Origin of the sequence: Paenibacillus sp. IHBB 3054, assembly GCF_051594305.1 — a bacterium.
Taxonomy (GTDB): domain Bacteria; phylum Bacillota; class Bacilli; order Paenibacillales; family Paenibacillaceae; genus Paenibacillus_AQ.
Genome location: NZ_JBOFBG010000034.1, coordinates 1 through 57,671, shown reverse-complemented (window position 1 = coordinate 57,671; position 57,671 = coordinate 1). Strand labels below are relative to the sequence as shown.

General features: G+C 42.8%; 47 protein-coding genes and 4 pseudogenes (1 of these 51 running past the window's edge). 40 read left to right on the top strand and 11 right to left on the bottom strand.

Annotated features, from left to right (window positions below; all coding sequences use genetic code 11):
• The 5 genes from ACQ76X_RS26880 to ACQ76X_RS26860 all read left to right on the top strand — a co-directional run.
• On the top strand, nucleotides 1–14 hold the 3' portion of the coding sequence (locus ACQ76X_RS26880; RefSeq protein ID WP_038585736.1) for a diacylglycerol kinase. Its footprint begins 880 nt before the window's first position; only the last 14 of its 894 coding nucleotides appear in the window; its start codon lies beyond the left edge, outside the window; it ends in the stop codon at nucleotides 12–14.
• Between the two features lie 93 nt (nucleotides 15–107).
• Complete coding sequence (gene rlmD / locus ACQ76X_RS26875) at nucleotides 108–1,694, top strand: 23S rRNA (uracil(1939)-C(5))-methyltransferase RlmD (RefSeq protein WP_438496847.1); 1,587 nt, start codon at nucleotides 108–110, stop codon at nucleotides 1,692–1,694.
• A 349-nt stretch (nucleotides 1,695–2,043) separates the two neighbouring features.
• Nucleotides 2,044–2,391: a TIGR04076 family protein gene (locus tag ACQ76X_RS26870; RefSeq protein ID WP_438496845.1), complete on the top strand. Its 348-nt coding sequence runs from the start codon at nucleotides 2,044–2,046 to the stop codon at nucleotides 2,389–2,391.
• A gap of 983 nt (nucleotides 2,392–3,374) precedes the next feature.
• Nucleotides 3,375–4,169, top strand: a complete 795-nt coding sequence (locus ACQ76X_RS26865) for a DUF6597 domain-containing transcriptional factor (RefSeq protein WP_438496844.1) — start codon at nucleotides 3,375–3,377, stop codon at nucleotides 4,167–4,169.
• A gap of 94 nt (nucleotides 4,170–4,263) precedes the next feature.
• A complete protein-coding gene (locus tag ACQ76X_RS26860; RefSeq protein ID WP_438496843.1) occupies nucleotides 4,264–4,653 on the top strand; it encodes a hypothetical protein in 390 nt (129 codons plus the stop codon).
• A gap of 652 nt (nucleotides 4,654–5,305) precedes the next feature.
• Here ACQ76X_RS26860 and ACQ76X_RS26855 read toward each other — a convergent pair.
• On the bottom strand, nucleotides 5,306–5,797 hold the full coding sequence (locus ACQ76X_RS26855) for a GyrI-like domain-containing protein (protein WP_438496842.1): 492 nt from the start codon (nucleotides 5,795–5,797) through the stop codon (nucleotides 5,306–5,308).
• Nucleotides 5,798–5,893: 96 nt separating this feature from the next.
• On the opposite strand from ACQ76X_RS26855, the gene ACQ76X_RS26850 reads away from it, so the two are divergent.
• Entirely contained in the window at nucleotides 5,894–6,841 is a 948-nt protein-coding gene (locus ACQ76X_RS26850) for a helix-turn-helix transcriptional regulator (protein ID WP_438496841.1), read from the top strand.
• 518 nt (nucleotides 6,842–7,359) lie between these two features.
• On the opposite strand, the gene ACQ76X_RS26845 is transcribed toward ACQ76X_RS26850, so the two are convergent.
• Nucleotides 7,360–8,403: a hypothetical protein gene (locus tag ACQ76X_RS26845; RefSeq protein ID WP_438496839.1), complete on the bottom strand. Its 1,044-nt coding sequence runs from the start codon at nucleotides 8,401–8,403 to the stop codon at nucleotides 7,360–7,362.
• Between the two features lie 340 nt (nucleotides 8,404–8,743).
• Here ACQ76X_RS26845 and ACQ76X_RS26840 point away from each other — a divergent pair.
• The 4 genes and pseudogenes from ACQ76X_RS26840 to ACQ76X_RS26825 all read left to right on the top strand — a co-directional run.
• Nucleotides 8,744–8,872: pseudogene (locus tag ACQ76X_RS26840) on the top strand (HTH domain-containing protein); the annotation flags it as partial.
• Between the two features lie 645 nt (nucleotides 8,873–9,517).
• The gene (locus tag ACQ76X_RS26835; protein WP_438496837.1) at nucleotides 9,518–9,700 is read left to right on the top strand and encodes a recombinase family protein; all 183 of its coding nucleotides are present in this window, start codon (nucleotides 9,518–9,520) and stop codon (nucleotides 9,698–9,700) included.
• A gap of 539 nt (nucleotides 9,701–10,239) precedes the next feature.
• On the top strand, nucleotides 10,240–11,013 hold the full coding sequence (locus ACQ76X_RS26830; RefSeq protein WP_438496836.1) for a hypothetical protein: 774 nt from the start codon (nucleotides 10,240–10,242) through the stop codon (nucleotides 11,011–11,013).
• Between the two features lie 141 nt (nucleotides 11,014–11,154).
• Nucleotides 11,155–11,859, top strand: a complete 705-nt coding sequence (locus tag ACQ76X_RS26825; protein ID WP_438496835.1) for a DUF1266 domain-containing protein — start codon at nucleotides 11,155–11,157, stop codon at nucleotides 11,857–11,859.
• A 104-nt stretch (nucleotides 11,860–11,963) separates the two neighbouring features.
• On the opposite strand, the gene ACQ76X_RS26820 is transcribed toward ACQ76X_RS26825, so the two are convergent.
• The 4 genes from ACQ76X_RS26820 to ACQ76X_RS26805 form a co-directional block, all read right to left on the bottom strand.
• Complete coding sequence (locus ACQ76X_RS26820) at nucleotides 11,964–14,522, bottom strand: ABC transporter permease (RefSeq protein WP_438496834.1); 2,559 nt, start codon at nucleotides 14,520–14,522, stop codon at nucleotides 11,964–11,966.
• Nucleotides 14,519–15,208 carry an ABC transporter ATP-binding protein gene (locus tag ACQ76X_RS26815; protein ID WP_438496832.1) on the bottom strand — a complete coding sequence of 230 codons (690 nt, stop codon included), beginning with the start codon at nucleotides 15,206–15,208 and terminating at the stop codon, nucleotides 14,519–14,521. Before ACQ76X_RS26815 ends, ACQ76X_RS26820 begins: the two co-directional genes overlap by 4 nt.
• A gap of 81 nt (nucleotides 15,209–15,289) precedes the next feature.
• On the bottom strand, nucleotides 15,290–16,279 hold the full coding sequence (locus ACQ76X_RS26810; RefSeq protein WP_438496830.1) for a sensor histidine kinase: 990 nt from the start codon (nucleotides 16,277–16,279) through the stop codon (nucleotides 15,290–15,292).
• Complete coding sequence (locus ACQ76X_RS26805; protein ID WP_438496828.1) at nucleotides 16,266–16,952, bottom strand: response regulator transcription factor; 687 nt, start codon at nucleotides 16,950–16,952, stop codon at nucleotides 16,266–16,268. Before ACQ76X_RS26805 ends, ACQ76X_RS26810 begins: the two co-directional genes overlap by 14 nt.
• 336 nt (nucleotides 16,953–17,288) lie before the next feature.
• Between ACQ76X_RS26805 and ACQ76X_RS26800 the strand changes: the two genes are divergently transcribed.
• The 15 genes and pseudogenes from ACQ76X_RS26800 to ACQ76X_RS26730 all read left to right on the top strand — a co-directional run bounded on the left by ACQ76X_RS26800 (nucleotide 17,289) and on the right by ACQ76X_RS26730 (nucleotide 30,895).
• Complete coding sequence (locus tag ACQ76X_RS26800; RefSeq protein WP_438496826.1) at nucleotides 17,289–18,278, top strand: tRNA dihydrouridine synthase; 990 nt, start codon at nucleotides 17,289–17,291, stop codon at nucleotides 18,276–18,278.
• 189 nt (nucleotides 18,279–18,467) lie between these two features.
• Nucleotides 18,468–18,854: a hypothetical protein gene (locus ACQ76X_RS26795; RefSeq protein WP_438496824.1), complete on the top strand. Its 387-nt coding sequence runs from the start codon at nucleotides 18,468–18,470 to the stop codon at nucleotides 18,852–18,854.
• 45 nt (nucleotides 18,855–18,899) lie between these two features.
• Nucleotides 18,900–19,466: a hypothetical protein gene (locus ACQ76X_RS26790; protein WP_438496823.1), complete on the top strand. Its 567-nt coding sequence runs from the start codon at nucleotides 18,900–18,902 to the stop codon at nucleotides 19,464–19,466.
• Nucleotides 19,467–19,555: 89 nt separating this feature from the next.
• On the top strand, nucleotides 19,556–20,929 hold the full coding sequence (locus tag ACQ76X_RS26785; protein WP_438496821.1) for a YecA family protein: 1,374 nt from the start codon (nucleotides 19,556–19,558) through the stop codon (nucleotides 20,927–20,929).
• A 68-nt stretch (nucleotides 20,930–20,997) separates the two neighbouring features.
• Nucleotides 20,998–21,240 (top strand): annotated as a pseudogene (locus tag ACQ76X_RS26780) (tRNA-dihydrouridine synthase); the annotation flags it as partial.
• Nucleotides 21,241–21,433: 193 nt separating this feature from the next.
• A complete protein-coding gene (locus tag ACQ76X_RS26775; protein WP_038585771.1) occupies nucleotides 21,434–21,664 on the top strand; it encodes an AbrB/MazE/SpoVT family DNA-binding domain-containing protein in 231 nt (76 codons plus the stop codon).
• Nucleotides 21,658–21,999, top strand: a complete 342-nt coding sequence (gene mazF / locus ACQ76X_RS26770; protein WP_438496820.1) for an endoribonuclease MazF — start codon at nucleotides 21,658–21,660, stop codon at nucleotides 21,997–21,999. Before ACQ76X_RS26775 ends, mazF begins: the two co-directional genes overlap by 7 nt.
• Before the next feature lie 42 nt (nucleotides 22,000–22,041).
• Nucleotides 22,042–22,350, top strand: coding sequence for a hypothetical protein (locus ACQ76X_RS26765; protein WP_341377258.1), 309 nt, complete (start codon nucleotides 22,042–22,044; stop codon nucleotides 22,348–22,350).
• Between the two features lie 271 nt (nucleotides 22,351–22,621).
• Nucleotides 22,622–23,191 (top strand): SF0329 family protein, encoded by a 570-nt coding sequence (locus tag ACQ76X_RS26760; protein WP_438496818.1) that lies wholly within the window; start codon nucleotides 22,622–22,624, stop codon nucleotides 23,189–23,191.
• 5 nt (nucleotides 23,192–23,196) lie between these two features.
• A pseudogene (locus ACQ76X_RS26755) lies at nucleotides 23,197–23,917 on the top strand (helix-turn-helix transcriptional regulator).
• A gap of 169 nt (nucleotides 23,918–24,086) precedes the next feature.
• Nucleotides 24,087–24,572, top strand: a pseudogene (gene tnpA / locus ACQ76X_RS26750) (IS200/IS605 family transposase).
• A gap of 229 nt (nucleotides 24,573–24,801) precedes the next feature.
• Entirely contained in the window at nucleotides 24,802–26,751 is a 1,950-nt protein-coding gene (locus ACQ76X_RS26745; protein WP_438496817.1) for a DNA methyltransferase, read from the top strand.
• Between the two features lies 1 nt (nucleotide 26,752).
• Nucleotides 26,753–29,530: a DEAD/DEAH box helicase family protein gene (locus ACQ76X_RS26740; protein WP_438496816.1), complete on the top strand. Its 2,778-nt coding sequence runs from the start codon at nucleotides 26,753–26,755 to the stop codon at nucleotides 29,528–29,530.
• Between the two features lies 1 nt (nucleotide 29,531).
• Entirely contained in the window at nucleotides 29,532–29,684 is a 153-nt protein-coding gene (locus ACQ76X_RS26735; RefSeq protein ID WP_438496815.1) for a hypothetical protein, read from the top strand.
• 770 nt (nucleotides 29,685–30,454) lie between these two features.
• Entirely contained in the window at nucleotides 30,455–30,895 is a 441-nt protein-coding gene (locus ACQ76X_RS26730) for an HNH endonuclease (RefSeq protein ID WP_438496814.1), read from the top strand.
• 367 nt (nucleotides 30,896–31,262) lie between these two features.
• Here the strand turns inward: ACQ76X_RS26730 and ACQ76X_RS26725 are convergent, their stop codons facing one another.
• The gene (locus ACQ76X_RS26725) at nucleotides 31,263–31,508 is read right to left on the bottom strand and encodes a helix-turn-helix domain-containing protein (protein WP_438496813.1); all 246 of its coding nucleotides are present in this window, start codon (nucleotides 31,506–31,508) and stop codon (nucleotides 31,263–31,265) included.
• A gap of 151 nt (nucleotides 31,509–31,659) precedes the next feature.
• On the opposite strand from ACQ76X_RS26725, the gene ACQ76X_RS26720 reads away from it, so the two are divergent.
• From ACQ76X_RS26720 to ACQ76X_RS26660, 13 genes are all read left to right on the top strand, one after another.
• On the top strand, nucleotides 31,660–32,157 hold the full coding sequence (locus tag ACQ76X_RS26720; protein WP_438496812.1) for a hypothetical protein: 498 nt from the start codon (nucleotides 31,660–31,662) through the stop codon (nucleotides 32,155–32,157).
• Between the two features lie 143 nt (nucleotides 32,158–32,300).
• Nucleotides 32,301–32,990, top strand: coding sequence for a nuclease-related domain-containing protein (locus tag ACQ76X_RS26715; protein ID WP_438496811.1), 690 nt, complete (start codon nucleotides 32,301–32,303; stop codon nucleotides 32,988–32,990).
• On the top strand, nucleotides 32,987–34,009 hold the full coding sequence (locus tag ACQ76X_RS26710; RefSeq protein ID WP_438496810.1) for a restriction endonuclease: 1,023 nt from the start codon (nucleotides 32,987–32,989) through the stop codon (nucleotides 34,007–34,009). The genes ACQ76X_RS26715 and ACQ76X_RS26710 overlap by 4 nt, the downstream gene beginning before the upstream one ends.
• A gap of 512 nt (nucleotides 34,010–34,521) precedes the next feature.
• Nucleotides 34,522–36,759 (top strand): MrcB family domain-containing protein, encoded by a 2,238-nt coding sequence (locus ACQ76X_RS26705; protein WP_438496809.1) that lies wholly within the window; start codon nucleotides 34,522–34,524, stop codon nucleotides 36,757–36,759.
• Complete coding sequence (locus ACQ76X_RS26700) at nucleotides 36,731–39,145, top strand: DUF2357 domain-containing protein (protein WP_438496808.1); 2,415 nt, start codon at nucleotides 36,731–36,733, stop codon at nucleotides 39,143–39,145. The genes ACQ76X_RS26705 and ACQ76X_RS26700 overlap by 29 nt, the downstream gene beginning before the upstream one ends.
• 308 nt (nucleotides 39,146–39,453) lie before the next feature.
• Nucleotides 39,454–42,420, top strand: a complete 2,967-nt coding sequence (locus ACQ76X_RS26695; RefSeq protein ID WP_438496807.1) for a DEAD/DEAH box helicase — start codon at nucleotides 39,454–39,456, stop codon at nucleotides 42,418–42,420.
• 219 nt (nucleotides 42,421–42,639) lie between these two features.
• Nucleotides 42,640–43,434: a hypothetical protein gene (locus tag ACQ76X_RS26690; RefSeq protein ID WP_438496806.1), complete on the top strand. Its 795-nt coding sequence runs from the start codon at nucleotides 42,640–42,642 to the stop codon at nucleotides 43,432–43,434.
• 121 nt (nucleotides 43,435–43,555) lie between these two features.
• Complete coding sequence (locus tag ACQ76X_RS26685) at nucleotides 43,556–44,716, top strand: cobalamin-independent methionine synthase II family protein (RefSeq protein ID WP_438496804.1); 1,161 nt, start codon at nucleotides 43,556–43,558, stop codon at nucleotides 44,714–44,716.
• A gap of 260 nt (nucleotides 44,717–44,976) precedes the next feature.
• Nucleotides 44,977–46,053, top strand: coding sequence for an ABC transporter substrate-binding protein (locus tag ACQ76X_RS26680; RefSeq protein WP_438496803.1), 1,077 nt, complete (start codon nucleotides 44,977–44,979; stop codon nucleotides 46,051–46,053).
• Between the two features lies 1 nt (nucleotide 46,054).
• A complete protein-coding gene (locus tag ACQ76X_RS26675; protein ID WP_438496802.1) occupies nucleotides 46,055–46,831 on the top strand; it encodes an IucA/IucC family C-terminal-domain containing protein in 777 nt (258 codons plus the stop codon).
• Between the two features lie 30 nt (nucleotides 46,832–46,861).
• Nucleotides 46,862–48,583, top strand: a complete 1,722-nt coding sequence (locus ACQ76X_RS26670; protein WP_438496801.1) for a helix-turn-helix domain-containing protein — start codon at nucleotides 46,862–46,864, stop codon at nucleotides 48,581–48,583.
• Between the two features lie 154 nt (nucleotides 48,584–48,737).
• Nucleotides 48,738–50,471, top strand: coding sequence for an ABC transporter ATP-binding protein (locus ACQ76X_RS26665; protein ID WP_438496800.1), 1,734 nt, complete (start codon nucleotides 48,738–48,740; stop codon nucleotides 50,469–50,471).
• Between the two features lie 62 nt (nucleotides 50,472–50,533).
• Nucleotides 50,534–52,192, top strand: a complete 1,659-nt coding sequence (locus ACQ76X_RS26660; protein WP_438496867.1) for an ABC transporter ATP-binding protein — start codon at nucleotides 50,534–50,536, stop codon at nucleotides 52,190–52,192.
• Between the two features lie 60 nt (nucleotides 52,193–52,252).
• Here the strand turns inward: ACQ76X_RS26660 and ACQ76X_RS26655 are convergent, their stop codons facing one another.
• From ACQ76X_RS26655 to ACQ76X_RS26640, 4 genes are all read right to left on the bottom strand, one after another.
• The gene (locus tag ACQ76X_RS26655) at nucleotides 52,253–52,807 is read right to left on the bottom strand and encodes a dihydrofolate reductase family protein (protein WP_438496798.1); all 555 of its coding nucleotides are present in this window, start codon (nucleotides 52,805–52,807) and stop codon (nucleotides 52,253–52,255) included.
• Between the two features lie 271 nt (nucleotides 52,808–53,078).
• The gene (locus ACQ76X_RS26650) at nucleotides 53,079–53,912 is read right to left on the bottom strand and encodes a MerR family transcriptional regulator (RefSeq protein ID WP_438496796.1); all 834 of its coding nucleotides are present in this window, start codon (nucleotides 53,910–53,912) and stop codon (nucleotides 53,079–53,081) included.
• A 21-nt stretch (nucleotides 53,913–53,933) separates the two neighbouring features.
• Nucleotides 53,934–54,677 carry an ABC transporter permease gene (locus ACQ76X_RS26645; protein ID WP_438496795.1) on the bottom strand — a complete coding sequence of 248 codons (744 nt, stop codon included), beginning with the start codon at nucleotides 54,675–54,677 and terminating at the stop codon, nucleotides 53,934–53,936.
• A 1-nt stretch (nucleotide 54,678) separates the two neighbouring features.
• Nucleotides 54,679–55,653: an ATP-binding cassette domain-containing protein gene (locus ACQ76X_RS26640; RefSeq protein ID WP_438496794.1), complete on the bottom strand. Its 975-nt coding sequence runs from the start codon at nucleotides 55,651–55,653 to the stop codon at nucleotides 54,679–54,681.
• A gap of 201 nt (nucleotides 55,654–55,854) precedes the next feature.
• On the opposite strand from ACQ76X_RS26640, the gene ACQ76X_RS26635 reads away from it, so the two are divergent.
• Nucleotides 55,855–56,664, top strand: coding sequence for a hypothetical protein (locus ACQ76X_RS26635; RefSeq protein ID WP_438496792.1), 810 nt, complete (start codon nucleotides 55,855–55,857; stop codon nucleotides 56,662–56,664).
• Nucleotides 56,665–56,795: 131 nt separating this feature from the next.
• On the top strand, nucleotides 56,796–57,671 hold an 876-nt coding region (locus ACQ76X_RS26630; RefSeq protein ID WP_438496791.1), incomplete at its 3' end, for a serine hydrolase domain-containing protein.

The window sequence follows — 57,671 nt, the reverse complement described above, 5'->3', positions numbered from 1 at the left end:
CGCAGAAGCCTTGAGGCAGTTAGATGAAGCGAAGTGCAGGTGGCTGTAAGGCTAGCCTGCACTTTTATTGCAAAAGCGAAGATAATGAAAGAAGTGAACCTATAGATATGAGTAAACACCGCAGTGGACGCAGCGCAAGCCGCCGGGAAGGCACGGCGCCTGTCGCCGGACTGCCAGTGAATAAGAATGACGAGGTTATGCTCGATATCATCGGCATGACCCATGAAGGCGAAGGGGTAGGCCGCGTAGAGGGCTTTACCCTATTTGTGCAGGGCGCTCTCCCCGGTGAGAAGGTCCGGGCGAAGGTGCTAAAAACGAAGAAGCAGTATGGCTACGCCAAGCTTCTGGAGCTCGTGCAGGCCAGCAGCGACCGCATCGCGCCGCCCTGCGCCATCTATGACCAATGCGGCGGCTGTCAGCTGCAGCATATGGATTACACCGCCCAGCTGGCGTGGAAACGCCAGCTGGTGGTGGACAACCTGCAGCGGATCGGGAAGCTGCAGGTGGCGGGTGCGCCGGGCAGAGGCGCAGGTGCTGGGAGCGCTGGCGCAAAGGAAGCCGTTGAACCGGCGGATCTGACTGCCGGGGCAGAAAGTGCGGCAGCTGAGGGCGGGAGTGTGGCCAGTGCAGGTGCTGCGGGTGGCCCGGCTGACGGTATTATCGTCCGGCCAACCTTGGGCATGGACGAGCCTTGGCGTTACCGCAACAAGGCCCAGGTGCCGATCGGCGTCACCGAAGGCGGCCTTGTCGGCGGATTCTATGCCCGCGGCAGCCACCGGATCGTCGACATGGAGACCTGTCTGATCCAGCATGAGCATAACGACAACGTCGTTGCCGCAGTGAAACGCATAGGCAGAGAACTGGGCATCTCCGCCTACAACGAAGAGACCGGACGCGGACTGCTGCGCCACGTCGTTGTCAAGAAAGCCTTCCGCACCGGGCAGATGATGCTGGTACTGGTCACGAACGGCCGCGACATCCCGCATCTGGACGCCTGGCTCGGCAGCATCCGCGAACAGCTGCCGGATGTGGCAAGCATCTGCCAGAACATTAATACGCAGAAGACAAATGTCATTTTCGGAGATGAGACCCGTGTCTTATGGGGCACCGACGTCATCTACGATTACATCGGCGATGTGCAGTTCGCCATCTCCGCCCGTTCGTTCTATCAGGTGAATCCAGCACAGACTGAGGTGCTGTACAGTAAAACCGTAGAATATGCCGGTCTGACAGGCAAGGAGACTGTAATCGATGCCTATTGCGGTATCGGGACAATCTCGTTGTTCCTGGCGCAGCATGCGGCTAAGGTATACGGCGTAGAGATTGTGCGTGAAGCTATTGAGGACGCGCGTGCGAACGCACGGCTTAACAATATGAACAACGTAGTGTTCGAGGTAGGTGCCTCAGAGGACGTGATCCCGAACTGGAAAGAGCAGGGCGTCACGCCGGACGTCATCGTCGTTGATCCGCCGCGTAAAGGCTGCGACCCGCGCCTGTTGGATACGATTCTGGCGATGAAGCCGGAGCGGGTGGTGTATGTGTCTTGTAATCCATCGACACTGGCGAGGGATTTGCGGGTATTGGAGGATGGCGGGTACAGAACAGTGGAGGTAACTCCGGTGGATATGTTCCCGCATACGGTGCATGTTGAAACAGTGATTCTGATGACACGTTGTGGTCAAAACGATAAATAAACCACTGAGACTACAAGATGTTGTGGTTTGAAAACAAAAATGGGCAAAAATTAGGCATTAAAAATGCCCGATTTTTGCCCTGGTTTTTAGGGGGAAATATAGATGACATAGGGTATTTTTGATATAACAGAGGTTAATACATTTATTGTATTTTGAGTTAGTGATGAGGTGATCAAATGGAAATACTTAAAGAAGAAAAAAGAAAACTTAAGACATTTCATAGCGTGTGATATTGAGAAAAACAAAATAATAGCAAGTAAAATCAAGCAGTAATTTCTCTATTTCTTTATAATAATAATTGTTCTGGTACTATGATATAAAAGTGTTAGATGAAAGTTGGAGGTTAATCATGAAAAAATGGTATGATGAGGAGTATGAATGGGAAACTGAGGTAATAGGATTTCTTCGTAGTGAACACACAGAGCGATATTGCCGAAACGGCGAGGAAATTGGAGATAAGTATACCTGTACCTATGGCTGTCCTGTAAATGCGGATGGACAGGGTATTTGCTCCAAAGTAATGATGATAATGTTTCCAATCATGGAGGCTGTCAGAAGTGGTGGAGATTTAGAGAACATCGGTGGTAATAGCAAATATAGCAAGGATATTGTATGTCCAGATGGTTGCGTTATGTTTAAACTGACGGCGAAAAAACTTGGTAATGAGAATTTTTATAAGGGGAAGTTTTTCGATTAGTTTAGATTTTATTATGTTCAGTTTGGAGATAAGTCGAAATGATTAACTAAAAGGAAAATTCCAGTTTATTGGGCTGACTTAGGTATACCTTATTGGCATAATGCGAACATAACAGGCATACTTAACATTTTAAAATTAAAAGCAGAAATCCAGAGGCATCCGAAGTGAAATTTTGAAAATAAATTGCCCATAGGCAATAAAAATTTTAGCGGCTACGTTCTTCGTAATTGAAAATCGCAGCCTTTTTTTTGTTGGGCTATCTTTAAAAAACCACCAGTAATAAGATGTTGATTTATTTAAGCATCGGTTGAATCTAATGCTTCCGCCAAGGCCATACCACGCTTTTGGGAAATCCGAATCACAGCATCTACACATGTTGAGGCGGTAGTGTCAACACTTCGTGTTGACAAATAATGGGGAACACCTAAACCCAGAATTTTGAATGTTCTGTATGGAAAGATGACGTAAGTTTTGATATTGTCTCGACACATGTAAAGAATTGATTATAGTGGACTAAGGGGAGTTCAAATTCCCTCGCCTCCACCATCATGATAAAGGACACCTCAGAGGTGTCCTTTTTGCGTTGAGTGGAATCTCGAGGGGTCGAACCCTGTGTTGTCCGCGCGAATTGGAGTGAAGTGTAGAGAACACGGCGTTTATATCCAACCTCTAATATTGTCGGCGGAGAATAGCTTCGTAAGCAGGTAAGATGGAGATATGAACATTCCCCTCGCCTCCACCTTGGAAAGCCTGGCCTCATGCGGTTAGGGCTTTTGTTACACTCAGAATTATAGACATCAAATTTATTGAGAATTGAAAATCTGTTTGGATGTTGATATTGTGTTTACAATAAACTAGAAAATTAATGGCGGGTTTTATCGAGACACATTTCTTCCCCTTGAAATGACCTATGGAATTCGAGTTCAAGGGAAACGTGGACAAAAAGTGGATAATCACCAGTTTTCTAGAAGGAGATGCATACGATGATTCGAACTTTTGAACCTATAAATGCCTTACATAAGATAGTGGGCTATATTTGGGTCGTAGACTTCGACTTTCTCGCTGATGACAACAGAGAAGATATTATTATGCCGCTGGGGTATATCAATATCGTTTTCAATTATGGGTCTGCCTATAGGCAGGTGGGAGAAGAACAGGAAATGGTGATCCCCAATACGGTTGTGATTGGTCAAATGAAAAGCGTGAAATATGTTCGATACGGACAACAGCTGTATCAAATCGGGATTTCATTAACTCCGTTAGGGTTTATACAATTGTTTCATGTGCCCAGCCTCGAATTGGCAGAGCGAATCGTACAAGGCATCGATGTGGACCCTGATCTAGATGAACTATACCGAATGATGAGGAAATCTAAAGATGTGGAGCAACATATCACAGCAATCAATCATTATTTGCTGCATAAAATGGCGTTGAATAAGAAGGATACTGGCCGCATAGAAAAAATGCTTACTTATGTAGAACGAGAATATGAAAACTTGAAAATTGTGAGTATGGCAAAATTTTTTGGTATTTCAGTAAGTACGTTGGAGCGCTTTTTTAAAAAACAGATCGGACTGACCCCAAAGGCCTATGGAGATATTGTGAAGTTCAGAAAACATGTTGAGGATGAAGGATTGAGGAAGGATATGCAGTATCGTTACTATGATCAGTCCCACCTCATCAAAACATCCAAAAAATTTGCAGGCAAAACCGTCAAAGAGTTAGAGAAACTGCCACATGAATTAACCTTTAGTTATGTATGGCATGGTCAGAAGTGATAAATACCTGATCATAGATGCTGATTTTTTACAATACATGTTTTATCCTTCCTGTTAATCTTGAGACACTAACAAATGAGAGGAAGAGATAACGATGCAGGTTATTATGATCATGGCAAGTTTACTAGTGTTTTTAAATGTAACATTATTGGCGATATTGGTTCCGGGAGGACCGATTGAGAATAGAGATTTCTCAAAATTAAAAGGAGGTGTATTCTGGGGGTTTAATCTGTTTCTTATCTTGCTTGGAATTACGTCGTTTATCGCGTGCTATCTCTTGTTGATATCACATCCACATGCCATTTTAATCACGCAAATCATCGCTGTTTCATACTTTATCGTGTACATTATCGACTTAGCGGGTATCTTTCCAAAATCTCCGACTAAAATGTCTAAGCCACTTGCGCTGTTCGAAGTCATTAACGCATCCATGGCTGTTTTCCTCTTCCTCTTTGTGACGGCGATTGTGCACATCGGTTCGTGAGGGCAGGAACCGTGTACGTTGTCTTTACGGTTTAGCAACGTCCGAAATAGCATTCGACTATTTAGTTGATAGAGGTAGGCTTTGTTTATTCAGATGAGTCATAGGTGCAAGCAGCTGTAATATTTAGCAGACGAGAGTATATCTTCAGATGTGCTTATTCAAGCCCAAATGCTTCAACATATTGAAGATAGCTTTTCTATAACAGAGAAATCTCTATTATTCGGCTGCGGACAATTAGTTGGCTATTTACATACTTAATAACCTGTTACCGTGCTCCTACCAGGGATAGGCTGTCACATCTCCGCCTGAGGTGTGATGAAGGAGACAATCAGGCTGACCCAAAGTATAGCCGGTTACGGGGCGATATTAGGGTGACATCAAAACTGTGACTACACCCGTAGAAGCTTATGTTGCGTTATCTTCGGACAGGGGTTCGATTCCCCTCTCTGCGCTGAACCCCTATCCGCAATCACAAGGGCACCCTAAAGGGTGCCCTTAAATTTCACTCTATAAATGGTGCGGGGAACCGTATCACAAATAGTGGTAAACGGAGGGTTAAGTTGCCCTAGAACTCCATACTGATCATGCTGGCTTGTCTATTTTTTCGGTGGGCTTGGTTTTATTCCTGAAGAATTAAAGACAAAGCAACTCTTTAACGGTCATTTCGTTTCTTTACGGGTACCCATACTTCAACCTGGGCATCGGACGGATTTCCATTTAGCAGAATTTCAGCAATAGGAGCACCTGTATAGATCCATTCATAATCTTCATTTAACAGATCGTTAAATGCCTGATCCTCCAACCTGTCAAAGGCTAAACGCGACAATCCGCCGTTTCCTGTAAGGACTAGATAATCGCTTTCCGGAAACAGAACCTCTTCTGTTTGATCCAATGCAGGCTGCGAGGTTTTGACTCCCGCATAATAGAAGACATTCCCTTTTTCCACAGCTATCGCGGCATAGTCATACGAACCTTCAGCAAGTGGACGAAGGAGCGCCATTTGCCCATTTTCAATGGCTCCAATGAAAAATGTCGTTTTTTGTTTGGTGAATTGAGGAGAATGTGCGTTGCTCGATCCCTCTAAAACCGTTTTATAACCAACCAAACGGAAGCTTTCTTTTCTTTCAACTCTAAAGTTACTCATTTCAATTTCCTCCTGCATATTTTTTTGTTGATACATAAATAACATAGCATTCTATATATGACAACAGTATGGCATACTTAGAGTTGAGGTGACTTTATGAAAATCGATCGTCTGATTGCCATGATCATGATTCTTATGGAGAACGAGGTTATGAATGCCGGAGCACTTGCCAAAAAGCTTGAGGTCAGCAGCAGAACCATCTATAGAGATATCGATACGCTAACGATGGCGGGATTGCCAATTTTTACCACTCAAGGAGTTTCAGGTGGGGTCGGTTTAATGAAGTCATATAAAATCGATAAAAAACTGTTCACGCCCAAGGAAATTCAAACTCTACTAACGAGTCTGGGAAGCTATAGGCAGTTATACGATCATAAAGAAATCGTTCATGTTCTGGAAAAGCTAAGCAATATAGGCCAAGAAGGCAGACAATCGGAAAAAGAAAGCAGACAATCGGAAAAAGAAAGCAGATTTGCTATCGATTTATCCTTAAATCAAGGAAATCATTCCCTGCGTTCTCTTTTAAGCAGCGTAGAAACCGGCATCAATGAAGAGCGATATATGGCTTTTGATTATATCGATAAAGACGGGAATGTTACCTCTAGAAAAATAGAGCCATATCAAGTTGTTTTTAAAGAAAGCAGTTGGTATTTGCAAGCTTTCTGCACCTTAAAAGAGGATTACCGAATATTTAAATTGACCCGGATAAGCAAGCTTTATGTGTTGCCAGAAACGTTTGTGCCCCGCGACTTTTCACCCCTTGCAATGGATGGATCAGATTGGATGAGCCGGGAATGGGTTCCAGTCACGATCCGAATTGCCTTATCTATAAAGGATAAAGTGATTGAAAGATACGGCGAGGAGAACATTACTAGTGTAGAAGGGAATAGCTGTCTGGCTACATTTCCAATTATCAATAATGAATCCGGTTATGATGTACTTTTGAGGTTTGGGGATAAATGCGAAATCATAGAGCCTTCCGGTGTTCGGGAAGCTTTTCAAAACTATATTCGAAGAATATTGGCAAAATACGAAGAACAATAAATCGGTGTCTGGAGGAAGAAAACAAGCCCTTCTCCCTCCTATATATAGTTCGGTTCAATATACAACCGATGGTTTCTAAAAAATTGTGTTTGTGATAGAAGTCGAGTTCGTTACTAAACGTTCACTAACTACTTTTTATTTAATATGTTGACTCTGCTTACTCAATACATGTGGAGTGCTGTTCACTGTTGGTCAGGAAAGACTAATAGTTGAGATGTATTGGCGTATACAGCAACGGAGCGGGAGAAATCCCGCTTCTTTTTTTTTGTCCATAAGTTTAGTTGGGGCGGCTATTGATAGTCGTCCTTTGTTGTATCCCCCACCCAGTGCCTGATGAACAAATTATTGCTTCTGTGCCGATGTTAAGGCTTGTCATACCCGTCTGGAATTTTTGCGAATATCTTCTATACGCACAAAGAAAGCCCCAACCATATCGGCGGGGCAAAATAGGGAGCGTGATGGTTCTATTATTAACATGAACATAGCTAATATACCTGTCTTACTATCGAAATAAAGCTTTAGAAAGTACCCTTTAAAACTGGCTTCCCATCTTCGAAGACAAAATCAATACCTTCAACCGGAAATCGAGAGTACTTTTTTACTTCATATTTAACTCTTTCATTCCAATTTTTAACAATATCGTCTACATGAACGATATTGTCTAATATATCAGCTACAAATTTTTGCATAATAGAATCGTCATATCCTACATACTTAGTTAATGTTAATTCACAGTCAACGAAAATTTTTTGAACATTAATTTTTGATGCCAACAAACTTTTTAATGATTCAATAGCTAGGACTTCTCTGTAAAATGTAGGAGGATGTTTTTTTGTATCGAACTTATTAAAATCATCTGGCTTTCTTATTATAAAAAAAGCTATCACTATTCCTAATATAACTTTTTCAAAAATAAGTACTAGTAGCATCAATTCAAATCCTTTTTTGAATTCTTCACTATTATTACAGTTATCTATTGAATTTTTGATAACGCCATTATACTCATCATAAATTCTGCTTAAAGCAAAAGCATCGGCATCATATTCAAAAGATTTTTGATCTAATGTTGATATAGCTTCATTATTAGTTTTACGGTTTTCAAGCAATTTTATATGACCATGAACAACATGTCCTATTTCATGATATAAAATAAACTTAATAGGTATCATTTCTACAATACCATCATCGAAATCATATGAATTGTGGTGTGCTTTTAAAAAGCCTTTAAAAAAATTATAGTAGTGTATTATAAGACCTTCACTTAATTTTATCTCCGAATTAGAAGTACAAGCTACAAAATGCATATCTTTCAAAAAAGTTAAACTTAAATCAAATTTTTCGTTCTTATTATAGTCATTAAGTGATTTTTTAGTATTTTCCATAATTATATTAAATTCTTCAATGATCAAACTCTTTATTCCTTCAATTTCCTCATCTCGATCTTTCAAACTGGAATACCAGGAATTTTCATCGTATAGATTATTGATGTCTATTTCAAAATTAGTATTCAAAAAAAATATTTCTCCATTAGTATCTTCATTTTTATCACTTGAAACGCCCATATAATAACGCCCCCATCATATTTTTATATCAAGCACTTTTAATAAAAAGTAATGTTTTGGCAAACTCATATTTCTCATTATCCGCCTTCGATCGCGTTTATTCAATGCTTATCCTACTTAAAAACTCTTGTTGAAAGTACATATTGCGCGACGGTTTAATTGAATACTAATCCATGCTTATTCATAATATGACCGATCTTACGTCGTTAAGCAGGCTCAAAATTAAGGAATACAGTGGATTAGCAAACACTTCAAGTGTTTGTTAGAATTTAGGTAGAGTGGCAATACAAGGTGAGGGTTATGTTATGCCAAAAATGGTAATGTGCCAACAATATTATGGATGTTGAATTCGGGAGAGAAATTGACTGCGAAGTAAATATCGGAAAAGCTAGAGATAAATATAAGAACAGTTTCTCGGTATATTGATGAACTATGTGCCAGTGGCTTCCCTATCATATTCGACACAGGGCTGTTGGTATTGAAAATTGTAGTTAATATATTCTTTCTTGCTATGATTGATAGGGCCAATTTAAGCGAATACTGCCACATCGATAGATGTCTATTTTACGCAGCCCTTACATGTGGAGGTTACAGTAAGACTTGAAAGAAAGGATACAGCCGAATAGACTGTACCTTAGTTGGTGGCGTAAGGATTGGAAAGGTTATAGTGAATCTTAATCCTTTCACCTTCAAACACTTCGATTTTGTTGATTAACCGTTGTAGGACTTGTTTCATTACTTGCTCGTCGTCGAAGTCGAGCGTAATGAAACGTCCTACTTCTTTTTTTGAATGCGTGTATCTGTTGGTCGAAATCCTGTTTCGATTCCAACGCCAATATTAGCTCTGCCTTTTTGTTCGCAAGGTCTTCTTGCTGTTGGGTAATACGATTATTCTGTAGCTTAAACTGCTCTGTTGTTATTACCCCGTCAACGTGTAAGCTTAGTAAGCTATCGAAGCGGGCGTTTGTCTCGCTAAGTTGCTTTTCAAGCCGTTTCAATTCCCTCGTTATATGAGAATAGGCTTTCTTTGCCGTTACTCTTGTGTTTGCACCGTTTTTTCATGAGTTCTTGAACGATCGACACAAGCACCGCCGCAGGGAAAGCGTTATTCGGGATGATGGCGGTATTCGCAGAGTTCAAACGGGACATTATCCGGGAACGTACCATAGCGGGCTTACAAGCCGCCAGAGCGCGGGAAGGAACGGCGGTCGCCCTAAGACCGACGCCAAGAAGCTTGATAAGGCGATTAAGCTATACGAAGGAAAGAAGCATAGCGTTTCCGAGATCGAAGAACTAACTAGCGTTACGAAGGGTTCATTATACCGTGAAATAAATAGAAGGAAAAACGTCACAAACACGACAGATTAAGTGACATATAGATAAAGGAATGGCGCCCACATCGTTGTTCCTAACTTCCAATAGATGGCGTCGAGATAACCGTAAGGTATTGATCGGCGTCTTTTCTTTTGTCTATTGTTTTGTAACTTATAATTCAAAACCGAGTGAAGCCCCCCACCGGGGGAATGGGGGTATATTTGCCGTCAAAAAGGCGTCTACAATTTACGCATAATTTCCCGAAATGTCAGGTTCCAATATCGCCCATTTCCCGCTATACTGAAATAACCTTTCGGAGGAAGGTACGCAAGAAGCCCGACGTTCCCCTAAGACATGTCGGGTTATATCATTCGTATTGGGGTAATGGTTTTAAGTATACTTGCACTGAACATTTCGGAAAAGAAGACTTGAACATTCTTATTCTTCACCCGCTTGTAGCATATATAAATGACGGAATGTAATATGAAGTGCGACAGAAGCAAATAGTTGAGGAGAGATTAAATGAAATCACAAATTAAGTGTGTGCTTCTTATGTTTCTGTTAAGTATTTCAATAACTGCGTGTTCCACCAATAAAAGCAGTTTAAACCTAAATAATGACAGTAGCTCAAGTAGTAATAAAATTTCTGACACCAGTGTTCCAACAATTACTTCTTCTGCCCATATTACTCCTTCTGAAAGTAAACCTGAGAACAATAAGAGTTTAGCAATGGAAGCATATAAGATAGTATTGCAAAATAAGATTGAATTTTACAGCATAGAAACTAAGAAAAAGGTATATTTGAATGATTTTTTAACTAATAACGAGATTTATGGAACTACATCTAAAATAAATCACTTTGCCGTGCTTGATATGGATGGTGACAAAATACCTGAAGTTGTTCTTGGATTAACAGTAGATGAGAATCCAAATTTTGTTGAAGTCCTGCATTATATGAATGGTGAAGTCTATGGCTACTTTTTTGGAAACGACCAGTTAAGTGGTCTTAAAACTGACGGAACATTTAGATGGTTAAGCGGCGGGTTAACTTACAACGGATATGGAAAATTAAGATTCCAAACCAATTCCTGTGAAACTGACAAATTAGCTTATCATGAATCAAGTGCTACTGATGAATCATCCACTACATTCGCCACAGCATACTACATCAATAATAAACTAGTTACTAAAGATTCATATAAAGCTTTTGTTAAAGAAGAAGATGCTAAAAGGGATGTAACGTGGTATGAATTTTCTCAAGAGAATATATCAACAGTGACGTCAAAAACAAGATAGTGATATTACGTGATATATAACAATGAAAAAATGAGAAGGGAAGTTGTCTGTATAAAGGACGAGTACAAAGAAGAAGCTCTACAGGCAACACTTCGTGCAATAAGAGCCAATCCTAACAATTTTTCGATTGGTGGTTAGCGGATGTCTAATGAAACCTTACATGATGTCACAAGCGCGACTAGAACGTGGATACAGGCGCTTGGTATTATCTCCGAGACTATCGACCGTACACCGTTTACAACGTGGTTCAAGGACACGACTGCGGCGTATAACGACGAAACTTTCGTGATTGAGAAATTGATAGTAGCCACCGCAGATTATTTCGAAGAAGATTCCGCAAGTTTATTACAAGAGATTGCTAGTTTGTTTCACCACAATAAGGATTGGCTAGCGTATACGAAGGGGTTATCTTGGTCTGCCTTTAACTACTCACGAGCGATTAGTATAATTGCGGGTGCTGCTGTTTCTGACATTATCACTGAGCAAGAAGCATCAGAACTTTGCGACTATTATGGCTCTGCAGCAGAGAGCATGTTCGGAGATTGGCAAACCTTCTTATTCAGCGCAATTTTGGGTAAACAGTTGTTAACTCCTAATGAAGATCGTTTTATTCTTGGTGCAAATGATTACATCGGATTTGAAATGGGTACCAAGCGGATTACAAAATATACTATTACAGGCAATGGCGTTACGATTCTTGAGATCGGACCCAATCTGAACCGCCTTGGATTAAGTAAAGCCAAAACATTAACACTAAGTAAGAAAGAAACATTGGAATTATATAAACCTGACCTCGATAATTTAACCAAGGCCATTCAAGAGTTAAAGCAGCAGCTGAGTGTCTAAGTGAAGGGAATAAAATACACCCCTTTGGCGATTCTTGAACGTATCTCCAACGCATTAAAGCCAAAAGGGCGTTTTATTCGTACAACTTTAATACCGCTTTTGAATCAAGTCATATCATCCCGAAGCGCATCAATAATATTTTCCTTTTTGATCTTGCTAATGGCATACAGCATTGTAACAAACACAATAAAGAGAACGCTGAACACGCTGATTCCGATGCTGGCCCAAGGCAGCACAAAAACGATACCGTCCGCTCCGCCTATGAACATTCCTTTGTAAATCAGCCAAGAGAAAATCACCGCTACGGGAAGCCCGACGAGCAGCGCCCTCATGCCATAAAAGGCACACTCGAAATTCATCATCTTCTGGAAATCGTGTTCCGACATTCCCACCGAGCGAAGCATGGCAAGCTCCCGCCGACGCAGCTTGATGTTCGTGGAAATGGTGTTGAACACATTGGCAATTGCAATCAGCGAAATCATAATGATAAAAGTATAGGCAAACACGTTGGCAATGAAGATATAATTACGGCTCTCATCCATCAGTCTGTTCATATTGTACATATTGTACGCAGCTGTGATCCCCGCGCCCTCGATCATTGTTTCCATTTCATCTGCCGACTGCGTGGGGCTCTCTGACTGAAAGGTCATGCCCTTCATATCCACATGCGTGTCAGGTGTTACATACTGCTCTTTGAGCGAATAGGGAGCCATCACATAGAAAAAGATCGGCGTCGGCTCCGTGGCATCCAGAATCGGGAGTGTATCGGGCGGCGCGGTATCGACAAACGTAATACCGACGTTTTTCCCCTGTTCCGGCTCCGCCCCGTCATCTGTCCTGGGCACGATAGTGAAATTCATGGCAGAGTTTTTGAACACGTCCACATACTCGCCAGCCTCTTCAATCTTGGCAACGGAAATCAGCTTCGCATTCTGCCCGGTATATTCCTCTGCCGGCAGACCCAGCTGCGCAAGAATACTAAGATAGGTGTTTTCATCAAGGAACTGAAATTGCATGGGCAGTTTAACGGTATCGTCCGGTGCATAAGAAGGCGCATATTCCCAGTAATCGTCTGTCATATCGCTTGCTTTGGCAGTGCCTGAATATGTAACAAGTGCCTGATATGAGCTAGCATAGACGCCATCAGCGGTCTTCATCTTGTCATATAGCGGCAGCATTTCGCTGTCGTCCATGTCCCGTGCGGCAAAGGCGATGTCGTAGGTCGTAACCTCTGTCGACTGACCTAACGCCAGCTTCAGATCCGTCACAAAAGCACTGGCTGATATAAACAGCACTACGCTTAAAACAAGCGACAGCACAATGCTGCGATAGCGCTTCTTGTTTCTCTTAAAATTCTTGAGTGCAAGGGTTCCCTCCAAACCGTAAATGTGCTGTGCCAGGTTTGAAGTTTTAACAGCTTTGGATTCAACCTTGACCTCGTTCGTCTGGCGAATACACTCCATCACAGGCGTATTTACAGCTTTTCTTGCTGGGATATAGGCCGAAATCAGAATCGTAACCATGCTGACCGCTGCCGCAGCAATAATTGCGGGAATGGATACCGTCACGGTCAATGGGACATCCGTGTAGAGGATGTTACCAAACGTCTTGGCGACAATGTCGATTACGAGTTTGATGCCGCCCATGCCGACCAGTATACCTATCGGTATGCCGACTGCACCGATGCAAAGTCCCTCAAACAGCACTGAATTTCGTAGCTGCTTTGCCGTGGCTCCCACCGACATGAGGATACCAAACTGCTGTGTACGCTCATTCAGAGAGATGTTGAAGGAGTTGTAAATCAGAAAAATCGAGCCTATCATGATGATGGCGACCACAATGCCGCCAACCGCATACAGAAGCCTGTTGAACATGTTATCGTCCGAAAGGCCCATGAAACGCAGCACATAATCATTTAAAAAATACGCATGGCCTCCGGCTGTTTTGTCGATGTAAGCATGTATCTGGCGCGGGTTTTTCAGTGTGACAAACAGGCTGAAGCTATCTGTGCTATCCCCGGCATCTGTTTTAGTGATTAGGGTATATCCCGGCGCGGAGTTTTCCTCAAAGCGAGGTCTTTGACAAATACCCACAACCTTGTAGGTTTTCTCACCCTGAGGTATAAAGGTTTCGCTCTGGGCATTGTACGGGACATTCTGACCGAGCTTTTCGCCGCCGCTCATGCGGCTTCCCACCGTGAGGGAAACGGTGTCGCCCACCGCGAATTTCACGCCGGCTTCGGTTGCGACTTTCCCCGAAACAAGAATCTCTCCGCTGTTTTCGGGCATCCTGCCGGAAAACAGTGTGACAGGCAGAGCATCCAAGGTTTCCTCACTGTAACCAGCCAGAAAAAGATACGGCTTGCCCGGGGTTTTGCCGCCGTCAAGCGCGGCGTAACCGATATTTTCAAAGGTTGCGGTGCTTGCAACTCCATCGTCGTGGGTTCGTTCCTGTACGAAAGAGGAATCAACATCCAAAAACTCGACATGCCAATCGCCGTATTTTGCAATTGCGCCGTTTGTCATATAGCTCAGCAGGGATACGCCAAAGGTGGCGACCGCCGTAATCATGGCAGCAGACAGAACAACTCCGATAATCGTTACAAGCGTTCGTGTGCGGTTCTTTTTCAGTCCTTGAAGGGCGACCTTGTTGAAAATGTTCATGACCGTGCCACCTGCCTCTCGTCCCGCACTACTTTGCCGTCTGATATGCCGATAATGCGGTCTGCTTGCAGGGCGATATTTTCGTCATGCGTGACGATGAGAAGAGTCTGCCGATATTTTTGATTGCTTAATTTCAGCAGGTTGATAATTTCATGTCCATTTCGGCTGTCCAAACTGCCCGTGGGTTCGTCGGCAAGCATGACCGCCGGGGCATTCATCAAAGCGCGTCCTATGGAAACGCGCTGTTGCTGACCGCCCGAAAGCTGATTGGGTAAATGCATTTTCCGGTCCTTCAGCCCAAGCAGGTCCAACAAGTCATTCAGCCGTTCCTCGTTGACCTTCCGCTTGTCCATCAGTATAGGTAAGGTGATGTTTTCCACCACATTCAGAGTGGGAATGAGGTTGTGAAACTGGTAAATCAGTCCGACCTGCCGCCTGCGGAAGATGGCGAGTTTCTCATTGCTTTGGGCATATACATCCTGCCCGTCCAAATACACCTTTCCGCTTGTCGGCACGTCCACGCCGCCGATGATGTGAAGCAATGTGGATTTGCCGGAGCCGGAGGAGCCGATGATTGCGGTAAACTCCCCCTTTTCGATGGTAAGCGAAACATGGTCAAGCGCGGTAACTTGGTTTTCGCCCTTGCCGTAGACCTTGCATAGATTTTCGATTTTTAAGAACTCCATTATGTGAGTCTCCTTCTCATGGTTTACCCATATAATAGAACCTTCATCTTACATCTCTGTGACTTTCAGGTGAGAGATTCGTCACTTTGGGAAACGAATGGCAAATATCGCACCGCCCTGCGGGTGATTTTTTGCGGTAATCGTCCCTCCCTGCCGTGTAATAATCATCTTGCAGAGAGCCAATCCAATCCCGTATCCTGTAGCGTTTGGGTTTCTCCCGCGATAAAACCTGTCAAACAGGCAGGGTAAATCTTCTTTTTCAAAGCCTGCGCCGCTGTCGTGGATAGCAATCCCGGTAAACAGAGGGTTGTCCGTACAAACAATCTCAATCTTCCCGTGCTCGCCTGCGCTTTCCATGCAATTTTTGAGGATATTTTGAATGGCTTCCGAAAGCCAACCAGAATCGCCCTGAATCAGTACCCCTTTCGGCACGTCCATTTGCAAATCAATATTGTGCAGTTCCATTGAGATTAGGAACGGGCGAAGCGCGGCGCATATCAAGTTGCTTACATCGATCTGCCCGCTTTGGAATACCACAATGCCCGCGTCCAAGCGGGATAATTTCAATAGAGAAGTAATCAGCCAATCCATCCGCACAAGCAATTCCTCTGTTTCCCGTACAAATGCTTTCCGCTCGTTTTCATCAGGGTTATTCGCTAACAATGACAGAATGAGGTTCGCGGATGTGAGCGGAGTTCGGAGCTGGTGGGCTATGTCGGCAAGCGAATCGGCAAGATGTTCTTTTTCTTTTTTCAGTGCGTCGTTTTGCTCCCGAATACGCAGCATCATTTTTGTTATCTCGCTGTGCAGAATGGAAAGTTCGCCCTCGTCCGATTCACCAATATACAGATGGTCAGCATTATGAAGTACAAGATCGATTTGATTTGAAATCCGCGCAATGCTTTTGTACCGGGCTTTGGTAAACGCGAAAAACGCTGTGCCAAAGGCGGCGGCAGAAGCAAGGGCAAGGATTCCCGCCGCCTCATTTATTGCAAATCCCAGCATTACAGCGGCGGCGGCCATTAATGAGAACAAAATGGCAAACTGCCGAAACTCTCTATTCCGAAGCATGCCCGCCCCCCAATCTATACCCTGTCCCGCGAACGGTCAGAATAATTTGCGGACTTGCCGGGTCGTTCTCTATCTTCTCCCGCAAGCGTTTGATGTACACGGTGAGTGTATTGTCATTGACAAACTCGCCCGCCGCGTCCCACAATTCGTCAAGTAGCTTGCCCCTCGTGATAATACTTTTTGGGTTGCTAATAAACACCAGCAACAAGCGGTATTCTAATGCTGAAAGAAAAACCTCGTTGCCGTTTTTTTTCACAACACCGCTTGCCGTATCGACATGAAGCCCGCGAATTTCAAAATCCGCCCCGGAACGCCCGCTTTTTCGCAGGGCGGTTCCAATTCGCGCAATCAGTTCACGCGGACGAAAAGGCTTGGTGATATAGTCGTCCGCGCCCATGTTTAGCCCTGTAACAACACTCGCCTCATCGCCGGAAGCCGTCAGAAAGATAACGGGAACATCATGCGTTTCTTTGATTTCCGTGCAAACCGTAAAGCCATTTCCGTCAGGCAAAGAAATATCAATCAACGCCAAGTCGAATTTATTCCCGGCAAGTGCGGCAAGGGCTTCACTCCGCGTAGGGGCGTGGATGACTGTAAATCCCTCCGAGCGGAGCAAAAGGATAAGATTTTTAGCGATTGCCTTATCGTCCTCAACCAAAAATATCCGTTTCATTTATTTTGACCATCCTTTACTTTAGCGCTTCTATATCGTCCGTCAGCCGGTTTTTCAGCGTCAACCGGAACAAGCCATGTATTTCCCACGCACAACACCTCCATAGCTTTATTATATTTCTTTTGACGGAAACATATAGGCTGAGGTATAAAACAAAAAAATACGGGAGTGTGGAAAGGAGTTCACGCTCCCGCACAGGCTCAAGATATTAGGCGGCGTTAGTGCGAAAGGACAAGTAAAACGGCGATCTATTGGAGAAAATAGTAAGGTGGGGGCGCCCCTTCTTTTATGATATACTTTGGTTTAACATGCTGTATTCATAGAGAGGTTTTTGAGATGACAAATAATTTTTGGCGTGATTTACCACGGCCTTTTTTTATACTGGCGCCCATGGAAGATGTGACGGATGTTGTTTTTCGCCATGTCGTAAGTATTGCTGCCAGACCGGATGTGTTTTTTACGGAGTTTGCGAATACAGAGAGTTATTGTCACCCGGAGGGGAACCATGCTGTGCGCGGGCGGTTGACTTTTACAGAGGATGAACAGCCCATCGTAGCACATATCTGGGGAGACAAGCCGGAATACTTCCGTCAAATGAGCATCGGTATGGCGAAAGAAGGCTTCAAGGGCATCGATATTAATATGGGTTGCCCTGTAGCGAATGTAGCACAGAACGGGAAGGGAAGCGGCCTGATCTGCCGTCCTGAAACCGCAGCGGAGATCATCCAAGCTGCCAAAGCCGGGGGACTGCCTGTCAGTGTGAAAACAAGACTCGGTTTCAGTGACTTAGACGAATGGCGCGGCTGGTTGACCCATATTTTGAAGCAAGACATTGTGAATCTGTCTATTCATCTGCGCACACGAGAGGAAATGAGTAAAGTAGATGCTCATTGGGAGCTGATTCCGGAGATTAAGAAGCTTCGTGATGAGGTAGCACCAGATACACTGCTGACCATTAACGGGGATATCCCTGACCGTCAGACTGGCCTGAGGCTCGCTGAAGAGTACGGTGTGGATGGTATTATGATTGGTCGCGGTATTTTTCAGAATCCCTTTGCTTTTGAGCAGGAGCCGAAGGAACACAGTAGTGAGGAATTGCTTGATTTGCTGCGGCTGCATTTGGATCTCTATGATAAATACTCCGTACAGGAACCACGTTCGTTCAGCCCTCTTCAACGATTCTTTAAAATATATGTCCGCGGATTTCGCGGGGCAAGTGAATTAAGAAACAGCTTAATGAACACCAAGTCAACAAATGAAGTGCGTGCGCTGCTCGATGAGTTTGGAAGCAAGGAGCATGATGAGGCGGAGGAACGTGGAGATTAAGCTGAGATGAATGGAGAGGGGAACAAAACCCAGCCTATTTTCAATATGAAACAGGTAACAAGTCAATAACCATGATATTATGAGTTATGGCTCATCTTGGCGATTATACATGGTGTCAGACATACGTCAGGGCTGAAGTGCGCTTGGCGTTTTTTTGCGTATGCGATTTATGGGAGGTGAGAAATCATAGTGAATCATCGTTGGTCGTATAATCCCAAGCCGGCTAAATTGACGGCAGCGGATAAATCAAGGCTGGAAGCGATAGTCAAGCAAGTGATAGCGGATTCCCCGGATTTAAGCGAAAGGGTTTATCGTTTTGAGGTTAAAGCGGGAAGAATCTATTTATATCGTCTGCATGAACAGTTTGGCTGGGATAACCCGGAGATCCAATTCATTAAACCGTTAATCAAAGGAAAATATGCAGAGTTTCCCATGGCACGCATTACACTATTTGATGAGCGTGGCGACCAGTGCGAGACGGCTTTTCAGCGACACACCGGGCAATGGGTCAGACTGTATGAAAGCAATCTTGCAGAATGTCTGAGTTTTATTGAAGATAATGATTTGTTTAACTAAATGGATTTGTGGAGTTGAAGCATCGGAATGGCTGGAAAGTTGAATGTGCTGGAAATCAAGAAGAAGCTGCATGGATTTTCAAAAGAGGAGCTTGTTGAACTAGTTGCGGAGACCGTCCGGCTCAGCAAGGATGCTCGGGCGTACGTTTCGATCCGGCTCGAAGGCGAGACAGGCTTGCAAGAATGGGTTACTGAAGCTCAAGCGCTGATTGATAAGGAATTCAATCCTGCTCGGGGGTTTCCTAAGCTGCGGCCTGCCACAGTGAAGAAGATTTTTACGGAGGTCAACCGGCTTGGCAAGGGAACCATTTGGCCCTTGGAGATCATGGTTTTCTTTTGCGAGACGGCCTCTGACTACATTCATTATGAAGGAGATATTTTTGAGAATATGGGGGATTTCTTTACCAACACTTTTGAAAAAGTAATCCAGCTCCTGAATAAGGAACAAACACCGGAATTGTTTGAAAAGTATCAGGCTCGCCTCGAGGCGGTTGCAAAAAAGCCGAATTGTCACTGCTGGGGAATTCAAGACTCGTTGGTCGGCTCCTATACCGAGCTCAAATGGGTGGATGCGGATGAATTTCTCGTTGATTTAAACTGGAAAAAGGCTTAAGGGAGGGGGAGAGCTCAGCAGTTTTTCCAAATAGGAGTTGAACTGTGAAATTAAATAGTAATAGATTCACCTTCAGAGGAGTGTGTAACATGATAGGAAGAAATGACCCCTGTCCTTGTGGAAGTGGGAAAAAATATAAGCAATGCTGTTTACTTAAGCAGTCGGAAGATCAGACGCTGCAGGCGAAGGGGCGGCATTTTTTTGATCGTAAATTTAAATTGACCACTGATCTGTATTCCTTTCTTGCTCAAAAGCAAGGCGGGGAATGGAGCTTCGATCATCAAAAGTATAAACCCTTCGATTCTTCATTGGGCCATTTCAGAGAAGGGGCCGGAAACATGTGGGCGTATTTCTTTCGCGTATATGATAACGGTTTGCGCGGAATAGACTGGTTTGTGAAAGAGAGAGGCCAGAGGTATTCCGGGGAAGACCGGAAGATGCTTGAAAATTGGAGAGAAATGAAGGTTTCCTGCTATCAGTTGGTAGACCAATATGAGCAAGGTGCGGTCATTGAGGATATCTGGTCCCAAGAAAGGTATCGTATGCCGTACTGTGAAACGATGATTAAGCTTCCTCCATGGACCGTATCTGTCGGAATGATTGAGCCGTATGTAGAGGATTGGTGTATCCATGGAGTGTTTATGTGGGGCCACCCTGATGTAGCATCCGAGGTAATGACCCGTACAGGGCAGCTGCAAGAAGAAATTGCAAAAGCTTCAGAACAGGAGATGTCCCCTGCGGACATACTGGCCAGCAACTATCCGGAGATGCTTGATTTGTGCAACAGAATTAATAGTAGAAAAGAAAATCCGGTTAGTAATCTGGAGGAAATGAGGGAGCAAGTTTTTGTAACGTACGAATATACTTGCGAGTATCCCGAACTGCTGGAGCAAATGCTGCTAAACATTGGGGATCAATATATTCTAGCGCCGGGCACAGATCCTGCAGAAGGTACAACCGTAATTAGCCGAGCAGACAAGCTGGACGGGATATTGGGCACAATACCAGCGGAGCGTCGGGATAAGCTTGGACTTAACGAGATCCATATCTCGAATGATTTGGGGAATATTGTGATCGGTAAACAGGGGGTAACGGTTTCTGGTTGGCAAAGCGCTGAACTGGAAGCTACGCTGGAACTGTTGGCCTCGAAGCTGTCTACGGCCGTCGGTCTGACTCAGGTTAATGAACGAAAAGAAGTTAAACAGATCCCTAAAGAGCTTGTCCTAAAAGGATACAATATAACAACAGAAAAGAATCTCTCTGATCAAGAAGTTACTGCTTACGGGAATCTCCCCATGTTATTGCAAGGGTTTCGCGATACACAAGAGAAATATCCCGCAGAAAGTGCCGAAATGCTCGTTAGGAGAAGAGAATATGAGCAATTCCGAATAAATCCGGATTTATCCAACTTGAACCTCTTACGTATAGCACTAGGGTTGCCTGAGAGTCCGTTTACTGGGTGATCTAATTTGTGTATGCGCATGAAGTTGCTGTAGTCATATCGAGCTATTGGTATGTTCATTGCTTTTCTAATAGTGAGGAATTGCTTGATTTGCTGCGGCTGCATTTGGATCTCTATGATAAATACTCCGGACAGGCACCACGTTCGTTTAGCCCTCTGCAACGATTCTTTAAAATCTATGTCCGCGGATTCCGCGGGGCAAGTGAATTAAGAAATAACTTAATGAACACTAAGTCCACAAGTGAAGTGCGGGCGTTGCTCGATGAATTTGGAAGCAAGGAGCCTGATGGGGCGGTTGGACGTGAGGATTAAGCTGGCAAGATTGTAGAAATCCGAGTAGAAAATAGAATAGACGCTAAACGAGTGAGGATCGGATGAATGGGGAAGGGGATGAGCCCGGAGCCAACAAGCCTTTCCTCTGTTTTTTATATATATTCTCCACAATGATTTGACTTCTAAAAACACTTTGTTTACACTTTGTTTATACATTCTGGGAGGCGGTTCTATGTTTCAGGTTCGAAAATGGGGTAACAGCTTGGGCATTCGCATTCCGAAATCCCTTGCCCTAAAGGTCGGTATTGAGGAAGGCTCCGAAGTCGATCTTGATGTGGAAGATGGACATCTTATCATCAAGCCGAAGTCGGCTACACTGGACGAAATCCTTTCCCAGGTCACCCCGGAAAATCTCCATAATGAGGTCTCTACAGGCGAACAACAAGGACGGGAAGTATGGTAACGGGCGGGTATGTGCCGGATCGAGGCGACTTGGTATGGTTGCAGTTCAACCCGCAAGCGGGGCATGAACAGGCAGGCAAACGTCCGGCCTTGGTCGTGTCTCCTGCTTCCTATAATGGTAAGGTCGGACTTTCCTTGCTCTGTCCGGTAACTTCTAAACCAAAGGGCTACCCGTTTGAAGTAGTCATTCCGCAGGATCTGCCCATCGAAGGGGTTATCCTTGCCGATCAAGTAAAGAGTCTAGATTGGCAATCCCGACAGGCAGTGTTCATCTGTAAAGTACCACAGATCATACTGTCAGATGTCGTTGCCAAACTCGACTTACTAATTCGCTGACCTACAATTGTAGGCAGCAATAAGAGAAGTGGTGCCCAGTAAATGAATAACATAAACTCTCATCATTGTAATCTCAATATATGGTATCATCTACCTGATGAAGTATGGAGTAAAGTTGCTGCTATCTATAAGTCTATGCCCGGTTGGATGGGGTATAAAGACGGGATTCCATATTGGTTCGGGCAGGAAGATGATGATGTTTTTATTGAAGCATCCGTTGAGCCGGGCGGATTGTCATTTTATGCCCAGATGAATCAGAGCGATTGGGATTCCTGGATAACAAGGTTTAAATCAGAAGCAACAAAGGTATTAGATTTTGACGTTGGTGAACCTGAAGATGGATTTATGTGAAAGGATTGTAACTTCAAATAAACGATGCGAACCTTTTACGTATAGCGCTAGGGTTGCCTGAGAGTCCGTTTGTTGGGTGATGAAATTGGTGTATACGCTTGAATGTTATTCAGGCTCGGAATTGCCATTTCGAGAGAAATAAAGCTGTGCGCGGGCGGCGTTTGGCTTAAACAGAAAATTGAAGTGAAATGATTGAGGATCGGATGATGGGGAAGGGACAAACCCGGAGCCAACAAGCTGTTCCTCATTTTTTTTATATGGAGGGGATCACATGTCCTGGAGCAAATTGAAGCAACAACTGGAGGGCTTTCTCTGTCCTGCGTTACATGGAAGGGTAGAATACCGCGCACCAGGCTACCGTTATCTGCCTGATAAATCAGGGATTTGTTATATCTCGGTAGATAAAAAGAACGTACTCAACATGAGTGATAAAACGAACACTATCAGATGGTATCAAACAGAGCTGGAAATTAAGAATGATCCAGATATCCAAATTCCTATCAGCAGTGACGACATTGAAGCGGTCAGACAAGCTACCAAGGGGCCAGTGCCGGAGGATCGCCTAATAGTAATGGCCCGAAGCAGAAAAAGTACAGAACATGCCAAAGAGCTAATGTCAGCACAGGCTGCATTAAGTAAATCAAATTTTATTGTTGTGGCTAATAAGTTTCTGACTACTCCTATAGAGGAGAGCTTGGAGAGCAGCGATATGGTATTGAATATACTGGCTTTGGTGGATAGGAGGGTTGGGAAGAAGCGGATCTTGAGTATAGCGGAGAAGATGGAGTTAAAGCATCCGGTGGTGCGGTATTTTTATGAGCTGCGGCGGGGGACGTTGTGAAGTTTATGCCAAAAAACGATAATATGCTGGCTATTCTATGGATGCTGAATTCCGGCGGGAAAATAACGGCCAAGCAAATACCCGAGAAGCTGGAAATCAATATCCGCACAGTGTACCGCTATATTGACGCATTATGTGCGAGCGGAGTGCCTATTATATCCGACTCGGGTCATCATGGCGGGTATAGCCTGCTGGGCAATTTCATCAGAGCCCCTCTGTTGTTTGACCTTGACGAGAAGAAGGCCCTTCTGCATGCAGCAACCTTTGCCAAAGAAGCCGGATACCCGATGAGTGAGGCACTGGACAATGCGGCAGCAAAGCTGAAAATGTATTCCAATCAGGAGCAGGAAAATACACTTAGCCGCCATTTAGCCGGATTCGAAGTGATCAACCGCGTGGGGCCTCCTTCGGTTCAGCCGGTGCTCGCAGAATTGGAGCAGGCGGTAGCGGGTGAATTCGTTGTAGAAATAGATTACCGCACAGGCCGTGAAGAGCATCCTAAGACCAGCGCTGGATGACCTCTGTCTGCATTGGTATTTGGGGCATTATCTGAAGGAGCGGACATCCGGTCAAGCTGTCTTCGTCCTTGAGGAGCAGTCCATGCTGAGGTATGTCCCTTACTTCCTCCTATCCTACGGGAAATCGGTTCAAGTCCTTGAACCGCAGAGCTTGAAAGATAAGCTTGCTGCAATCGCATCAGACTTACTGGAATATTATCAGCTTTAATAGCTTCACTGACAGTGGGTGTCAGTGGAGCTATTTTATTAGTGGCTTTAGCCAGTTGAGTACGCGAAGCGTGGGAAACAAAAAACCACCTGCTATGCGGGTGGTGTAGTGATGCTTATAGCAAAAAACCACCTGATGCGAGCGTTATAATAGGAGTGTTCAAGCTACTATGTATAACGAAAGGAGAAGGTGGTTTTTTGTGGCACAAGCCAGAGAAGGCATGGCACACACCAAATGGATGTGTAAATACCATATCGTATTCACCCCAAAGTATAGACGAAAGGTGATCTACAATCAATACAAGGAAAGTATCCGTGATATCCTAAAGTAACTCTGTGGCTATAAAGGGGTAGAGATTATCGAGGGACACCTCATGCCAGATCATATCCACATGCTGGTCAGTATCCCACCGAAAATGAGTGTATCTAGTTTTATGGGATACCTAAAGGGGAAAAGTGCGCTGATGATCTTCGATAAGCATGCAAATTTAAAGTATAAGTATGGGAATCGTCATTTTTGGGCGGAAGGCTATTACGTAAGCACCGTAGGGCTCAACGAGGCAACAATTAAGAAATACATCCAAGAGCAAGAAAGTCACGATATTGCGCTGGATAAGCTGAGTGTGAAAGAGTACGAAAACCCCTTTAAGGGGTAGCCGGTAGTCCAAACACCCCTTCAGGGGTAGGCAAAAGAGGCAAAGGCATAGTAGCTTGAACGAAGTGAAAGCCAGCGCCTTTAGACGCTAGCCGGCACCAGAGGCTTATAGCCTCAGAGCAAACCACCCGTTTGACGGGTGGTTTTGATTATCTTCAGTTGTGTCATATGAAAATTAGGAAGAACTGTTATAATTAAGACAAAAAGAATTGTAAGGGGATTGAAGATAAATGGCACAGATTGAGCCGAAGATTTTTGATGAGTTGAAAAAGGCATTATCTTCTTTTGACGGGAAGTATTTTGTTGAAGAGAAATTAAACCGCTCTAAACTCACGCATGATTTACGGAATTATGATGAAGCGCTTCTCAGTAAATTATTTGAAGTTGCTTTTATCAAGCAACATTTTATCAAAGAAATTGCAGGGGAAAAGCTTTTTCAAATTGAACAGCTTGAGGAGGCAGTACTTTACAACAATTACTGGGACACAAGCTATACCAAGTATGAAAACCGTGTAGGGCTCGCTTCAAAAGGTAAGTTTTTACAGGATAACGAAGACGTTGTGCTAGATTTCCCGTTCAAAGATGGCGTCCTTACTGCCTCTATGACAAAGGAAGATAACAAAGACGGCTATGATGACGCCTTTCTGAATGAGACAATTGAAAAAGATGAAGTCGACAGATTATTTGATAAGAAAATTTTGTCTAACGTAAAACGATTTAACAATGAGGAATACACACATCTAGATACTAAATCAACTTCTTTTAATATGGAGCAAGACAATCTAATAATCAAAGGAAATAATCTTCTAGCTTTACATACTTTGAAAGATAAATACGTAGGACAAATAAAATTGATTTATATTGATGTACCATACTTTTTCAAGAAGAAAATTGCAGAAGATTCGTTCAAGTATAATTCAAATTTTAGAATGAGCACATGGCTTACATTCTTAAAGAATAGATTAGAGATTGCTAAACAGTTGTTAGCGAATAATGGGTCTGTATGGATAAATATCTCTGAAGATGGGATGCACTACCTCAAAGTATTATCTGATAGCATATTTGGCTCAGAAAAATTTGTTGGTACGATTCCTCGAAAGACACGTAACGGAAAATCCGACGTACCATTTAATCTATCTCAAGACTTTGATTGGCTTCTTGTATACACAAATGGTTTTGAGGGTGATGAAATTGTGGGGCGAAAAGTTGAAAGGCAATACCTAACTACTCCCGATTTTCCTAATCGCCCTTGGCGCAAAGCAGATATGACTAGCCAAAGAACGATATATGAGCGCCCAAATTCAAATTTTACAATGGTTAATCCCAAGACGGGTAAAGAATATCCAGTCAACCCTAAACGTTCATGGGCTGTTGCTAAAGATACTTTCCAAGAGTGGTATGAGAAAGGAGGTATTGGATTTCCTGATGACTATGAGGTTATGAGTGGGGATAAGCCATTTAGACGAGTTTTCAAAGATGAGGATGATGCTAAAGAAAAAGCATCTGCAGTATACTCAGACTTCTTATTGAAGTTGTATGATGGAGCAACTGTAAATAAATTAGGTAACGATCAGGTTGATCTGCTTTTTGGACGTGATGCTTTTGATTATGCAAAACCCGAGGAGTTGTTATATGAAATCATAAAAATTACCACGAAAGAGAATGACATCGTGATGGATTTCTTCATGGGGTCAGCGACTACGCCAGCTGTTGCAATGAAAATGAATCGCCGCTTCATTGGTATTGAGCAGATGGACTACATCAATACTGTATCTGTTCCAAGGCTACAAAAGGTTATAGAAGGCGAACAAGGCGGGATTTCAAAAGTCGTTGATTGGCAAGGTGGCGGTTCATTTGTCTATGCTGAACTTTTTCCTAAAAATATGGGCTACCTTCAAGATGTCATCCACTCAAACACCATTGAGGAGCTTAATTCAGTTTATGAACGTATGCTATTAGGGACTGATACAGATGAACCTGCGGATATTTCTTTCCGTGCTGACTTATCGAAGATTGATTGGGCTCAAGGATTTAATGATAATAAACGCTTACTGGTGAAATTACTTGATAAGAATGGGCTTTATTATAATTATTCGGAAATTAATGATAAGAATGTCCGTGCTTTAGTTTCAGACGAAGATTACACCTTTAATAAAGTATTCTATGAAGGTGGTGATTAATATGACAAAAGCGAAGAAAACTTCTGCTAAGGCTCGTCAATTTCCATTAGTTGAGCAGGCAGAGAAAGCAGAACATAACTTGTTGAGCCAACATCAAGGGTATGTAATTCCAGCTTATATCAATCAAAATTTAGTCCATAGGCTACGTGATTACCAAGATGAAGCTATGCGTAATTATCACTATACACAAACACAAATTAACCCAAATCCGCAACACGTTCTCTTTAACATGGCGACTGGTTCAGGTAAAACAGACTTGATGGCAGCTCTCATTCTCTATCTATATCAAGAACATAAGTATCAGAATTTCTTATTTACGGTAAACACAAATTCCGTTCTTATGAAAACGAAGAATAATTTGGTGAATGAAAATAGTGAAAAGTATCTTTTTCAAGAAAAGATTGAGATTGACGGACAACGTATCTTTATTCGACACGTTGAGCGTTTTCCCCGTGTTCGCCAAGAAAATACCATTTATATCAAACTCTCATCTGTTCAAAAGGTGTCAGATGATTTGTTTGTCTTGAAAGAGAACACAATGGGATTATCTGATTATGAAAATCATCCTGTGGTTATTTTGGCTGATGAAGCTCATCACTATTCCGCAACCACAAAATCAGAAAAAGAAGCCGAGAATACTTGGGAATCTGCTATCAATAAGATTCTAAGGGCTAGGGATGATAAGGAACACATGAATCTCTTGTTAGAGTTCACGGCAACAGTGGATTTTGACAAGGAATCAATTTATAACAAGTATCGTGATAAAGTCGTTTATCGCTATCCATTAAACAAATTTATGTTTGATGGTTATTCAAAGCAGATTAAGCGTATTGAAACATCAGCGAGTGATGAGGATAAAATGCTAAACGTGGTTTTACTATCACAATTTCGAAAATATCGTGCTTATGCTGAGGGTATCACGGGATCCTTTAAGCCCGTGATTATGTTCAAATCGCCAATAATTGCAATCTCACTTGAAGCAACAAAGGTATTTAATGAAGTCATTGCCACCCTAAAGGTGAGTGATTTAGTGGCATTCATTAAACGTCAGCAAGTATTGGATAGTAATGAAAGCTCTGCGCTTGAATTAGTTTATAACTACTACCTGCAAAATGAAGATAATTTAGCAAAGATTGTTCGTGAGATTAAACAAGATTTTGACCCGCGAAATGTTTTGAATGCCAATGATACCAGTGGAAATATGCTTGAAAAAGGGCAGTATGAAGCTTTGAACACGCTTGAAAGTCCAAACAACCTCTATCGTGTGGTCTTTGCTGTGGCAAAACTGACAGAGGGGTGGGATGTACTCAATCTGTATGATATTGTTCGTATCGAAAAGGAAGCAGGTACGAACAAGAACGCTACAATGGTTGAAGCTCAACTGATTGGACGTGGTGCAAGGTATTATCCATTTGAAATTGCTGGTGAGAAAAGCTATCAACGGAGATATGACAATGATTCCTCGAATAATCAATTATTTTTGGAAACTCTCCACTACCATACATTGAATGAACCTCAGTACTTGAAACAACTTGTAGGCTCATTAAAAGAAATAGATTTACCAACGGGACAAGACAAGAAAAACCCGCCTATCGAAATTAAAGTTAAACCTTCCTTTAAGAAAACAGCTACCTATAAAACAGGGAAAATTTATTATAACGAAGCGGAAGATGTATCGGATGAATGGTTTGATTCTATTGAAAAATATGGAATTAATCATAAGTCAGATATTTCTCGAAATTTGAACTATGGTAGTCGGGAAGTCTCCTATAAAGCTACTGTTGAAAATATTGAAACAAAAACTATTGGTATAGAAAATTTTGATGTTCGTTTCATTAAGAAAGCCATCCAACGCTTGGAGTTTTACCAGTTTGATAATTTGAAAAGGTATCTTCCTCTCCTGACTTCTATGAAAGAATTTATTTACGGAGAAAAATGGTTAAATGCAGGGAAGTTGAAGCTTTTCTTGACTGTTCCGAAAGAGTATAAAGCATCAGATATTTCAGTGGATGAGATTTTGAAAGTAACTATCGACATATTGAAAGAGTATGAAGTGAAATTCAAGTCAGGTTACGTCAAGCAACGGGGAACCAATAGATTTATTGGCTATCCAATTCGTGAGTATCTGACAAATTACAATAAACGTGTTCCAGATTATGACACAGCAATCCTTTTGAATGATGCAACGCAAAAGGTTGCTGCTTATGAAGTGGATGATGAATTTTACGTTTACGAAAAAGCAATCGTCAACAAACTTGAGTATGAACTGATTGAGCGAATTAAAGCCTATGTGAACGAGTTAAAACAAAAGTATAACAAAGCGGTCTATCTATTCCGAATGGATGAAAATATGCACCGTGAGTCAGCTAAGAGTGGGAAAGTGAAACTTTACCAATATGGCACTAGAATTAATCGTGCAGGTGAAAAAGTAGATATACATTTACAAGGTTTTCAACCTGACTTTATTTTGTTTCTTGAGAACAGTCAGTTTTATTTTCAAATTTTCATTGAGCCTAAAGGAATGAGTGGGGATAGATTTGTCAGTGAACTATGGAAGCAAGACTTGCTATTGTATATGAGTGACCACCAAGCAGAGATGGAATTTGAAGATGATTCAAAGAATGTCCGAATTAGTGGATTGAAATTTTACACAAAGGGTGATGGTCAAAGATCTATGACTCAGCTTGCGGAAATTACTCAAGTACAGGAAGTAACCGATTTCTCTCCAGTTCAAGAAATATTAGAGTTATCTAATGGAATGGAGCTAGGTGGTGAGTAAGATGGCAAGAGAAAAGGAAACCTTAGAACCATCCTTTGATAAAAGATTGGAGTTGATTTATAAACTTGCTTCAGAACGGATTAATGAAAAGTTTGAGAAATGGAAAAAATTTGATCTATTAATAATGTGTTATTATAGATTTTCATCCCTCTAACAGAAACTTGCATAGTAAGGTACTCAAATGTAAAGAACAAAAAACAATCTGTATGGAATACGTGCACGGATATAGTTCCAAGATATTCAGTCTAAAAAGATGAACATAGAGAAGATCGCTAATAATATTTTATATTTTAGCCACTCAATATGAGTGGTTTTTTTGTGTTGACGTGCCCAGAGGCACGCATTATCTAGTTGGTGAAAGTCCAACCAAAGGAGGGGCCAAGCTACCTTTGTAGCAAGGATGCTTGCACATGGCGAAATCTGTGTGTAAAAGCGAATCGACAAAAGTACTGGTCAGAGACCGAGCGAGCAACAATCCAGGCCGCAACATCAAGTGAATCCTGCCGCGTCGACGAAGGTCAAGGAAACTGTACAGAACTTGGAACAACAGTGAAGAACCCTCCGGCGTACAGGGAACGGCATGGTTTGAAAGATAATGCAGTGAACTGGGGAGACCCTCCCTCACACGGAATTTTTTTGGAAACCCGTAAAGAGACGTTCTATAAGTCCAGTAGATGAAGTGCACCGTCTGTGGGAAGGGAGTCCGAGGGGCTCATAGTATCGAGGAACCTAAGGACAACATAACCCGTGGAGACAAGTTGGAGGTAGATATTTGGGAAGAGTTTTCTAACGATTTGAACAAACTAAAATTGGCTTCTCAGTTAATAAAATCAAACATAGAGATATATGAAACTGTAAGTAAAATGAAAAGAATGGTAAGTAAAAAAGGCAATAGATAATCAAAAAAACAAACAATTATTTTTGGTGAAAGAGAAACTAGAAAATGCTATCTCTGCTATGTCTGATGAAGACTATAGAGAATATATAAATACATTTGACGAAGATGCAAGTTTGGAAGTTAAAGATGGACTAGTTAAAATAAGAAAATACAATAAAAAATTAATTGATGATTTGAAAATGAGAGCAGGTTATTGTTGTCAAATATGCAGGTCAAGCAGTATGAATGATTATGGGGTTTCTATCGTTGAGGGACACCACATTGAGTCATTCTCACTAACTCAAAACAACAAGCCGGAGAATATAATGATCTTGTGTCCAGATCATCATCGACTTATTCATCAAGCGAAAGGTATCTTCAATAAATCTAATTTAACCATTGAATATGCAAGTGGAAAAGTTGATACTATCGCAATCCCTTTACACTTACAAAGAGCAGATACCTCAAAGAGTAATATTGTAACTTGAACACCTAACTTCTGGTACCTTTAAATAGTCGTAAAAGAGGAAATCTGTTGAGTTTAATCCGTGCAGATACTGCAAAATGTTGATATTATAGGCTTTTTACTTGATACAAGTATAGGCTTGAGTTCAGCGGTGCCTCTGATAGCCACAGAAATCAGACGGTAAATCACTTTTCGTAACTTGTTCAAACAAGCCGGAGGAGGGTTTTTTTTGAGAAGGAATTTTACCGAATTGATATTGTCTTGCTGAAGAAAAGCTTCAACAAGCAAAAAACGTATACAGATAGAATAAAATTAAAAGTTAAAAATATGTGAGATGCTATTCACTTTAGATTAGATATCATTAATTGAGAAATTTGCAATATCCTTCTTCATCCATCCCCCAACAACTCCACAACCGAAACTTCCAACGCCTTCGCAATTGCCACCACCTCATAATCCTGCACAAGTCTATATTGACCTTCCAATCGTGATAAACTGGTCGGGCTAATGTCCAATCCAAAGGTCTGTAACCGGGCAAGAAAATCCTTCTGCTTCATTTTCTTGGCTTTTCGAATTGCTACTATTCGGGTCCCGATGATGTTTTTGTCACCTGGGGGTTCTTTTCGATGTCTCATTTCCGTGTCACCTCACAATTTAACTGAATTGTATGCGAGGCAAGAGTTGTTTTAATGCGGATATCGAATTAAAATAAAATAAACCGATAAACGCATTAAAATTTTTATACATCGTCTACAACTATAGCTTTGCCAGAAAGGTGAGGATGCAATGCACAATCTAATGCACAAGTATGAGGAGGAGAAGCGCAAGCTGAATGAACTCGGCCAGCAATTACTGGAGCAAGGAATTCCGTTAAGCACCAATGAGACAATTCAAGCTCAGAGTCGTAGAGTGGATGAACTTATTAATCGAATGTATCAAGAGAAAAACGTATATTCAGAGAATTTGCTTTTAAACTTCTGTCCTGGGGGAGATGCGGTGAGTTTTCCGGCATGGTTTATACAGACGATTCAGGGACGATTGAATGAAGTGACTGCACAAATAGAGTATCAGTCGGAGCCTAGACAAGCTTTTGAAGAAGAGAACGAGGCGTTTCAGGCGTTGTTCGACTCCATAGATATTGAACGTATGCCGCAATTTGAGGATTGGGAGAATAAACTTCAATTGAAGCAGGCCGTTCTTAATGAACGTCTATATCTACAAGGACTGAAGGATGGAATGCAGCTTGCACATGCCTTTACTGCTCCTTCTGTTCTGTCAGAATAAGATACGATAAAAAACATAAGCTGACTCATGTTTGGGCTGTTCACGCGACAGTCCTTTTCTTATGCTCATTAATGGAAGGGAATCCCTCCCATATTGTCGAATTACCATACATATTGTAAATCCAGAGGATATGGGGTTGGGTTATGTTTGAAGCACTAAGGGCACTCTTCCGAAAATCAGATTCTAAGCCTTCACAGGCTGTACATAAGGCACATGCTCCAAAAGCTAAGCCGAAGGTGGCTCCCATCCGAATTGGAGAGATAGGCGAACATAAAATCAACATCCAACTCGATCAACTCCCTAAGGAGTGTAAAGCGCTAAACGATCTATTGCTCCCTAATCCGAAATCTAGAACTGGTTACGCCCAGATTGATCATGTTGTTATTTCTCCGTATTGCTTATTTGTAATTGAGACGAAAAACTACAATGGAGAAATTAAAGGTGGACGAACGGACCAACAATGGACAGTCAGCAATCGTTTCAAAATGTATAATCCGCTGAAGCAAAACTATGGACATATAAAGGCCATCGAGAGTCTGATAAAAGGTGTAGCCGCAGTGAAATTCATCTCTATGGTTTCATTCACGATGAGATGTCGGTTCAGTATTGATTCTGAGCTTCGGAAAATCCATTCGGATGAACTGGTTGTCTATGATGTGGAACTAAGTGAATTTATCTCTAGAAAGCTGATCAGCTTGAAAACGGGAACACCTGAACCTCTTATTTCTGCGGAGCAGGCCCAAACGATATACGATCATTTGGTTCAGGCTAATATCACCGATTCCGAGATTCGTAAGCTTCATGTACAAAAAATAAAGGGAGGTCTACTATGAAAAGTATGTGGCTTGTTCGAGCGGGGGAAAAGGCATATCTTATTAATGAATTTAAAGAAAAGCAAGCTGTGGCGATAGGTTGGGCTCATTTGGGAGATATCGGTGTGGTAAATACACTACAAGAGATGAAGAGGCTGTTGAAGGTAAGGTATCCTGGATATAAAGAGGGTAAGATTAATATTACTGCTGGCCAGATTTTTCGTTTTGTAAGTGAATTTAAAATAGATGATCAGGTAATCACGTATAATCCTGAAGAGCGCCTCTATTACATAGGAAGAATCAATTCAAAATATGAATATAAGCCTGATTATATTACGGATAAGCCCCATATTCGCAGAATAGATTGGGAGGGAACTGTATCCAGAGATGTTTTGACGGCAAGCGCCCGGAATACTCTCGGTTCCATAATGACTATTATATCTATCCCGAATGATGTTCAGAAGGAATTGCTCAAGCAAATGGTAACCGGACAGACAGAAGGTAATCAACCAAGTCAACCCATAGAGTCTGTGCAAGCTGAGACAGAGGAAGAAGCTGAAGAATTAGCGCTGATCAAGGAAGACGTCATTGAGAAGTCTAATGAATTTATAAAGGATAAGATTGCTAAGTTAGACTGGGAGCAAATGCAAGAATTTGTTGCGGGCATCCTAAGAGGAATGGGCTACAAGACGCGAATATCACCCAAAGGACCAGATCGAGGAAGAGATATTTTTGCATCCCCAGATGGTCTAGGGCTTGAAGAACCCAGGATTATAGTGGAAGTAAAGCACCGTTCAGGCAGTATGGGATCTAATCAAATACGTAGTTTTACTGGAGGATTAAGAGTAGGAGATCGGGGGATTTATGTGTCTACTGGTGGATTCACCAAGGAAGCGAAATATGAAGCGGAAAGATCTAATATTCCTTTATCGTTAATAGACTTGGATCTGCTCGCGGAATTAGTAACGCAATACTATGATCAATTTGATTCGGAGACACGGACATTAATACCGTTAAGAAAAATATATTGGCCGTTATAAGTTTGAATGTTTTCTTTATAGACGTTCTTAAGAGGAAAGCAAGGCCTTTCTCTGATTAAGACGTAATTCAAGGCATACGTTAATTTTATATTGGGGCTGTTCATGCGACAGTCTTTTTTCTTGTGTGTTTTTTGGAAGGTAATCCTTCCCATATTGTCGAATAACCATACATATTGTAAATCTAGTAGATCCACAGGCTTTGCAGCAGGTACAAACTTCAAAGCCGAAAGTGGCCTCCACAAGAATTGGTAAGCTAGGTGAACATAAAATTAATATCCAACTGGAAGTGATCTGCTGCTCCCTAATCCCAAGTCGCAGACAGGGTACGCCCAGATCGATGATTTTGTAATATCTCCGGCAGAAAACCCAGAACCGTTATTTTCTCAAGTACAGGTTGAATCTATATATGACCAACTGAGCCAAGCTAATATTAAAGACCCAGCGATCCGCAAGCTTCATATAGAGAAAATTACATCGACTACTAAAAATCGTTAACAATCTTGGAGGACAACATGCCATTACCGGAAATAATCACACAGATATTCAAGCGTAAACAAAAATCCTATAAGATGATCCTAATCTTATCCTTAATTGAAGAACTGAGAGTAACCAAACAGGAGCGCGTGTCGTTCGATCGAGTGAAGGATCGGTTTCTTAACTATTTCATTGCTGAACAAGAAAGAGGAAACCGGGTAGATAAGCCACCAGGGCGGGAGCTATGGAGGGATGCTCCAAAAAGTCAGCTGAAAGATATCGTTAACAGTCCTGTTAATGCCCTTTCGCATATTTTATTTGTGAATTCGGAAGATAACACGATAGGTTTTCATAGCCAGCTTCGAAGCCAGCTAGGGGAAGAGGAGCTTTCGCAATTAGAGAGTCTGGCCTATGACGAACTTGGGTCTTATAACGCCGCTTTGCAGCATTTCTCTTTGCAAGGTTATCTGGAGAAGATTATGGCGGAGTATACATCTGCCAAAAAGGAACCTTTCGCGGGTCATGCACTTGGTACATTGTTTCGTCAGACACTTCCTTCCGAGCTCAAAGCATTACCTTTCATAGATGAGCAATACAAGGTTCAAGGTTCCGTTGGACAAGGAAATTGGGCAACCGTTCCTTGGCTAGCAATCCTGGATAAACGGATCACAGAAACGACTCAGCATGGGGAATATGTAGTGTATCTGTTTGCTGAGGATATGAGTGCTGTCTATCTTACGTTTAACCAAGGAGTGACGGTACCTATTCAAGAGAAGGGACGTAGAGAAGGCTATGCTTATCTACGAAACCAAACACATGAGATTCGAGAGCTCCTTTCTCTTACCCATATGAATAAGGATGAGAATATTCGTCTCATGAATAGCGGACTTGGTCAAGATTATCAGGTATCGACTGTTGCTTACATTAAGTACGAAAGAGGAAGCGTTCCGAACGATGAACAACTGATTCGAGATCTGGAAAATGTTATAGAAGATTATCGTCTATATGTGGACACTGTGACAACTACAGGTAATGAAGCCAATGACGAGGAAGTGGAAATATTGCCACAAGAAGCGGAGCCTCTGAAGGACGAGCAAGTAACAGGTATCCTCCACCAAATCCAATCCCACATCCGCAGCCAAGGCTTCTTTTTCCCTGAGCACCTCATCGAGAACTTCTACCTCTCGTTAAAAGCCAAGCCTTTTGTCATCTTGGCGGGCATATCTGGCACGGGGAAGACTAAGCTAGTGAAGCTCTTTGCAGAGGCCCTTGGAGCAACGAGGGATAATGGTCAGTTTACCTTGATCCCAGTCCGGCCGGATTGGAGTGATCCTGCGGATCTGCTGGGGTACAAGGACCTCTCGGGCAGGTTCCAGCCGGGTCCGATTACGAAGGTGTTCGTGGATGCGCGGAAGCTGGAGAATCAGCATAAGCCTTATTTTATCTGCCTGGATGAGATGAATTTGGCCCGGGTCGAGCATTATTTCAGTGATCTGTTAAGTGTGCTGGAAACACAGGAGTGGCGGGAGGGAAGAATCACTACGCAGGACCTTATCTCGCCTACCTTGCTGGATACGCTTGAGGATCAAGAGACATATGGTGGCCTTGGCATCCCGGAGAATGTGTTCTTGATCGGGACGGTGAACATGGACGAGACCACACATCCTTTTAGCAAAAAAGTACTCGACCGTGCCAACACGCTAGAGTTCAATTACATCAATCTAGAGCAGTATCCGGATTTGGGTGAGCAGATAGAGGCTAGTGATAGCCCTGATGCTGCCGAACTGAATCATCTATTTCTGCGCTCCGATTATTTGCAGCTAGTTGATGCCTATGATGTCAATAAAGAGCTCGTTGTCCGGACGACAGAAAGATTGGTTAAGATCAATGCCTTGCTTGAGGATATTCATGCTCATGTGGGCTTTCGGGTGCGGGATGCGATTTGCTTCTATATGATTTATAACGATCGGTACAAGCTGATGAGTGAGGAAGAAGCTTTTGACTGGCAGCTGCTGCAAAAGATACTGCCGCGCATCCAAGGGAGCCACTCCTCGGTTCGACGAGTCCTGCTGAACTTGATTAAGGGTGCTATTGGTAGTGGTGCTGGCGTGACGGTAAATATTGAAGAACTCAAAGAGGATGCTACTCCACTCTATATGAAATGGGCTGCTGGCCAAACTCCGCCTACGGCCAAACATCCGCAAAGTGCTCGTAAATTGGCTTTTATGCTCAGGAGGCTGGAGGAAGATGGATTTACCTCATTCTGGCTCTCTTAATGGGGCGGCCGAGTTGCTCCGTGTAGAAACGGAGCTTTTTACGCTTTTTCTTCAAGGACGGCCTTATCATCCTACGGTAGAGACATTGCAGCTTCATCGTTCTTCTAGTCAGGAGTGGGTGAGTGCACAGCTTGGGCTAGATTGCTCTGAACGGCTGGGTAATGTGCAGATCAAAGTCTTCTCACCTGAGCTGGGCGGGATGGTGGAGTGGCAGCCGAATGAGTCGGTATTTCCTTGTTTTTATGAGACACAATCGTATGAACTGGTTATCCAGAACAAGTGCGCGGATAGCCTTTCTTTTTATCATGAGAATGTGCTGCTGCGGCAGGCGGTTAAGCCTCTAGGGGACTCTATTCTTGCGGGTGTTCTGAACTTTGGGAATGAGGTTGGTTTGACGGAGTGGGAGGTCCGAAGCGCGGGACAGACTTTACTGCGGGTAGAAATGGAGATTTTCCCCTCCAAGATGGATTACAAGCTGGATTACCAGAATATTTTGAATGAAGTAAACGCGCAGATTTATAATTTGGCATTTGATTTTTTGCGCCGAACCTACCAGCTAACAGGCCTGCGGGAGACGCAGCATCAGAGCCTGACGGAGTTCTTCACCATACTACAGCATGTCTTTAGACAGCTCTTGGATGCCGTCGAGCGGATTAACAAGAATCCTAATTACGCGCTGCTCCAGGATCGCCGACTCGTGGATGCCAATCGGGTCAAAAAAGCAGGAAGAGAGAATATCCGCGAGCTCGCGAAGCATCCCGAACGATTGAGAGAAGATACGAACCATGGATTCTTAACCATCGGCAGCCGGAATTATACAGCTACACATTTAATAGAGACACGTAAACGCCTCGCCTATGATACTAATGAGAATCGGTTCATCCGCTGGATGCTGGAACGTATTCATGGGAAGCTGAAAGAGCTCAAGGGTCGCTGGAAGATGAACAGCCGAACCCCAGATCCATTACTTATCAAAAGGTTAGATGCCATGCTCACGCAGCTAGAGCGGGTGCTCAAAATGGATTTCTTGCGTGAGGCTGGAGTGCTGAAGCAGATGTCCGTTACGCTTGTGCTGCAGATGGCCCCTGGATACCGCGAAGTCTATCGCTGTTATCTGATGCTGCTTAAAGGCCTGTCTATCCAAGGTGATCTGCTCCGCTTATCTATGAAGGATGTTGCTCAGCTCTATGAGTATTGGTGCTTCTTGAAGCTGAATCAGCTTCTGGGGCAGAAGTATAAGCTGGTGAAGCAGGATATTATTAAGGTGAATCGGAACGGTATCTTTGTTACGCTGGATCGCTCGCAGAGCGCCAAGATGGTCTATGAGAATCCAATCAATGGCGAGCAGTTCATCCTGTATTATAATGCGATTCCTGGAACGGACAAGACCCCAACGCTTAATCAGCGCCCGGATAATGTGCTAACCCTGAAGAAGAAGGATGCGGGCACAATCAAAGAGTACAAGTATGTCTTCGATGCCAAGTATCGCTTAAACCCTGCTTACGAGGGGACTTCCTATCATCGGACGTATGGACAGCCGGGGCCTGAAGAGGATGACATTAATACGATGCACCGCTATCGGGACGCGATTGTGTATCAGGAAAAAGGCTCAGGGGAATATGAGCGAAGCATGTTTGGGGCGTATGTGTTGTTTCCCTATCCGGATGAGGAGCGGTACAAAGCCCACCACTTTTACAAAAGCATTGAGCTATTGAATATCGGCGCGTTACCGTTCCTACCGAATTCTACAAGCTTGGTGGAGCAATTCTTAGATGAGATTATTCAGGATAGTCCGGAAAAAGCTTACGAACGCTCCACACGTCCACGGGGGACGAGAGAATACTATGCCAATCAGCTTGCGGGCAAAAATGTGCTTGTCGGTTCTGTTCGCGGACCCGGGCAGGTGGAGGTGGCGTTGCAGAAATCTTTTTATCATATGCCATTAGAAAACCTTTCAGATGTAAAGATACTCACCCAGCTCGAATATGTGGCGATGTGCCAATCCAGAAAGAAATTTCATGATCCTGCAAAAACGGGCATTCACTGGGTCGGCAAAGTGGAAGATTGGAAGGTGCTGCGACGTAAGGAGATCAAGGAAATCCCTTGCCGCCCGGGTACAGAGGAAGATCTGTATGTGCGATTTACGGTTGAGGAGTGGAAGCGGTTGGCTGCTCCTATCGCACTTGGAGGACAAGGGATCTATACGGTGCTCTATACGAGTAAGTACATCCTGGACCGGGCCTTGGAGATTGCCGAGCTCCGTCTGGAAACGGAGGAAGCACTGCGCGAGTGGCGGGAGAAGCGCCGCAAGGGCAGAGTGAAGGTGAAGCTGGATCATGAGCAGTATGTGGATCTAGGGAAGGTTGTGGAGGTTCGGAATATATAAGGGAAGTGAGCGATGCGAAATAGTAAGCAGTATAGAAATAGCAGCGGCACAGAAGGTTATCTGTATCGCTGTTTTTGTTGGCGTACAACGATGGAGATTTAGTGAGATCTATTACAAATATTCCTATTCTATGTATACTTAATGGCAGAGCTCTTAGGGAGTAGCCATATCCACAGAATTCGGTTTATCTCCTGCCGAATTTTGCCTGAATCGAATTGAATCAGGTACTGGTTGTTGTGCCAGATTACTGAGTGACTGTAATATAGCTTTTTATGATGGAGATCAAATACCTATTTCAGGAGTCTGATATGAGCAGAGAAGCGGAAAGTGTTACAAAGTATTTCAGAAGTGCTGTCGCAGCCCAGGCGAATACTGGCTTGGATTTTAAAAACGATACCTTCTTTCTTATTGAGCCTTCTCAATTGTTGGAGGGAAGAATTTATAGTGGGGTGTGCGAGAAGGTCTTTGTTGAAGCTAATAAAGATTCCAATAATGAGGGCCACAAGCTTAAAAAAAGGTCTATAAACGTCATCGTTTGTATGAAGACAGTAAAGACAATATATGAAGCAAACGCCAAAATACAAGAAGATATTGACGAATTGACTGGACTGTTTTTTGTACCTGCTAAATTGAACGATAACGGTTACCTTTCATTTGACTCGGACAATAAAAAGCTGCCATGGTTCCCCAGAGAGTACTTGCAACCGATGATAGAACCTAAATTAGCTATTGGTAGTGCAAGTGATGTTGATTCTTATATAAGCGACCATGTTGATCAAGTACAGTTGATTAGAACATGGGCCGATTATCTCTCATTTGTTAAAGAGTTTTATGAAAAGATAACGAGCAGTGAATTTGAAGATAGCAGCATTACTAATGAAGAAGAGCATACTCAGATTGAACTGGAAAAGAATATGTATCTTTTTATTGATAACACAGTTAATTCTACATTCAATATTATGAGGCTGTATAATCACTTACTTGAAGATCCACAGGCTAAGCCCCTATATGATACCTTTACTTCAACATCAGAAGCGATCTCGGAGCCCTTAATCCCTCATTCAATCTCCAATATGCAGCTTCATGCTGGACAAATGGGCGGAGAGCACCCGCTATCTCCTTCTCAGAGAGAAGCCATTAATCATTATAATCATATGAATAACGGTGAAGTGCTGGCTGTCAACGGGCCCCCGGGAACTGGGAAAACCACGCTATTACAATCTATTGTTGCTGATACATATGTGAAAAGAGCAATTTTAGAAGAAAAGCCACCTCTGATGGTAGCAACATCAACTAATAATCAAGCTGTTACGAACATTATTGCCTCCTTTGGCAATATAAAAAAAATACTTGCTGCTTCGAGCCTTGAAGAACGTTGGATAGAAGGTGTTCATAGCTTTGCTACTTATTTCCCTTCTGGAGCGAAAGTGAATGAGGCGGCGACACAAGGCTATCAATTTACCAATAATAAAGGCGAATACTTTTTATCTGATATCGAGACGGAAACGAATATCAACGCTTCGAAAACCAAAATAATAGAACACTGCGGGAGACTGTTCAATAAAGTTTTTAATACGGTGGAGGATTGCCGCATTGCTCTTCACCAAGAGCTGTTGTTCTTTGAGGAAAGCAAAAGGAAGCTACTTGTACTATGTGAGGAGTCTAAACAATTCCATAATCCTGATATCCCCATCAATCTGCAGTTGGATAAGCTCAAGGAAAAGATAAATGGTTTCGAAGAGCAAATTCATAGATATCAAGATAGAGTTTCTGGGTGGGAAGCGAAATATAGCAAAGTACCTTACTTGGTTAGACTTTTTTCAAGAATGATTAAGAAAAATCTCAAAAGAATTCAAACGGAGTTCAGGCTGTTTATTTCCACGGATGAGCTTACGTTTCTTAATGAATATATGAGCATTGAAGAAATCAAGGAAATATACAGTCTGCAAATTGCTGAACTCCGCAGTTCATCCGTGACCTTAAAAAAAGATGCACTATTCATTGAGGACTGGATCAAGAGGTATGATGATGAATTGAAAATACTGAGAGAGCACGGGGTCATTCTTCATGATCACGAATCTGATATATATAAGATTTCTATGGATACAATCAATGAACTGATCGATAAGAAAATTCGTTACCGTGAGTTTTGGTTAGCGGTTCATTACTTCGAATGCAGGTGGGCAAGCGGCGAAGATGAACTAAGTGAAAAGCAAAAAGGCAGAAATTATGATAATGTACTTATTAAATTTTATAACAGACTCTCCATGATTACTCCTTGCTTAGTAATGACATTCCACACGCTTCCCAAGCAATTCTTGGCATATACAGGTCAGAAGAATATATTCCTCTATAACTTTATTGATTTGTTAATTGTAGATGAAGCTGGACAAGTATCACCGGAAATTGCAGCTGGCGCATTCGCACTCGCAAAGAAAGCGGTTGTCGTTGGGGATGTTTATCAGATTGAGCCTGTATGGAGTATTAACAAGTCGTTGGATAATACATTGGCTTTGACTAGCGGTTTAATCCAATCCGTTGACGGATACAGTAATTTAGAAGAGCTTGGTTTGACCAGCTTCGGATCAAGTGTAATGAAGGTTGCCTCAAAAAGCTGTAAATATGAAAAATATGATGAGAAGGGTTTGTTTCTGTCCGAACATCGACGTTGTTATGATGAAATAATAGATTATTGCAATAAACTGGTGTATAGAGGAAACCTCATTCCTATGAGAGGAAAGGGAGGTAACCGTAAGGATCATCGTCTGCAAGCTTGGCCGCAAATGGGGTTTCATCAAATCGAAACGGATAGATCAAAGAAACAAGGAGCCAGTAGGTATAACCATACGGAGGCAGCTGAAATCGCTGAATGGCTGCATCAACATTTTGATGTCATCCGTAGTGCATACCCGGAAGATGCGGAGAATAATCTGGTTGGGATAATAACGCCGTTTAAATCTCAAGTAGGATATATAAGAGCAGCATTAAAGAAAAAAATGCCTCAAATATGGAAAAAAATAAGTGTGGGCACTGTACATACATTTCAAGGAGCCGAACGGAATATTATCATACTTTCAACAGTATATGGTGTGAATGATGGGTGCTATTTTATTGATGCAAATAAGAGCCTCATGAACGTAGCTGTATCGCGGGCCAAAGATCATTTCTTTGTATTTGGGGATACTCGCTGCTTGAAAAATAACCAAAGTAGCGCTAGCGGACTGCTTAAGTCGGTTGTGCAAGGATCAGTGAATTCTTTGGGAATAAAGAGCTGAGAATTTATGTTAATATATTTGGTTGTCTTGAGCTTGTATATGCATTTGACGGAAGGTACTCCATTTATTCAAGAGTATATTGACGAAATAATTATGAAAGTAAATCCTGAATTAAAGAATTTTCTTAAAGAAAGTGTGTATTTGAATATTGAATAATTATATGATCTTGGCTTCTGAAGGGGAGAAGCTAGCATCAACTCATTCCAAGGAAGTGATTACATGGATAAACAAGCGGAAAAAATATTGCTGGATACCTTCTGGACTTCAGCCGGTTGGAAGAGTAGTCCGGATGCCTTTTCCGGCGAGAATTTCGACTATGCCAAAAGCAAAGGGGTAATGTTCGATCCTTTAACCATTACCCATGACGAGATTGTCTTACGTTTGCATGAACTGCATCAGAGGATCACCAAAGAGCGGGTAGCTGCCGTGTTCATGCACAGCTTATCGACGAAAAAAGTCTATTGGCGGAGTGCCCTTTCAAGCTGGGCCCTGACTTCCGGTCTACCTGTGCATACCTATGAGCAGCGGAGTTCAGTCCGGCCCAATTACAGCAGCTGCGGGGATTGTGATTTTCACAGATTAATGTCAGACCTGGAATATGTAAATTATGATTTGAATGTTCTGAATTTCGAACGGGTCAAATGGGGAGGTATTCGTCTGAATACACTTCTATACTGCTGGCTGGATCTTGAATTATTCAGTAAAGAAGAAGGTTTCGAGAGTACCGCCGAGGATGCTGCCATACTCTCCAGAATGCTCGAAGCGGTTCAGGATTGTGCGGACCATGAGAGTGCACGGATGCTGGAGAAGCGTTGGAAGGAAGTGATTCCTTCCAGCAAGAATGAACGGGATGTGATGATGGAGATATGGGGATATGCCGGATTGTTGGTACCGCGTGATACACCCCGAAAGCGCAGAGGCGGGAGTCATGATTATAACTCTGTAGCGGAATGGCAGGGGAATGACGGCTATTCTCAGGAAGCGCTGGAGTTTTATTTCGGTGCATTTTTGTAAATGCATTATACCTTTTAACTATAACCAGATATTACTTTTAAGTGTTATGTAGATCATATTCCTCCATGCTAGAATCTAACCATTAGAGAAAGACATGTGGTTATATAGAGGAGGATTTTACATGTGCAATAGATTTCAAATCGTAGGCAGCCTGTTGCGTCCGTCGAATTTATTAGAATATAAACATCAGATTGAGCATCGGGATGATATCAGTTATCCCTTTTACCAAGATTTCCAAGGGTATGAGCAGTGTGAAGCTGAGGCGATTCAGGCTGTAGTTGATAAAGAAATTAATAATGGGTTGTCCATTCTTACGGATGGAGAACATTCTAAATCCATGTGGCATTTGGATTTTGTCTGGGGCTTCCAAAGCATTAGCCGCTATATAGCGGATCATGGATATTTTTTCAGAGATACAGATGGGGCTTCAAAATATGAGACTAGAAAAGATATTGGTTTGCGCATCACAGGTGAATTAGGTGGAAAGAACCATCATTTTATTGATGTATTTAAGAAACTTCAAGCCCTTGCGGGCGACCGTGAAACCAAGCTGTGCATACCTTCTCCATCCCATATTTTTGGTGAGTTATCGTGGTCGGATAACATTGGCGGCACAGAAGCGGTTTATAAGGACAGACATGAGCTTAAAGACGGTCTGGTTAAGGCTTATAAGGAATTTGTTGCGGATTTTGCTGCTGCTGGAGGACAAATTCTTCAATTCGACGATTGCTTATGGGAGCTATTTGCAGATGATAACCCGAACTCTCCATATACCGGCGAGAATATCAATCAAGAGGAAGTACAGGCTCTAGCTACAGAATTTATTGACATTAACAATACAGTCATTGATTATGGTCATAGCTTAGGCCTCAAAATGTGGACTCATAACTGCCGTGGTAACTATGATTCCCGTAATATGGGCGGCGGATCGTATGCAAAAATTGCTAATCTGTTCTTGAAGCAGCTGAAATACGACCGCTTTTTCCTGGAATGGGATGATGACCGTGCAGGCTCCCTTGAGGCGCTTGCGGTGTTCAAAGATAAGCCTGAAACGGAAATTGTACTTGGATTGTTGTCTTCTAAGACCAATACGCTTGACGATGAGGCCCGTGTAGTTCAAATGCTTGATGAAGCCTCGAAAATTATTGATAAGGATAGATTATTACTTTCTCATCAATGCGGGTTTGCGTCCTGTGATGGCGGCAATGAATTAACGGAAGATGAACAGTGGGCGAAGATCAAACAAGGACAACAGATTGCACAGCAATATTGGGGTAATTAATATTTAACTTAGTTAATGAGGGGAGCAGGTCCCCTTCCTTAAGACTGTCGAAGATATTGTCGGCAGTCTTTTTTATATTGGATTATCGGAATCCCGAAGGGATACTGTGTAAAAGGAAGCATGCTCCTATGGAGCACAATGTCGCATTAATCCGGCTGCAATGTCGCAAAAGTACATGGATACGGAGTGTGTTGATCGATTATACTCGCTTTATATAATATGATAATGAAAATCATTATCATACAAAAGGGGGAGTCAGCATGAACAGAGCAACAAAGAGGCAGGCAACCGGCAGCAAGATAAACGCCGCCCAAAAACTAGGACCATTAATGGTATGGATGCTGGCACTGGTACTTGTGCTGACGGCTTGCGGCACTGGAGGGGGAACCAATGCAGGCACAGCCGCACAGCCGTCTGCTGCAGCTTCAACCGAGCCGTCTCCAGCGTCAGAAACTCAGGCTCAGACATCGCCGGAGGCGCCGTCTGCTGCAGCCTTCCCGGTTACCATCCAGCACATGAAGGGTGAATATACGCTGACCGAGAAGCCGAAGGTGATTGCTGCGCTTGATGTGAAATTTGTCGATCAATTGATAGCGATTGGTGAGCACCCGGCAGGCAGCGTTGTGGCTGGAGGGAAGGACGCCAAGTTTCCAGAATATTTAGGCGACCAACTGGGTGAGGTGAAGGTCCTCGGTACACGCGATGAGCCCAATCTTGAGGCTATTGTGGCGTTGAATCCGGATCTTATATTGATGACCGACTTTCAGGAGCAGGTGTATGACAGCGTCAGTAAAATTGCGCCTACAATAGTACTCGACTTCTACGAGGATTGGCGGGATACGTTGGCTACCATCGGTACGATAACAGGCAAGCAGGCGGAGGCAGAGGTAGTGCGTCAGGCTTACGAGGACAAGATCGTCGGACTGCGGGAGAAACTGTCGGCGAAGCTGGGCGACGAAACGGTAGCGCTGATTCGCCCGAGACCGGAAGGTATTCGGGTACATGGTCCCGAGCATCGGACCGGAAGCATTCTTTATGAGGATTTGGGGTTAAATGTCCCTGCATTCGTTCAGGAGATTAAAGATGACACCTCCGTTGAAATTTCGATGGAGAGAGTCGCTGATATCGGAGCAGATCACTATTTCCTGCTGTCGGATGAATTGTTTGCCAAAGAGGCAGAGGCTCTGGCGGGCAGTCCGGTCTGGAAATCCCTTGATGCAGTCAAGAATAACCGTGCATATAACGTGAATTCAACGCTCTGGATCGCTTACTATGGTCCCATTGCTCTCAACATTATCGTAGATCAGGCCTCGGAAGCGCTGCTGGGATCGCATTGAAATGGACAACTATCTGTCGTCTGTCTCCTGGAAGCAAATGGCGGAAGAATACCGGCTGTGGCTAGGTGAGCCGCCTAAAGGCAGCGTCCGTACTATTGCTCTGAGCCAGTTGTATGAAGAAGCTGCATGCCGCGAATATGTAAGCTGGCTTAAGGATTATATCGGCGCGCCGGATATGCAGGTTGCCGCTTCCATGCTGGCCAAGCGGATCGGCTATCTGTGGATCGCGCCGTTGCTGACCGCTATGACCTTTCATAATCGGGAAGTCTCCTTCCCGCTGGACAACAGCTTCCTTTATCATCCGGCTTCCCCGGCTTTTAAAGTGGATACACCTTTTCCTTTCCTGGCGCTGAACGGACTTCGGGCAGTATCGCCACCGGAAGACAGGGAAGTGTGGCGGCAAGAGGTCGTAGAGGAGATTTTTGCGGTAAGACTTGCGCCGCTGCTGCAGACGCTTGCCGCCATTGGCCCCGTCTCTACAGCGGTGCTTTGGGAGAATATTATGGTGCGTATTGCTCCGCTGTATTCTCCTGGAGCAGACGAATCCAGACAAGAAAGGCAGCGGATGCATGCAGATTTTACGTTCCTGACCCGGATGGCCCCCGGGCAACTGTTTGGCGAAAGGCGGAATCCGTTTACCCGTTTTACAGAGAACAATGACCTGGTTCAGGTTGCGAAGAACAAGCGTATCACCTGCTGCTTTTATTACCGGATGTCAGGAGAATATTGCGTAAAGTGTCCGAAAATTGACAATGAGAATGAATCTCAATTAAAATGACAATAGAAACATTGTCAGGAGATGAGAGGAATGCCGCTGCAAGAGCAGGCAAGTTTATGGAGTGATACGACAATCAAGACGCTTGACGTGCGCAGCGGTACTTTGCCGCCCGGCGGTGTTATGAGCGAAACGGGATTGACAGCCAATCTGTTGCTGCTGGCAGGCGGCGGAGAAGGGGGGCTTGTGATGAATGGTGAAGTTTGCCATATCCGGGCCTCTTTTGCTTGTCACGCTGTCAAGGGATCAGCTTTTACTTTGACTGCCGGATCGGAAAACATTCATTATACCGTTATTATTTACAAGGCAACTCCTATGACGGGAGCCGCCCATGTTCTGTTCCCGCAGCGTAATCACCCGCTGCGCACTTCGTTTGTTCACTATCCTGTGCTCCCGGCGGAGCTGCATCAGGCGGCGGACAAGATTGTAGCCAAATGGAGCCGGGGAGAGGGGCTGGAACGTTTCCATGCCAATGCGCTGCTGCAAGGAGTGCTGTATGAGCTTATTATGGAGCATGAACGCGGCCGGGGCGGCGCAGAGCCGGACATGGTGGATGTTGTCGCTGCCTATATAGCGGGGCATTATCGTCAGGAGCTGAAGCTTAAAGAGCTGGCTGCGCTTGCCGGCTGCGGCGCGAGACAGCTGCAGCGGCGGTTCAAACAGGAGAAGCTGCTCGGACCGATGGAATATGTGATCCAGCTGCGGATGGAGAATGCAGAGCGGATGCTGCGTCATACGGACGCTCCCATCGGCGAAATCGCTGAAAGAACAGGCTACCACGACATGTATTACTTCAGCAGAGCGTTCAAGAAATATTATGGAGTTTCCCCACAGCTCTACAGGCGCACTGCCGCTTCCGGGACCGGTGCGCTCTCCGCTTGTTCCGGGCTGCCGGACCGCTTGGCCTGCTCGTACGAGTCGCTGCAGGGACCGGTGATATGCCATATGCGAGGCGAATATTTCGTTACCGCTTCTCCGCGGCGGATCGCCGTACTCGACATTCAATATGCTGACCATTTGCTTGCGCTTGAGATGCTACCGGCAGGAAGTGTAGGATTGGGCAGTGCGGCGTTAAATTTCCCCCCATATATCAGGGACAGGCTTAAGGCAACGGAAATGCTCGGAACCTATGAGTACCCGGACCTGCAGGCTGTGGAACGGCTGCAGCCGGATTTGATTATCTGTACCGAGGTGCATGATCAGCACTATGAACGCTTAAGCCGGATTGCTCCAACTATAATGTTTAAGCGTAATGAGAGCTGGCAGAGAATTCTGAGCCTGTTCGGCGAACTGACGGGCAAGCGGGCGGAGGCGGAACGTATTATTACGGATTACATTCGCCGGACGGCATTACTGTCAGAAGAACTTGCCCCGGTACTGGCGGGTAAGAGCGTGGCTCTGATCCGTCCGCGTGAGTCAGTGGTTCGGGTACATACTGCCTCTCATCGCACAGGCGCCGTGCTGTACCGGGACCTTGGTCTGCCTGCTCCGCTATTTGTCGCAGACACCTCCGACACGGCTTATCATATTTCAGTCGACAGACTACCGGCTGTGCATGCTAATCACTACTTTTTACTTAGCAACGAGATGATGCAGGAGGGAATATCTGTGACAGAGCAAAGCGTCTGGGGCATGCTTGATGCAGACAGGCGGCAGCATATATATCCGGTGGATGCCGCTACATGGATCGGCTGCTATGGACCGACAGGCATCAATTGCATTGTGGATCAGGTGGCCCGCGCCCTGCTGGCCTGAGCGGCAGCCAAGGAACCTCAGCTTAGTGCGGAGCCACTGAATAAATTTGTTATTAATTCACAAGCACCTGTCATTGGCAGGTGTTTTTGAGCTTCTAACATACGAACGTTTGTGCTACAATATCATTTGTGAATATATGGAAAGCGGTGAGTTTATGACAAAAAGGCAATGGGTCACTAAATTTATGCTGATGCACAAATGGGTACTTGTATGCGGGTTCGTAATCACTACATTAATGACGATGATCAATCTGATTTATCCGTTCCTGGGCGGGAAAATCATCAATATCGCTTTTTATGATAAAGACATGAGCGCCTTTTTGAATTTGTGCTTAATCTATGCCGGCATACTCATTTTCAATCAGTTCGTCGTTGCGACGTTAAACAATCTCATTTCCTCGCATTTGATGACGGGTTTTGTCTTTGATATACGGCGGGCTCTTTTCAAAAAAATATTACATAAAAAAGGGAAAGACCTCTCCGGGATGTACAGCGGAGATATGATCAGCCGAATGAACCACGACGCCGCGGATATTATGAATCTCATTTTCTGGAGCGGACTTTGGGGATACTCCAACTTTCTGCATATCCTATTCGCTGTCTGCTTCATGTTTTACTACAATATATTTCTGGGGGCTTTTACGGTCGTGCTGGTTCCCGTCGTGTTTTTTACCTCGAAATATTTCAAGGCAAGAGCGCAGAAGGTCAACAAAGATATTGCAGCGGAACAGGGTAAACTATCCTCTTATTTATTTGAGATTGTGAAAAATTTGCGGGAGATAAAAATCCTTAACGCAAGTAAAAAAGTAAGGAGCGTTTATTTAAGAAAAACGACATCCATCAATAAAATGAACGTGGAAAACGGAAGAATCGAAGTGACGACAGAAAGGCTTAATTCGTTCATCACACTTATCGCACAGCTGTTGATATTTGTGATCTGCGCCTATTTCATCGTTAAAGGCCAAATGCAGCTCGGCGTTTTTGTAGCCGCCATAAGCTATTTCAATATAGCCGTGAACTACTTCAGCTCCATCAACAGCAAAATTGTCGATGTCTGGGGACAGACCGTCTCCTTACAACGTGTCGTGGATATATTAAATGAAGAGGAAGAAGATTATAAAGAAAACCATCCTCCAAAACAAATAAAGGAGGGCAAGATTGAATTTAACAATGTCACCTTTGGATACACCGAAGATAGACCTATTCTGAACGGATTCAATCTCCGCGTGGATGCAGGAAGCACGATTGGCATTGTCGGAAAAAGCGGCGCAGGTAAAACAACGATGGGGAACCTGCTCTACAATCTATATAACGTTGACAGCGGCGAGCTTCTGATCGACGGAATGAATGTCAATGAGTATAACCTGCATAGCTTGCGGAGCCAGGTGGGGATTGTCCATCAGGAGACCATCCTTTACGATAATACCCTGCGTTACAATCTTTCATTTACCAGCAACAAGGATAATGATGACGCATTAATGGAAGCTATTAAGAAAGCCGCTCTTTATGATGTTGTCCTGACATTCCCTGACGGACTGGACACACTGCTTGGGACTGAAGGGCAAGAATTATCCGGCGGGCAGAAGCAGCGTCTGGCTATCGCAAGGATACTAGTCAAGAATCCTAAGATTCTGGTCTTCGACGAAGCCACAGCATTCCTCGACAGCCGGAACGAAGCGCTTATCCGGAACGTGATGAGTGAGATGTCACAAGATCGGACGCTTATTATCATTGCCCACCGTTTTTCCACCATTAAAAGCTGTGATAAAATCGCGGTTTTAGCGGATGGCGTTGTCAAAGGCTTTGATACTCACGACGTACTGATTAGAAACAATAAAACGTATATAGACTTATTCAGCGAACAGTGTTTAGGAGGTGAAGCTGTATGAAACGATTGGACACATTTAAGGCATTAACCCGGGATATAGACGGTATTAACAAGCCGTTGATTGTGCTCGGCTTTTTCAAGCTGTGGAACTTAATTTTCGGGCTTATCCCTCTGTTCTTGTACTCGTTTTTGGTTAATCGCGTTTTAGTAGATAAGAATATGAACGAGCTGTGGCCGGTCATCACCGGTTATCTGGCTGTTTTCCTGTTCGCGACAATCGGCATTGCAGTCAGTAAGCGGTTTTCCAACCGGTTAATACTAAAATATGACCTGAGAATAAAGAATAAATTGCTGAAAAAGTATATCAGCCTTGATAATGATGTATATAGCAAATATAGCATTGGCGACGTTAGAAGCCGGATTGAGAACGATTCTACTGCTGCCGGGAATTTTTTTGCGACCCATATATTGGATTTTATCTACGCTGTCGTTTACGCTGCTGCGCTGGCGGTTATTTTGTTATGCTACGACTGGCGAATTGCGCTCCTCAGTTTTGTTTTTGTTCCGGTCTCTTTATTTACGGTTAATTTTTTGGGAGGTAAAACGAAGACAACCGGAGAGGAACTATGGAAACTGCAAATTAAATATGAATCCTTCCTACACTCGAATTTTCAGAACTGGAAGGATGTTAAGACCAACAACCTTGAAGACGCACAATTGGATGAATTAAACGGACACTACAAGAAAATAAGGCATATTTGGTTCCTAAACCAGCTCTATTTGCATCTGGGGATTACCTATTCATTCTTCACGAAAAACTTCATTACCCAGCTGTTTATCTACTTTATTGGCGGATTATTTGTAATTAAGGGCTATTCGCAAGTCGGTGTGCTGCTCGTTTTTATCAGCTTTTACGGGCAGTTTTTCGGGTACATAGAGAGCATTAGTAATTCCATGATGAATTATAAGAATGATTCAGTGAATATCGGAAAAGTGATCGAGATATTAAATTTAGAAGCAGGCAAGAGACCCTATAAGAAAATTGACGGGACAGATCTAAACGTTGAAAATCTGAGATTTACCTATGAGGGGAACGAATCATTTGCTCTTGACGGTATTTCGTTCTCCGTGAGTAAGGGCGAACATCTGGCCATCGTTGGAGAAAGCGGCAGCGGCAAGTCTACAATCGCTAAACTGCTGACCGGGCAGATTAACCCGCAAGGGGGGACTGTACAGATAGGCGGCATTGATATCTATACGGTGAACAGCGAGAGTGTGTCAGAAAAAGTTAGTATAGTTGTGCAGGAACCCGTTCTTTTCAATATGACGATCAGAGAAAACTTATTGCTGGCAAAGGCCGGCGCAACCGATACGGAATTGATAGAGTGCTGCCGCAGAGCGAGTATTTATGACTTCATTGAAACCTTGCAGAATAAATTGGATACGATAATCGGAGAAAAAGGTGTACAGCTTTCAGGAGGCCAGAGACAGCGCTTATCGATTGCCCGTGCTTTTTTACAGGACAGGGACATCATCATTTTTGACGAAAGTACCAGCGCTCTTGACAACGAAAATGAGAATGACATCATTACAGAACTCAAGAGCCTTTCATCGGGGAAAACCATGATTTCCATTGCTCATCGTTTATCTACTATTCTGGACTGCGACAAGGTAATGGTTCTAAAAGATGGCAGGGTGGTAGCTTTCGATACCCATCAAAACCTATATAACAGAAACGAAACCTATGATTTGCTTTTCCAAAGTCAGTATATGGCAGGTTGATTTAAGGGAAATAGAAGATTAAGGAATGGAGCGGGCGTATGTCCGCTTCATTTTTTTGGTTTAGTTCTCATTCAAATGATAGATTAGTTGCACAACGCCAGAGGAGAATTTTCTTGTATTAACCATTGTCAAATTCAACCTCTGTTTAATATCAATAAACAACGGTTTTCCTTCTCCCAGAATGACTGGGTGAACAGATAATCTAAATTCATCAACAAGCCCTAAATTTATAAAAGTTGTAATAAGACTTGCTCCACCATATAGCCAGATGTCTTTGCCAGGCGTGTTTTTTAATTTATTTACTTCTTCAAGAATATTATCATTTATGAATATTGCTTTATGATCAGTCCCTTTTTGTGTCCTCGAAAACACGTATTTTTCTTTACTATGAATTAATTCCCAAATTTCTTTTTCAGTATCATCTTGTTCAATTCCTGGAGTATATTGTCCCCATAAATCATAGCTTGTTCTTCCATACAAAATAGTGTCAATCTGATTTAAGAAATGAATAAACTCCATCTCAGAATCCATAATGCACCAATCAAGTTCCCCGTTTTTTCCTTCAATAAAACCATCTAAAGTAACTGCTAATTCTAAAATTATTTTCCGGTTCATGATTTGTTACTCCTTTCGTTGATCTACTACCTATTATAGATCTTAAATATGTCACCTTATGTCATATTAATAAAAGAAAGGGGTACATTCATCGAGAGGGTATTTTAATGATTCTTCATGTTGAAAAGAAACTTAGCTCTGAAGTGCTACATATCCATGGGCGGCGGATGATAATGAAGTATTATAGATGAAAATGGGTCACCTGTAGCGAGCTATATATGCTCATACAGGTGACTATTAATTTGTGGTATTATCAGTCAAATATTCTTTATTATCCTATGATATTTGTTTTTTTCTTTATAGGAAAACAAATTTCCGTTAATAAGTTGGCAGCTTCGTTGGCCTCTTCAGGGGAGATATGATAAATATTAAAAGGGGAGCCGTTCAGTTCATAATCATTATCTAATATCCATCGAGCGACTGTTTCATTCACTTCACTAAGTTTGTTATAATTTCCTTCATAGATAAATGAAGCCACGGTTTGTTCTTTTTCTATTTTAATATTTGCTTCTTGCAGATTTTCATAATCCCCTGAAATGCATTTTTGGACTTCAATATCAATCCTTTGATTTTGAACATCCTCTTCGTAAAAAACTGTTAAATTAAAATGCGGATAGCTTAGACGTACATTCTGGCCATGAACGATCATGGAAAGTCTTTTCCATAACAGAGTTTCATCCTGATACTGCTTGATTTGTGCGCGTAAATAAATGACACGTCGTTGTGGTATTTTCTTTGCCGTTACCGTATATTTTGATGACTCTTTCTGAGCGTTTAGGTGTTTAATCATGGAGTTTATTAACAATATTTTATCTTGCTTCTCATTTATTTCCTCCTGCAATTGTGCCGCTTGCATATTCAAAAACTTCATCAGATGAATATCCTCATCATATTCATATAAAATCTTTTTTATTAGATGCAGACTGAATCCCATGGTTTTCAACATGTTTATTTTGTTAGCTACTGCTAGCTGGTGTTCATAATAATACCGATAACCAGTACTTTCATCAATAAAGCCCGGAGAAAGTAAATCAATGTCAGCATAATGCCTAAGCATCTTAGTACTTAACTGCGAAAGAATAGAAAAGTCACTAATTCTAAGCATCGAAATCCTCCCTAACATTGTCTAATTTCTGGTTTTCAATAAATGTAAAGCGAGCAGAAATGCCGAAACGCCCAAGATCAGAAATAACAAGATAGTACCTAATATCGAGTTCCAGTTAATTGAGTTTTGTAAAATTAGATCCCTTATACCATTTATAACATATGTGAAAGGATTTACCGATACTGGGATTTTAAAAGCGGCCGGGATATATTCATAAGACATCAATGAAGTACTCACAAAAAAGATGGGAAGTATGAATGTATTAACAATGGCTAAAAAGGAATTTTCCGTTTTGAAAATCATACTAAGAGCATAGGAGAGGCTTGCTACAAAAAAAACGCACAAGAAAATTAAACAAATAATGAGTAGGCACCCGAGCATTCCAGTTGCTATTTTGACTGACAGGAAAAAAGAAAAAATAAGGAGTATAAAAACTTCGACAAAAGTTAAAATAGCTGCATCAAAAATATGTCCTAATACAATAGAGCTTCTTTTTACAGGAGAGATGAATATTCGATAAAAAATCCCTTCTGATTTCCAGGAGTAATTTGAAATTCCGCTCATACCGGATGATGTAAGTGTTACGAGAATCAGAATTCCAGGAAGCGTATAAGCCGTATAATTATCTCCAACATACGTTTCCGATTGGAATATCGTTGTAAATAATAGCAGCCAAATTAACGGCTGTATGAGTGTCATAATTATAGTTTCCATATTTTTGAATCGCCATTTTACATTTCTTAAGACAATGCTGAAGGTTCTCATTTTACTTCCTCCCCGTATAATCATTTAAAAGCTCATTTCTTATGGGCTTACTAGTGAATTTCAGGAAAATATCGGATAATGAAGGATTTTGAATTTCTATGGCACAAAACCCAATGTTATTCTCGGTTAATAATAAATTTGTTGTAGCAAAGCCTTCAGAGCTGTCATCTACAGAAATATATAATGTCTTTTCCTCGACTCTTATATGTTTGAAAAAGTTCTGAGCATTCAAACGTTCTACAATAGCAGCAATGTTATCAACGGTATTAAGCTCAACTCTAATAACAGGCTCGCTGAAATATTGTCTAAGTTCTTCCATGCTGCCTTGAATTAGAGGTTGCCCGTCTTTCATGATGCAAATTGTGTTGCTTAATAATTGAGCTTCTTCCAAATAATGAGTTGTCAAAAATATAGTCGTGTTAAACTTCTCTTGGATTGTCTTAATCATTTGCCACAAAATCTGTCTTGATTCTATATCCAAGCCAACGGTCGGCTCATCTAAAAATAAAACTTTTGGATGGGATATCATACTCATTGCAATATCGAGCCGTCTTGCCACCCCTCCTGAATATTCGGATACATTGTAATCACAATATTCTGTTAGGTGGAAGGCTTGTATTAGTTCTTCACTGCGAGCGTGTATGGCGGTAGAACCTAGACCGAACAGTCTGCCTTGAAATTCTAAATTCTCCTTAAGTGACATGTGTTTGTCTATGGATGTATGTTGAGCGACGCAGGAGATGCAGTTTCGGATGTTTTGGCTTTCATTCTTTAAATTATGTCCCATAATTGTAACTTCACCGGAAGTTGGTAAGATGAAAGTGGTAAGGATGTTAATCAATGTAGATTTTCCCGCCCCGTTTTGGCCAAGCAGAGAAAATATTTCTCCTTGTGAGACAGTTAAGTTGAAATTGCTTAAAGCCTTTTTTCCATTTTTAAATATCTTACTCAGTTCCTTCACTATAATAACTTCCAATTATTCCACTCCCTTACTTGTTATGTAAAGCGATCATAAACTATCCTATAATAGGAAAGTCAAGGGTCCATTTTCTTTAGTGTATGTTTGGGGAATTTATGTTTTTTCGGGGTTTTTAATGTTGTTAAGCTCACAGACAAGCTGCGGCTTATTCCGATATGATGGTGGCCGAGGAACAACATAGGGTTCGGGAGGGCTAGTATGAAGGGTAAATCGCTTCGAGGCATATGGATCATGTTTGTCGTATTTGTCGTTATCTTTATTTTGAATATGAGTGTGGTATCGGATATTAATGCAACACAGCGGATGTGGCTTGTAATGGATGTGTGGTCGCTGGTCCTTTCGATTGTTCTGCTTTTCCGGCATCGGTTGCCGTCGGCCAAGCAAATTTGTATCTCGTTGATTTTGGGTGGGCTGGTATCCTTGTCCTATCTTCAAGGAAGTGCCTACTCCATTATCAGCAGCTTCCTGATTACCGTGATGGCTGCACTTGCTGTATTCAGTACATTTGCAGTATATCGGGAGAGTCCGGTTCAATTATTGAGATGGAATGGAAAGGGCGGGGTGACGGGCAGTATTATATGGGGGCTGCTCTTCGGGCTGGCTTTGGGTGCTGTAAATGTGGGACTGATGCTCTCCAATAATGAGCTGGATTTTCAGATTTCGCTGTCACGCTTTCTCGTATCGCTGAGTCCGGCAGTTCTTGAAGAGATCGCTATGCGAACCTTGTTTTTTGCCTTTTGCTACAGCCTGCTGCAAGGAAGAATTACTACGAAGGGGCAGCGGTTTACCTGCTGGTTTATGATGGTCATTCCGCATGTGCTGATTCATACGCCAGAGGCCTTTATGAGCCAAGGCGTGATTTCGGGTCTTGTTAGTGTCATACTGTACACGGTTATTTTCGGGCTGCCTTTTGCCTATTTGCAGTGGAAGCGGGATGTGACTTCAGCGATGATTGCGCATGGCGTGGTTGATTTTATCCGGTTCTGCTTGTTCGGCTTGCCATTTTAAATATTTCATCTGACACGACTAGCTCATTGCGATTAGCTCTTTGGATAGAATAAGAAGGACATCCTCTTGTTGGAATCTAGCTGGAATACTCCATACATACAGAAAGACGGATTATAATGGGGGCGTAAATTATGTCGAATATTAAAATGCAGAAATTTGAAAAGGTATTCAATAAATTCACAAGCTCAAAGAAAATCAATGAGGGAATTTTATTAATAGAAAGCACAAACGAGGACTTCTCATTTAGTAAAGGCTATGGCGGGAAGGAATTAAATTCACCTTTGCTTATGGCGAGTATCACAAAGTTATTTACTACTGCTTGTATTTTGATTTTGGTAGAGCAGGGGAAGCTGTCATTAGACGAAAAGATTTCAAAGTATTTTGAAGTTGAAACTTTAAACGGGCTTCATGTTTACAAAGGTAAGGATTACTCTTTTGAATTAACAATATCGGATTTGCTGTTTCAGACAAGTGGACTGCCTGATGTATATGAAGAGGGTAAAGACAGTGTAAAAGAGCGGGTTATTAAAGAGGATTTTTATATCACCTTTAGTGAGATGATCGCCTGGGTTAAGAAACTGAGCCCACATTTTGCGCCACGAGGCAAAGGGAAAGCTTACTACGCAGATATAAACTTTGATATACTTGGTGAAATTATTGAAGCTGAAAGCCAATTAACATTATCAAATGCATATAAAAAGTATATTTTCGAACCGCTTGGGCTTGTAAATACATATCTTCCAGATAGCGAAAACGATGATATACCACAAGTCTATTATATGAATCAGCTCCTTCATCGTCCTAAGTTTGTTATTAGCAGCCGTGCAAGTGGCGGTTGTGTCACTACTGCTTATGAATTAATGATATTTGTAAAGGCTTTCTTTGGAGGAAGGCTGTTTAATAAAACAACTCTCAACAGGATATCAATCTATAACAAGCTGCAGGCTTCCATGGGGCCCATTTACTACGGAGGCGGGTATATGCAAATTCCCTTAAATGGATGGGTC

Excerpts from the sequence above, each read along its gene's own strand:
- ACQ76X_RS26800 (WP_438496826.1), top strand. The coding sequence starts at position 17,289 with ATGACAAATAATTTTTGGCGTGATTTACCACGGCCTTTTTTTATACTG.
- ACQ76X_RS26665 (WP_438496800.1), top strand. The coding sequence starts at position 48,738 with ATGACAAAAAGGCAATGGGTCACTAAATTTATGCTGATGCACAAATGG.
- ACQ76X_RS26735 (WP_438496815.1), top strand. The coding sequence starts at position 29,532 with ATGGCAAGAGAAAAGGAAACCTTAGAACCATCCTTTGATAAAAGATTG.
- ACQ76X_RS26740 (WP_438496816.1), top strand. The coding sequence starts at position 26,753 with ATGACAAAAGCGAAGAAAACTTCTGCTAAGGCTCGTCAATTTCCATTA.
- ACQ76X_RS26715 (WP_438496811.1), top strand. The coding sequence starts at position 32,301 with ATGTTTGAAGCACTAAGGGCACTCTTCCGAAAATCAGATTCTAAGCCT.
- ACQ76X_RS26810 (WP_438496830.1), bottom strand. The coding sequence starts at position 16,279 with ATGCTTCGGAATAGAGAGTTTCGGCAGTTTGCCATTTTGTTCTCATTA.
- ACQ76X_RS26855 (WP_438496842.1), bottom strand. The coding sequence starts at position 5,797 with ATGAGTAACTTTAGAGTTGAAAGAAAAGAAAGCTTCCGTTTGGTTGGT.
- ACQ76X_RS26830 (WP_438496836.1), top strand. The coding sequence starts at position 10,240 with ATGAAATCACAAATTAAGTGTGTGCTTCTTATGTTTCTGTTAAGTATT.
- ACQ76X_RS26670 (WP_438496801.1), top strand. The coding sequence starts at position 46,862 with ATGCCGCTGCAAGAGCAGGCAAGTTTATGGAGTGATACGACAATCAAG.
- ACQ76X_RS26725 (WP_438496813.1), bottom strand. The coding sequence starts at position 31,508 with ATGAGACATCGAAAAGAACCCCCAGGTGACAAAAACATCATCGGGACC.
- ACQ76X_RS26825 (WP_438496835.1), top strand. The coding sequence starts at position 11,155 with ATGTCTAATGAAACCTTACATGATGTCACAAGCGCGACTAGAACGTGG.
- ACQ76X_RS26860 (WP_438496843.1), top strand. The coding sequence starts at position 4,264 with ATGCAGGTTATTATGATCATGGCAAGTTTACTAGTGTTTTTAAATGTA.
- ACQ76X_RS26775 (WP_038585771.1), top strand. The coding sequence starts at position 21,434 with ATGTTTCAGGTTCGAAAATGGGGTAACAGCTTGGGCATTCGCATTCCG.
- ACQ76X_RS26805 (WP_438496828.1), bottom strand. The coding sequence starts at position 16,952 with ATGAAACGGATATTTTTGGTTGAGGACGATAAGGCAATCGCTAAAAAT.
- ACQ76X_RS26675 (WP_438496802.1), top strand. The coding sequence starts at position 46,055 with ATGGACAACTATCTGTCGTCTGTCTCCTGGAAGCAAATGGCGGAAGAA.
- ACQ76X_RS26785 (WP_438496821.1), top strand. The coding sequence starts at position 19,556 with ATGATAGGAAGAAATGACCCCTGTCCTTGTGGAAGTGGGAAAAAATAT.
- ACQ76X_RS26685 (WP_438496804.1), top strand. The coding sequence starts at position 43,556 with ATGTGCAATAGATTTCAAATCGTAGGCAGCCTGTTGCGTCCGTCGAAT.
- ACQ76X_RS26680 (WP_438496803.1), top strand. The coding sequence starts at position 44,977 with ATGAACAGAGCAACAAAGAGGCAGGCAACCGGCAGCAAGATAAACGCC.
- ACQ76X_RS26700 (WP_438496808.1), top strand. The coding sequence starts at position 36,731 with ATGGATTTACCTCATTCTGGCTCTCTTAATGGGGCGGCCGAGTTGCTC.
- ACQ76X_RS26635 (WP_438496792.1), top strand. The coding sequence starts at position 55,855 with ATGAAGGGTAAATCGCTTCGAGGCATATGGATCATGTTTGTCGTATTT.
- ACQ76X_RS26695 (WP_438496807.1), top strand. The coding sequence starts at position 39,454 with ATGAGCAGAGAAGCGGAAAGTGTTACAAAGTATTTCAGAAGTGCTGTC.
- ACQ76X_RS26650 (WP_438496796.1), bottom strand. The coding sequence starts at position 53,912 with ATGCTTAGAATTAGTGACTTTTCTATTCTTTCGCAGTTAAGTACTAAG.
- ACQ76X_RS26655 (WP_438496798.1), bottom strand. The coding sequence starts at position 52,807 with ATGAACCGGAAAATAATTTTAGAATTAGCAGTTACTTTAGATGGTTTT.
- ACQ76X_RS26765 (WP_341377258.1), top strand. The coding sequence starts at position 22,042 with ATGAATAACATAAACTCTCATCATTGTAATCTCAATATATGGTATCAT.
- ACQ76X_RS26690 (WP_438496806.1), top strand. The coding sequence starts at position 42,640 with ATGGATAAACAAGCGGAAAAAATATTGCTGGATACCTTCTGGACTTCA.
- ACQ76X_RS26720 (WP_438496812.1), top strand. The coding sequence starts at position 31,660 with ATGCACAATCTAATGCACAAGTATGAGGAGGAGAAGCGCAAGCTGAAT.
- ACQ76X_RS26760 (WP_438496818.1), top strand. The coding sequence starts at position 22,622 with ATGTCCTGGAGCAAATTGAAGCAACAACTGGAGGGCTTTCTCTGTCCT.
- ACQ76X_RS26835 (WP_438496837.1), top strand. The coding sequence starts at position 9,518 with ATGATGGCGGTATTCGCAGAGTTCAAACGGGACATTATCCGGGAACGT.
- ACQ76X_RS26645 (WP_438496795.1), bottom strand. The coding sequence starts at position 54,677 with ATGAGAACCTTCAGCATTGTCTTAAGAAATGTAAAATGGCGATTCAAA.
- ACQ76X_RS26870 (WP_438496845.1), top strand. The coding sequence starts at position 2,044 with ATGAAAAAATGGTATGATGAGGAGTATGAATGGGAAACTGAGGTAATA.
- ACQ76X_RS26710 (WP_438496810.1), top strand. The coding sequence starts at position 32,987 with ATGAAAAGTATGTGGCTTGTTCGAGCGGGGGAAAAGGCATATCTTATT.
- ACQ76X_RS26705 (WP_438496809.1), top strand. The coding sequence starts at position 34,522 with ATGCCATTACCGGAAATAATCACACAGATATTCAAGCGTAAACAAAAA.
- rlmD (WP_438496847.1), top strand. The coding sequence starts at position 108 with ATGAGTAAACACCGCAGTGGACGCAGCGCAAGCCGCCGGGAAGGCACG.
- mazF (WP_438496820.1), top strand. The coding sequence starts at position 21,658 with ATGGTAACGGGCGGGTATGTGCCGGATCGAGGCGACTTGGTATGGTTG.
- ACQ76X_RS26850 (WP_438496841.1), top strand. The coding sequence starts at position 5,894 with ATGAAAATCGATCGTCTGATTGCCATGATCATGATTCTTATGGAGAAC.
- ACQ76X_RS26845 (WP_438496839.1), bottom strand. The coding sequence starts at position 8,403 with ATGGGCGTTTCAAGTGATAAAAATGAAGATACTAATGGAGAAATATTT.
- ACQ76X_RS26820 (WP_438496834.1), bottom strand. The coding sequence starts at position 14,522 with ATGAACATTTTCAACAAGGTCGCCCTTCAAGGACTGAAAAAGAACCGC.
- ACQ76X_RS26745 (WP_438496817.1), top strand. The coding sequence starts at position 24,802 with ATGGCACAGATTGAGCCGAAGATTTTTGATGAGTTGAAAAAGGCATTA.
- ACQ76X_RS26815 (WP_438496832.1), bottom strand. The coding sequence starts at position 15,208 with ATGGAGTTCTTAAAAATCGAAAATCTATGCAAGGTCTACGGCAAGGGC.
- ACQ76X_RS26865 (WP_438496844.1), top strand. The coding sequence starts at position 3,375 with ATGATTCGAACTTTTGAACCTATAAATGCCTTACATAAGATAGTGGGC.